The following is a 57,183-nucleotide window of genomic DNA, read 5'->3' on the forward strand; positions in this document are numbered from 1 at the left end:
TTGATCCCGGCCTGGACGAGCGCCACGCCGCCACCGGCGACGATGCCCTCCTCCACCGAGGCCTTCGCCGCGCGAACGGCGTCCTCGATCCGGTGCTTGCGCTCCTTCAGCTCCACCTCGGTGGCGGCGCCGACCTTGATCACCGCAACGCCGCCGGCGAGCTTCGCCAGCCGCTCCTGCAGCTTCTCGCGGTCGTAGTCGGAGTCACTGTTCTCGATCTCGGCACGGATCTGGTTGACCCGGCCAGCGATCTGGTCGGAGTCGCCCGCGCCCTCGACGATGGTCGTCTCGTCCTTGGTGACCGTGACCTTGCGGGCCCGGCCGAGCAGGTCGAGGCTGGCGTTCTCGAGCTTGAGACCGACCTCCTCGGAGATGACCTGGCCACCGGTGAGGATGGCGATGTCACCGAGCATGGCCTTGCGCCGGTCGCCGAAGCCGGGTGCCTTGACGGCAACCGACTTGAACGTGCCGCGCATCTTGTTGACGACGAGCGTGGCCAGGGCCTCGCCCTCGACGTCCTCGGCGATGATCAGCAGCGGCTTGCCCGACTGCATGACCTTCTCCAGGATTGGGAGCAGGTCCTTGACGGCGGAGATCTTGGAGTTGGCGATCAGGACGTACGGGTCGTCCAGCGTCGCCTCCATCCGCTCCATGTCGGTGGCGAAGTAGGCCGAGATGTAACCCTTGTCGAAGCGCATACCCTCGGTGAGCTCGAGCTCGAGGCCGAAGGTGTTGCTCTCCTCGACGGTGATGACGCCTTCCTTGCCGACCTTGTCCATCGCCTCGGCGATGATCTCGCCGACGCTGGTGTCGCCACCGGCGGAGACAGCCGCGACGGACGCGATCTGCTCCTTGGTCTCGACGTCCTTCGCGGCCTGCGCGAGCTGCTCGGTCACCCGCTCGACGGCTGCCTCGATACCACGCTTGAGGCCCATCGGGTTGGCACCGGCAGCGACGTTGCGAAGGCCCTCGCGGACCAGCGCCTGCGCCAGGACGGTCGCGGTGGTCGTGCCGTCGCCGGCCACGTCATCGGTCTTCTTGGCAACTTCCTTGACGAGCTCGGCCCCGATCTTCTCCCACGGGTCTTCGAGCTCGATCTCCTTGGCAATGGAGACGCCGTCGTTGGTGATCGTCGGCGCGCCCCACTTCTTCTCGAGGACGACGTTGCGACCCTTGGGACCAAGGGTCACCTTGACGGCATCGGCAAGCGAGTTCATTCCCCGCTCGAGACCGCGTCGCGCGTCCTCGTTGAACGCGATGATCTTGGGCATCTAGCTGGATCCTCCCCCAGTCGGGTGGATGTCGTGTGGCCGGCCCGACGCCCGCGACGGACGGCCCCTCACCATGCCAGGGGCCTCGCCGAACCGCCCTGCAGCGGATTGTCACTCGCGACCTTCGAGTGCTAAGCACGTGTTTAGCACTCGACAGGGGAGAGTGCAAGCGGCTGGCCTGCCGGTGGGGTCGAACACGGGAGCTAGCATCGGTGCTCATGGCGTGCGGTGATCGGCTGGGGAGAGGTGGAACGTCGTGTCCGAGGCGGAGGAGGCTCAGGACAGCCCGGTGGACTGGGTAGCTCAGCACACCCGCCACTACCTCGACACTGGGCGTACTGGAGACCAGCTGGGCCTGCCGGCATTGCTGTTGACGACTCGCGGTCGCAGGTCGGGCAAGTGGCGGCGTACGGTCTTGTACTACGGCGAGGACAGCGATCGCTATCTCCTGGTGCCGTCGAACAGTGGGCTTCCTGGGTACCCCGCGTGGTATCTCAACCTGCTCGAGCATCCCGAGGTACGCATACAGATCGGCTTGGAACCAGTTTTTACCGCCTGCGCCCGCCTTGCGACGGCCGAGGAGCAACCGCCACTGTGGGCCACGATGGTGTCGATGCTCCCGGACTACGAGACGTATCGATCGATGAGCGGCCGTGACTTTCCGGTCGTGATCCTGCAGCGGACATGATCTTCAGCGATTGGAGTCGGGCTGGCTTGACACCGGCCTGACGCCGGTTCATTGCGGTCTTCGTCCGAGCATGCGGGGCGATTTGGTGGGGCGAGAACCCCGCCAGCCGGGATGCGGGATGTCGTGTGCGGACCCGGCACTACCAGACAAAACCCTCATCTAGAGGTGGCCGCTGAACGGGTCGTCGGCGAGCGCCCGCAGGCCGGCGGCGATCTGCTGGGCCTGCTGGTCGTACGGCTGTGGCCGCGGACCGGTCGAGATCGCGGCCGCCACCAGGCGCAGCTGGTCGGGAGGAAGCAGCCTGCCACCTCTGCCGCGGAGCATCAGGCGTACGACCTTTCCGGTCGTGGCCTCACGAAGGACGAGGAAGGGAATGCGGCGGCCGGTCCTGACCGTCGTGGAGGACGTGCCGTGGGGGCCGTGGGTCGACACGGTCCTGGTCTCCGCCGCCGAGTCGACGCTCACCGCCGACGTGGCCAGGTCACACCTGCTTGTGCCGAACGGGCCCCGGGCCACGAGCACCGTTCCCCGCAACCAGGTCCGGCAGCGCCGAATCCACTTCGCCAGCGCCACCGCCACGCCCACTGACATGCCCAGGAAGAACAGCCCTACGACGACCGCGACGATGTCCCGCTCCACCGCGGAGAACACCAGCACGAGGATGCTGATCAGTCCGATGAAGAACACGAGCATGAAGCCAAGGGCAAGAAGACATCCGAACCCGAGCTGCTGCCCGCCCACCACCGCCAGGGCGTCGAGCGGGGTCTGCTCGGCGGGCAGGGACGTGGGCATCGCCGAATCGTTGGCCGCACCCTGCGCCATGGTGGCAGGCGGCTCCTTCGGGGCTTTCTCACCGCGCAGTTCGGCGAGCCGGTCCTCGGCTGAATCGGCCATCGTCAGGCCCTTCTCTTCAAGGCTCCGGAGCCTGCAAGGCCCAAGCTGGAGTCGACGTGACGCTCGCAAGAGTAGGGCGCGATAGCTGCGTCCGGCTTTGGTTGTCCACAGCCCTGAAAACTTCCGGACAGCTCACCGGGCCGGGCAGCCGCCGAAAAGTTGCGGAATCCCGAAGAAGAGTTGAGGCCCGGACGGTTAGCCCGTCCGGGCCCCAATCAGGTGATGCGACCGGGCCGCGAGGGCTCGGTTTCGAGCCGGTTTCAGAGGGGTCGAACTCCGTGCGCCTCGAGTCCTTTCGGACCCTCGACGGCTTCGAACTCGACCGACTGGCCATCAGCGAGTGACTTGTAACCGTCCATCTCGATCTTCGACCAGTGAACGAACACGTCATTCCCGCCGTCTACGGCGATGAAGCCGTAGCCCTTCTCGGCGTTGAACCACTTCACGGTGCCCTGCGTCATGACCTTCTCCTCAAGGCCGTTCGGGTGCAGACCCGCCCGGCGCGGGCCTGGGTCGTCCATACCGCACCCGTCCCCATGAGGAGGCGTTGCGATCGATCCGCGCGTTTCCGTTTCCCACCGCTAATCGGTCGAGCGACTTACGCACGATCATGCCGACCACGCCCGACCATAGCCCAACCCCCAGGCCATTGGGGAGATGGAAAGTCGATCTCATTGAGTCCGAGACCGGTCCAGGCCCTTGAACAGCGGGGCGTTTCCCGCCTGACGAAACAGCCATGACACACAGGGCTTTGACAGATGATCGGACAGCCGAACTGTGCAGCCGAACTGTGCAGCGGGACGATACGACCACGCATCGTGAATGAATCGACAGTTTCGTAGCGCTCCGCAGTCGCGGTTGCATCGATGCGCTCACTGGCACGAACTGTTCATGGGCATAGCAGAAATCGTGTGTGTGCACGGATTCAGAGGACATCGACCGCACACCGGACTGACCCGCGGTCAGTGCCGCGGTACGAGGACGCCGTTTCTCCCCGGCGGGCACGCCTCAGGTGACCAACAGGTTGGCGCCCCAGGCCTCGGTCCAGTCGTAGACATGCAGTCCCTCGTTCGTACGCCAGCGTCGGGGGTCCGTTGCCCGCAACCAGTCGAGCGGTTCGACGCCGCCTGGAGTTCCACCGTCGAGTGCCAGGCGCACCGCGGAGCGCAGGTCCGCGTCGGTCGACGGAGTGCGTGCCGCCGGGTCGACCGACACGAACAACGCCGTGCCCGAACGTGCCACCAGGTCGAGGAACTGGCGGTTCCTGCCCCACGGCGTGTCCGGTGTGCAGGGTACGCAGTCGGCGTCGGCGACGAAGAACCTCTCGTGCTGGGCGAGCCGGAACGCCAAGGAGTTGACGCCCATTCGCCTGGTGCGTTCCCAGGCGCGCCCCGACGTGTCGTCACCGATGCGTTGCACCTCGACCAGACCGGCGGCCAGCTGGCCGACCGTGTTGCAGCCGATCACGACGGCATCGCCAGCGGCTTCGCGGATGACGCGATAGAGCCTGAGCAGAATCTCTGCGTTCGTACGGCTGCGGTCGGCGAAGTGCCAGCCGCCGTCGGTCAGGCTCACGCCCATCGCCGGACCGAAGCGTCCGAACGCGTCGAAGGTCGAGAAGTCATGCTTGACGAGCTCGAATCCCCAGCCCACAAGGCGACTGACGTCCTCGCGGATCGTGTCAAGGTTGGCTTGCAGGGTGAGGTCAAGCGGCTGCTCGCGAGCCGGTCGCGGTCCGGGGCGCAGCCGACCGGGATCGTCGACGAATGACAACGCGGCCGGACGCATCCAGATGCCCGGACGTGCACCGCGCGAAGCGATGTCGGCGGCGAAACCCGCCATGTCGTCGAACAACCCTTCCACACCGGCGGTCCACGGACCGCCGGGGCACACACCGCCAGGGCTCCATCCGGCATCGACCACGCAGTAGGGACGGACCGGATGGCCGTCGGCGTACTCCACGATCGTCTCAGCGTCGCGAAGGATCTGTGCCGGGCCGAAGTCGCGGCCGTACGCGTAGTACCAGTTGTTGCAACCGACGACGGGATCTCTTACTGGTAAGGGATCACCACACATCGCTGCCGTCAGCCGGCACTGGACCGCGTACGCCGACTCGCCTGGATCCCCTTCGACGGTGACGACCGTCGCCGCGTCGAGAACTCGATCATCCAGCAGCACAGGCGATCCGCCGCTCCGTACGTCGATCCAGCAGGACACGCCATCGGCGTCGACGGTCCAGGAACAGAAGGCGTTCGGACGAACCCGCACACCCATGCCGGACGTCGTACCGGTTGCCTGGTCGTGGCCCAACCACGACCACGGCAGCAACCGGTCTGGTTGGAGCGCCCGCCACTGCAGATCGCCGTACGAGCGCTCCCATGCATCACCGAGTACGAGGGTCGACTCGGGGCGTGGCTCACACCAGCGCAGGACCACCCACGAAAGTTCCCGGCGGGGGGACGCCACCTGGACGGCAAGGCCGCCGGTGACGGTCGGAAGACTGACCTCGACCTCCGAGGACGTGAAACGGCCTCCGTCAAGGTGAGCTTGACGGAGGCCGTCACGACGGTCGTGGACGACGAACACCGCGTCCGGAAGCGTCAGGGAAGGCACGTGGACTTCCTTTCGGAGACTCCGGGAACCGGGCTCAGCAGTCAGTGACCGGAACTCGGGCCGCCCCACGACAGGGGCCCCGCCAGCGAGCGGGCTCTGCTGCCAGCGACGGTGCGTTCAGCCGCCGGCGACGGCGGGGATCACCGAGACCTGAACGCCTTCCGGTGTGGGGGTTTCCAGACCGGAAGCGAAGCGCACGTCCTCCTCGCCGACATAGACGTTGACGAACCGGCGCAGCTTCCCGGCGTCGTCGAGCACCCGGGCGCGGATGCCGGGGTACTTCGTCTCCAGGGAGTCGAGCACCTCGCCGAGCGTGGCGCCGTCCGCGTCCACCTCGGAAGCGCCGCCGGTGTAGGTGCGCAGGATCGTCGGAACTCGTACCTTCACGCTCATGCGAGCCCTGCCTTCGTGAATGCGTCGTACGTCGGACGGATGGTTGCCGCGGGCCCCACCTTGCCGGCGATGGCGTCCAGGGTTTTCAGTCCGTCGCCGGAGTTGATGATGACGGTCTCCGCGTCAGGGTCGAGTTGCCCGGTGTCGATCAGCTTCTTCAGCGTCGCGACGGTGACGCCGCCGGCGGTCTCGCCGAAGATCCCCTCCGTGCGCGCGAGCAGCGCGATGCCCTCGACCACCTCGTCGTCACTGACGTCCTCGACGACCCCGCCCGTGCGTCGGCAGACATCGAGCACGTACGGTCCGTCGGCAGGGTTGCCGATCGCGAGCGACTTGGCGATGGTGTCCGGACGTACCGGCGCCACCACGTCGTGGCCGGCCTTGAACGCCGCCGACACCGGCGCGCACCCGGTCGCCTGCGCGCCGAAGATCTTGTACGGCGCATCCTCGATCAGCCCGAGGTCGACGAACTCCCGCAGTCCCTTGTCGACCTTCACCAGCTGCGCACCGGACGCGATCGGGACGACGACCTGCTGGGGCAGCCGCCAACCGAGCTGTTCGGCGATCTCGAAGCCCAGCGTCTTGGAACCCTCGGCGTAGTAGGGCCGGACGTTGACGTTGACGAACGCCCAGCTTTCTTCCTCACCGGCGATCTCGCTGGCGAGCCGGTTGACGTCGTCGTAGGTGCCTTCGACAGCGACCAGGGTGCCGCCGTAGACCGCAGTCGTGAGGATCTTCTGCTGTTCGAGGTTGTGCGGGACCATGACGACGCTGCGGATGCCGGCGCGGGCAGCGGCCGCGGCGACGGCGTTGGCGAGGTTGCCGGTCGACGGGCACGCCAGCACCTGGAAGCCCAGCTCGCGGGCCGCGCTGAGTGCGACCGCCACCACGCGATCCTTGAACGAGTGGGTCGGGTTGGCCGCGTCGTTCTTGATCCACAGGGTCCTGACACCGAGGGCGGCGGCCAGGCGGTCGGCGCGGACGAGCGGGGTGAGGCCGGGTTCGGTGTTGGGGAACGACGCGACGTCGGTGGGCACCGGCAGGAGCGCCTGGTAGCGCCAGATGTTGGCCGGCCCCGCGGCGAGGTCGTCGCGGGTGATCTGCGGGTAGTCGTAGGCCACCTCGAGGGGGCCGAAGCATTCGGTACAGGCGTACTGCGCGCCGAGTTCGGTGGTCGCGCCACACTCGCGACATCGCAGACTCGTGGCGTTGCCGAACGCACCGGGGCGGGGGGTGTGCGCGGCGCCCGTCGTGTCGGCGCCGGCGTACGTGGTCGTCATGAGAGGCCTTCCTTCCTCATCTTCCTCAAGCGTCCGAGCCGCGCCCAGGGATCTCCTGGTCGGATCGTCGTGAGCCGGACTTGGCACCGTGTCCGCCGCGGGGCCTCTGATGCACGCGAGACACACGCGTCGGCGGTCGGCCGGTTGCCGGGGCTTCGTCGGGCCGGTCCCTCTGCCCCTCTGGATGAGATTCCTTGTTGAGTTGTTGTCGGCGAGCGTAACTGACCCGTCTCCGAGATCGTCCGGCAGGTCCAGTATTCGAGACGGTTGTCCACCATCGGGGACGGTGGCGGCCAGTCTCGCGGCCGTGAGCTGCCGCAAATGACCACGCTGAGTAGGCGTCAGGACCCCTGCCATGCGTCCACGCATGTGTCGGGTTCCGTGGGCCTACCCAGCGTGGTCATTTGCGCCTGGCGGTTCGCCGCGGGGCGCCGAACGGCCCGGCTCGACAGACAGTATGCAGAGGCTGCGGCCCCGGCATACGCGTCTAGTCGCAGAGCGCGGCGGCCGCGACCTGCTCGGCGGTGGGGTTCAGCGTCCCGTCCTCCGTCATGATCCACGCGTTGGCGCCGACCGCGGCCTGGCGGGATCCGTCCGGGGTGGTGAAAACGGCGCTGTAGTAGCCGAACACCTGACCGTTGTGGCCCCATGCGACACCGCCCGGCACGCACGGCACCTGCACGGGGTAGATGCCGAGCCCGTAGCCGAACTCTCCGACACTCCTCATCTCGCCGAAGAGCGGCCTCGGCAGCAGTTTCCCGGAGAACAACGCTCGCAGGAACGTCAGTTCGTCCCGTGTGGTGGACACCACGCCACCGGCGGTCCGCAACCAACTCATGGAGTACGTCGTCGTGTCGTACAGCGGCTTGTCCGTACCGTCCTGCAGGTACCCACGCAGGTGCCGGCCGGCGATCACCGGGTTCGCCACCGGGTAGGACGTGTCTCTCATGCCAAGCGGCCCGATGATGCGGCGCGCGAACTCGACACCCACCGGCCGGTCCGTGACCGACTCGATCAGCATGCCGGCGAGGACGTAGTTGGTGTTGGAGTACTCGTGGTGCGTACCAGGGGTTCGGCGCGGCTCGGGGTTGGTGAGGGCGATCCTCACCAGGTCGCGGTAGCTGAAGTAGTGGAAGCGGTTGCGGTCGTAGGACCAGGGTGGGGACGCCAGCATGGTGTCGGTGTGGAACCCGCTGGTGTGCTGCAGCAGGTGGCGTACGGTGATCCGCTCGTCGAGGCCCAGGCCCGGCAGCCAGCGGACGACCCGGGCGTCCAGACCGATCTTTCCTTCGGCCACAAGTTGGAGGACGACGACGGCGGTCATCGTCTTGGTGATGCTGCCGATGCGGTAGCGGTCGTCGGGGCGGGCCAGCCGGTTGGTGCGACGGTCGGCCACACCGCGCGCGATGGCCGTGGTCGCACCGTCGCCGGTGATGGTGGCGAGGGCGACCCCTGGCGTACCGGTCTCGATCACCTTCTCCGCAAGGCGTTCCAGCCGGGTCGTGGTCGTTTGGACGTGAGCCGCGACGGTGCGGGCCGGGGCACCTGGACCGGAAGCACTATCCGGATGGGAAGCTGCGGCCGCCTCCGCGGGAGGAGCCGCGTCTTCTGCGGGAGGTGCCGCGACCCCCGCGGGTAGAGCCGGGGCCTCTGCGGGTGGTGGAACCGCGGCCTCTGCGGGTGGAGCCGGAGCGCCTGGGGAAGACGCACCAGCGACGATCAAGGGCGGCGCGAGCACGGCGACCAGCAGCCGGCGTACGGACATGATTTCGGGCAGCATGCGTCAAACCCCCAAGATACAAAGCTGATTGGTGGTGAGGCGCCGGACGTAGCAGTCGTCGACGATGGTCGCCGCGACCGGTTCGGCGCTCAGGTGCGACGGTTGAGCACCAGGAGCGAGACGACGTAGGTGACGCCCGCGACGAATCCCAGGAACGCCCAAGGGTCACCGTGACCGCCACGAGCGATGTCGACGACCGCACCGCCCACGATCACGAGGGCGAGAATGTTCAACGTGTGAAGGGCCGCGCGTTGATGGATCTGCACATGCCGTTCCTCGTGCGTGTCGTCGCCAAGGAGTGCGACCGTGTCACTCAGGCGCGACCCGAACACCAGGAACAGCACGAGCACAACCATGAGGGCGATCATCGCCAGCCCCAGCCAGAGCCGGTCACTCACGATCGCCGCGACACCCATCGCGATGCCCAGGACCAGACCCAGAATCAAAGCCGGCTTGGAGATTCGCCGGCCCGGGTGGCTGTGGCCGCGGTCATTCGTCGTCGACATGGAATACCTCCTCGACCGTACGCCCGAAGAACCGGGCGAGCCGGATCGCCAACGGCAGCGAAGGACTGTAGCGACCGGTCTCGATCGCGTTGACCGTTTGCCTGGAAACCTCGAGCACCTCGCCCAGGTCCCCCTGGGATAGCCCTTTGGCAAGGCGGAGTGCCCTGACGTCGTTCCGCACGCTGTCAAGCATGCTTTACACGGCCTCGGGGTGTCAAGCTCGCTTTACAGGACGGCCGAGTACGATCCGGCGGGTGCCCACGCCCGCGCCGCCACCGATGCAGCCGTGGAGCACACCCGCACCGACACAACCTCCCGTGGGACCCGCACGACTGGTTCACCCACCCGCTGATCCACCGAGTCACCCACCCGCTGATCCACCGAGTCACCCACCCGCTGATCCACCGCGTCACCCACCGGCTCAGCCGCCGAGTCTGTCCGAGCCACCAGGACAGGAATCCACCCTCGCACGACCGCGACCCTCATCACCTGACGCCCTCCGGTTGCCCGCCCGCGCGGCCGGTCTGCTCGCCGGCTACTGGGCGCCGAAGCTGGTGTGGTTCGTCGCGGGCTACCTCGCACACGACCTGGTCCTGCGCGGATCGGCGTGGCTCGCGCACCGCAACCAGTGGCTGGGTTTCGCCGGCCTGTCGATCGGCGTACTCGTCCTGCTCGGCTCGACGATCATGATGTTCCATGCAGTGAGACCAGGGCTCGTCCCGTTCGGCGGCCGGCGACGCGGTCATGCGACGGGCGTTGCAGGCGCACTACCGGCCCAGGAGCCGGCGAAGTCCCGCATGGTCGACGAGATCGCCGAGGCGATTCTTCCGTTCCTCATCTTCTACGGCGCCTGGGGACTCTTCACCGACGAGGTACGCGAGTGGGGGTGCAGGTTCTCAACCAGGACATCACCGGGGGGATCGGCGTTCTCGGCGTCCTCACCACCGTCACTCCGATCCCGCTCGCGGTCGCGATCGGCAGTTGGGTCATCCGCGCGATTCTGGAGTTCGTCTACAACCGTCGGGGTGGCCGACTGCTGGGCGTCGGCGTGGCGCTGTTCGAGGCGAACTGGATGTTCTTCGCCGTTATCTCGGTCTCCATCGTGATCGGGCAGGGGATCGACTGGTTGACCAGCCGGGTCGTGTGGGTCGATACCCGCGACGCGGCCGGTGCGGTGTTCTCGATGCTGGACGGCTGGCTGCCGGTCTCACCGTTCGAGTGGATCGGGGCCACCTGGGCAACGTTGACCGACCAGTTCGGCGGCGTCGTGGCCGACGGCGTTCTGCTCCCACTGCTCTGGCTCATCATTACGGCGGTCGTCTTCGGCGAGGAGATGGAACGCGACGGCAAAGTGATCGCCCGGACCCGCCTCGAAGGCGCGGGGACGCTCTTTGCGCGGTTGCCCGCGCGGGCGCAGGTGGTGTCGGAGCTGTTCACTCGAGAGATCCGGGAGAAGTGGACGCCGGTCGTCGTCGGGTTGCGGTTCGTCCTCGGCGCAGGGGCGGCCTTCTTCGTGACGTTCTGCCTGCTGTACGTCTGTGTCGAGGTGTTCACCGGCTGGGCGTTCATCGGTGTGAAGAATCTCGTCGGGCCGCACCCGTGGGACTGGTGGTGGCCATGGCTCGAACCCTTGCACTTCGCCGAACTGGGACTCCGCGAGGTACTGCGGATCGCGCTGCTCGCGGCCGCGTTCGAGATCTGCCTGGAGCATTCCCGCCGAGCAGCAAGCCGCTGATCCCTCGCAGCCCTTTCGCCCTCTCAGCCCTTTCGCCCTCTCAGCCCTTTCGCCCTCGCAGCCCTTCGCCCTCTCAGCCCTTCGCCCTCTCAGCCCTTTCGCACTCAACGCTCGGCCGCCCTCAGCCTTCGGCCGTCCTCGCCGCCGAGGGTGCCCTGCCGCGATGATCGGGGCGCGCTTCCGTGATCATGAATGGAAAGCGGGCCATAGGTCGACAGAACTTTCATGATCACGAACATGATCACGGGAGAACTCGAGGTAGCGGGGGGCGGCGTCGCGTACGCCGACCCGGAGGCGGAGCCGGGGTACGACGTCCTTGGGTACGACGAATGCCGTGACGACCTGCTGGCGCTTCCCCGCCCCGATAGGCATCTGACCGAAGTCACCTTTCGGTGTGTAGCAGCCGGTGGGCAGGTCGGCTGAGCCCGCGAAGTCGGGTACATCCGTCGGCGCCGTCGCCCACACGCGGCCGTCGTCGTCAGTCGCCGAGAAGTCACACGCCTCGATCCGCTTGGCGGCCCGGGCGTCGCGCGGAGTCACCGAGAAGGCGGCGTACAGCACGACAGCCTTACGCGGCAGCTCGACGTCCTCGGCGGGCGGCCCGGGCGCGGTGCTGGTGAGCTTCCAGCGGGCGCCCGCGTAGTCAACGGACTTGTCCGCCGAGACGGTGACGGCCTCGTGCATCGGACCGCGGACCGCGTCGCGTTCGAGGTGGTACTCCACCCCGACGGCGAGCGGCACCAGCGCCAGCAACGCGATCAGATAGGGCGCCTGGCTACGCCGGGGCGCCCGCCCGCTCATCGCCGTACCCCGTCGGTCGCGCACCCTGCTCCAGCGCTCATGGACCGTACTCCACCGGGCCGATGGTCAGTTTCGGTGCCGCGTCGTCGACCAGGGTCCGTGCCGCCTCGGCGTCGAGCCCCAGGTCGACGACCGCCTCGGGTGACAGACGCCCGCCACCACTGATGGTCTCGTTCCGACCGATCCGTACGACCGAACCCGCGAGCTGGCCAGGCGGGATCTCGAAGACGATCCGGCCGCGCCGCGGAATGCCCGGCTCGGTGGAGAGATCCTCGGTCAACCGGGTCGACAGGTCGCCGCGCTCGGACACGTAGTACTTCGTACCGTCAGCCGCCTCGAGGAAGGTCTCGGCGTGCGCCGTCGCCTGCCAGTCATCGGTCAGGGTCGCGGTGAGGACCACCCAGATCCCGTCGGTCCGGGCCGGTGGACCGGGGCTGAACCCCTCCTCGGCGAGGACACGGGTGAGGCGGACCTTCGACACGGTGACGGTCAACCCGCCCGCGTCGATCAGTTCGCCGACGTCGCCGCGGGTGGAGATCGGGCCCATCCGTTGCGTTGAGTCCGGCACAAGGCGGTGCATGCCGACGATCGCGGCCAGCAGCAGGACGCAGGCGGCCGCGGCTCCCAGGCGGCGGAGCGTCATCGCGTTGGCTCCGCCACCGGCAGCCGGAGCCGGCCTGCCAGCCGGTCCTCCGTGGCGACCCGCCAACGCGGCGTCTCGTCGATGAACCCGGGTGCGAACTCCAGGTGGTAGACGTCGACCTCGATCCGGTCCGGCCACGGCTGCCTCGCCGGCAGTTCGTAGACGATCCGCACCCGACGTGGCAGTCCGGTGTGCAGCTGCGCGGCCGATCGGTCGAGAGCCAGCACCACACCGGTGCGGTACTTCAGCGAGTCCGGTGAGTCACCGTCGATCGTGAACCCGCTCGGGAGGCGTATGCGGACCGCGCGGTCGATGTCGGAGCCGAACTGCAGCGTTTCCGGCGCGGTCAGCGCGACATCGGCCTCCACGACGAGGTAGCGACCGGGGTCGGCGTACTCCGGGATGCCGGTCGGATCCTCGGTGGCGGCCCAGGCCCGCCGCACGGTGAGGGTGAAGCGACCGGTGTCGACCGGCTCGCCCACGGTCGCGCGCGAGGGCTGCGCGGGTGGTGCCGCCCGCAGCCCGTCCGCGGCGGCGACAGCGACACCGCAGAGCGCGATCTCGCACACCAGCACCAGCCCCAGCAGGACGTGTGGACGGGGTCGTCGCGCCGCCGTGGGCTGTCCCGCCGGGATCTGGTGCCGGGCAGGCAACCGTAGGCCGGGGCTGGACACGAGCAGGGATCCTACGACGGACAGTCCGCCATGCGCGAGAAGATCGAGGAGTGGAGGAGTACGCAGACGACTCACCCGGCCGATCCGGTGGATCCGGGACAGGCCAACCCGGGACGCACGAGTCCGCGACCGGCAAGCCTGCGACCGGCGCTGCAGCTGATCGTGCGGGCGCGCGTCGACGAGCCTGGACGGTGGGACGGGCGCTGCGGGCCGTGGTCCCGTTGGCCAACGCCGTCAACCTCTCCACCCCACTCGGCATCGTCGTCGCGGTCGCCGGCCGCGCCCGGCTGTCGCGCGGACCGCGCGGGCTGCTGCTCGGCACGTCGTACCGCCTCGGCGTCCCTCAGGCGGTCGCGTTCACGGTCGGCAACGTGATTCTGACCCGGCTCAGCAGGGACGATCTCCTCGCTCGACCAGCGCTGCTCGCGCACGAGGAACGCCATACCTGGCAGTACGCGGCGTGCCTCGGGCTGCCGATGATTCCGCTGTACCTCGCCGCGTGCGGATGGTCGTGGGTGCGGTCCCGCGACTTCGCGTCGTCGAACGTGTTCGAACGCCTGGCCGGACTCGCCGACGGCGGCTACCCCGACGCCAGACGTTCGACCGGGCGCGGGCGGCGACGGCCGACCGGGGACGGCACTGGGTGAACTCTTCCAGGGGGTGACCCCTTCCACGGAATGACCCCTCCCAAGGATGACCGGTTCCAGGGGGAGCCATGAGTCCGGCGACTCCCGCTGGAGCAGGTCATCTAGGCTCTGGTCGCATGGCGAGCGAAGGAAACACGAACGTGCTGCTCGCCTCCAACCGGGGGCCCGTCTCGTTCATCCACGCCGATGACGGTTCACTCACCTGTCGGGGCGGCGCGGGCGGGCTGGCGTCGGCACTCGCCGCGGTCCCATCAGAGGTCGACGCCACCTGGGTATGCGCGGCCATGTCCGAGGCCGATCGCGCGGCCGCCGCCTCGGCACCCCGTGGCCGGCTCGACCTTGCGGGCTACGAAACCGGGACGGTCCCGGTCCGGCTGCTCGACATCGATCCCCACATCTTCGCGCAGGCCTACAACGGCATCGCCAACTCCACCTTGTGGTTCGTCCACCACATGCTCTTCGACATGGCCGACCAGCCGGTGTTCGACGCCGCCTTCCGGCAGCAGTGGGCGGCCTACGGTGCCTACAACGCCGCGTTCGCCGACGCCCTCGCCGAGGAGGCGGGACCCGGCACGCGGGTTCTCGTGCAGGACTACCACCTGAGCCTCACGCCGGGCCTGTTGCGCGAGCGCAGGCCAGACCTCGCGATCGGCCACTTCTCCCACACACCTTGGGCGCCACCGGACTACTTCCGGTTGCTGCCCGACGACGTTGCCGTCGTCCTGCTGACAGGCGTGCTCGCCGCCGACTACGCGAGCTTTCTGACCGCCCGTTGGGCCGAGGCTTTCCTCTCCTGCTGCGAGGTCGTGCTGGGGGCGAGCGTCGACCGGCGACGCGGCCTGGTCGAGCACGCGGGACGCCAGACGAAGATCGGCGTGAACCCGCTCGGCGTCGACGCGGCGAGTTTTCGCGCCCGAGCGGACCAGCCGGACGTACGCGACCGGATGGCAGGCCTGCGGAGCCTGGTCGGTGGGCGGAAGCTGCTGGTCCGCGTGGACCGCGCCGAACTGAGCAAGAACATCGTCCGCGGGCTGCTCGCCTACCGCGACCTGCTCCGGCGTCATCCGGAATGGCAGGGGCGGGTCGTCCACGTCGCATTGGCCTATCCGAGCCGGCATGATCTCGACAAATACCGGGAATACTCCGCCGCCGTACACCGGGTCGGCAAGGAGATCATCGACGAGTTCGGAAGTCCCGACTGGGATCCGCTCATTCTTTCTGTCGACGATGATTACGCCCGCTCGCTCGCTGCCTATCGAATGGCACACGTCGCCGTGGTCAATCCGCTTCGGGACGGCATGAATCTCGTCGCGAAGGAAATACCGATCGTCTCCGACGACGGCTGCGCCCTTGTGCTCTCACGTGAGGCCGGTGCGGCCGTCGAACTCGGCGAGGACTCCCTGCTCATCAACCCGTTCGATATCCAGGAGACCGCGGACGCGCTGCATGTCGCGCTTTCCATGAGTCCCGCGGAACGCAAGGCGCGGAATTCCCGCCTGGCAATGCGCGCTGGTGCGCATCCTCCAGGTCGCTGGCTGGCCGACCAACTGGCCGAACTCACCAAATATTGATCCACATTAGTTTCCTCGCGCCTACATCACAAAACGGTGAAGTCGTCGATATCCTCGGACTCGTCACATTGACCGTGGATACCATCACCGGGATCTATTGAGCATCCGTACGCATATCGGGGGACCTGGATGCGAGTAATGGAGCGCACGCGAGGTCAGCCGGACTCCCGTGCCGCGACATGGCCGGGCGTGTCGGTCGTCATGGCCATCCGTGCGGGCGAACGCCACCTGCAGGCGACCGTTCGCCAGGTGCTGCGCCAGGACTACCCCGGCCCGCTCGAACTCGTCGTTGTCCTCGGCCCGGCACGCGACCGCACCGAACGGGTCGCGCTCGCGATCGCCGCGACCGACCCTCGGGTCAGACTGGTGGAAGCGCCCGAGGACCGAGCCTCCGGTGCACTCGCCAGTGCGATCCGCGAGGCGACCTACGACGTGATCGTCCGCGTCGACGGGCGCGGCATGCTCGGCCCCGGCTACCTCCGGCGCGCGGTCGAGGTCCTCGAAGGTACCTCGAACGGCGAGCAGCAGGGATCGTCGGCCGCGGTGGCGGCCGGACGCGAGTCCGCCTTCGGCGAAGCCGTTGTCCGCGCCATGGCCAGTCCCCTCGGCATCGACCGCGGCGACCGCGGCGACCGCGGCGACCGCGGCGACCGCGGCAACGATGGAAGTCGCGGCAGCCGCCGCACCAACGGGCGTACCGGCCCGATGGACACCGTCTATCTCGGCGTCTTCCGGCGAGGCGACCGCACCCGGGACGGCCAGGTCCACCACGCCGGCGGCACGGTCTGGTTCACGCCGGAGATGCGCGTGACCTACCGGCCGCAGCCCACGCCACGCACTCTCGCCCAGCAGTTCTATCTCAACGGACAGTGGCAACACGCACTTCGCCGGCGCTACCCGGGTGCCTTCAAGGGGCGGGCCGTCGCCGCGCCGCTGGCAGCGATCACCTGCCTCGTCGGCCTCGTGGTGTGCGCGGTCGGCCTGCTAGCAATGTCTCCACCGCTCGTCGTCGGTGGGCTCGCCATCCCCGTCCTCTGCCTCATCACCGCTTGCCTGGGCGCGGCATTCGCGGGCCGGGGCCTTTCTGCGGGAGGCAAACTCTGGCTTCCGGTCACGCTCCTCATCACGCATCTGGCGTGGGGGGCCGGATTCCTCACCAGTCCACCGTTTCTGGGCCACCAGGTCGTCGGCCGATCCGACACCGGAACGGCCGGGGGCGCTCGTACCCGACACCACCTGACGACGCCCACCAACCGGTGAGCAGGACCATCCGCGCTCTGCACGCGAAGGCCAGCAGCAATGAAAAACTCGACCTTCTGGGTCATGGCCGGGCTGGCCGGTGCCATTCTCGGGCCGGCCGGGGCCGCGATCCTCTACTTCGTACCTGATCCCCTTGGGCTCGCGATCGTCAGCGGCCTGATCTGCTTCTTCTGCTTCCTCGCCCTGCCGTGGCTGGTGCTGCCGGCGGCGATGGTCGGCGGTGCGCTCGCCGCCGTCATCACCGGTACGCAGGTCGCGGCGGGGGAGACCTGGATGGTGGCGGCCACCCACATCGGCGCCATCGCTGCGGGCACGGCCGCTCTCACCGCCCGGCGCATCCTCGGAGCGCCGCGCCGCGGTCGGCAGGTACGGACACCGGCCGACAAGCCGATGCTGCTGCTCGTCATCGTCGTCCTGATCGGTGCGCTCCACGGCCTTGCACAGGACCACCGGCCGGCCGACGTGCTGGTCGCGGTCTATCAGGTCGGCATCATCCCGGCGTACTTCTTCCTCGCCACCCACACGCTCACCACCCCGAGGAGGCGCGCGGCCGCGGCCATCACCACGGTCGCCGGTGCCCTCGCGCTCGCGGCGATCTCGCTGGCCGGCGCCGGCACCGAAGCCGGGGCTGAAGCCGGTGCTGGCATCGGCACAGCCCGCGCCGGCGGGACGCTCTCCGCCCTCGCGCTCGTCGTGCTCGCCGTGGTCGCGGCGCGCACATCCGGATGGCGCCGCATCGGTGCGGCCGCTGGGCTGGTCGCGTTCGCGGCGGACGTCGTTCTCTCAGGTACCCAGGCGGTGTGGGTGTCGACCGTGGTCGCGCTGGCGGTCCTGCTGCTGTGGGGGTCCGCACGACTCCGCGTCCGGCTGGCGGTCTGCGCGCTCGCCACCGTCCTGCTCGCCGCCGGCGCCGCGGTCGTCAGCCCGGAGCTGTCCGGACGGATGTCGACGATGACGGGCGAGCTCACTCAGTCGGCCGGCGCGCTCGGTCCCGGGTCCGCCGTGGGCCTGCGCGCCTTCGGCGAGAGTCCGATCATCGGCACGGGGTTCGGGCACAGTACGACCGACGACGCGACTCCCACGTTCACAGCGTCCTCGTCCGGCCCGGTCTACTCCTCCTTCTGGACCACGCTGCTCGCCAACCTCGGCCTGCTCGGGCTGGTCGCGTTGCTGTGGCCGCTGGCGCTCGCCGGCCGTGCCGGGTTCAGGGACCGCAACGGTCTTCCGCTCGCGTTCGTCGCCCTCGCGTGTGGCTTCGCCATCGGCGGGGGTCTCGCGACACCGGCCGGCGGGCACTGGGAGCTCGGCCTGCTGCCGGCCCTCACCTTCCTCGCGGTCGCCGCCGTACCGGCCCAGTACCTGCCCCGGCCGCGACCCGAAGCGTCCCCCGCTCTGCAGGCGACGACCGGCCGGATCTGAACCCCGAGAAAAGCGAGACGACATGCATGTGGTGATGGCCATCGTCGGTGGGCGGACCGAACCCTGGGTCGACCTCATCGCCACGCTCGTCACGCGGCCCGACGTCGAACTCACCGTCTTCGCGACCAGGTCGTCTCCGCGGGCGCGGCGTGACCTGAACCTCCTCGCCCGAAAACACCCGCATCTGGCCTTCCACCACGCCCCCACGCTCCTCGGAGCTGCCGCGGGCGACCAACCGGGCGCGGTGGTGCTCCGCCCCGGCGCCGGACGAGTCCTCAGAACCCTCCGGCCGGACGTCCTTCACATCATCGGCGAAGCCGGCTACCCGGCGACGTTCCAGATCCTCAGGATGCGCAGGAGGTACTGGCCGCATGTGCCGGCCACGTTGTACGCCACGCAGAACGTCCCGCACACCCTGCCCTTCCCGTTCGCGCAGATCGAGCGCCGGACGTACGCCTCGGTGCACTGCGCGTTCCCCATCACCCCGGCGGCCGAGAAGGTTCTTCGCAAGCGGGGATACCGGGGCGAGAGCCAGGTCGTGCCCCAGGGCGTCGACACAGAGTTGTTCCGCCCCTACCCGCAGGCGCGGGCAGCCCGCGCGTCGGGACATCCGTTCACAGTCGGGTACGTGGGTTGGCTCGAACGCCACAAGGGAATCCCGGCTCTCATCGAGGCCGCGGAGAAGCTCGACTGCGACCTGGTGGTCATCGGCCGGGGCAGCCTGACCCCAGCTGTCGAAGCGGCCGCGGCTCGCCGGCCCGGTCGGGTCACGTTCCGGCCCAGGATGAACCGTTTCGAGCTGCCACGCCTGATGGCCGGCATGGATGTCCTCGCCATGCCGTCGACGGAGACCGTCCGCCGCACCCTCGTGCCGTGGACGGAGGTGCCGGTCAGGGAGCCGTTCGGGCGTGTGCTGGTCGAGGCGATGTCCTGCGGTGTGCCGGTCGTCGGCAGCAACCTGGGCGAGATACCCCACGTGATCGGCCCTGCCGGGCTGACCTTCCGCGCCGGTGACACGGACGCACTGATCGCTCGCCTGGCCGAGATCCGCGACGACGACGCTCTCGCCCGCCGACTCGGTGCGGCCGGGCAGACCCGATCCCCACTCTTCAGCTGGAGCACGGTTTCCGACTCCATGTGCCGCACGTGGCAAGCGCTGGTTGACACCCACGTCGTCCCAGCCCGTACGTACGGCGTCCATCGTTCCAGCGCGCCGACCGCGCAATCGCCGACCGCGCAGGCGCCGGCAGCTCGCCGAACCCGAGAAAAGGAAGGGCAAAGATAGTGAGTGCACCTCTCAGCCTGGGCGCCGCGCTGCGGGCCGTCCGGTGGCCCGTCAGCATCCTGGCGCTGTCCATCGGCGGCGGGATCGCCGGCGCGCAGGCCATCACCACCCAGCTCCCACCGACCTTCGAAGCGAAGGCCTCCTCGGTGGTCGCAGGGTACGACGCCGAAGGCATCCCGACGATGGGCGAGACCGGGTCGGTCTCGCCGAGCTCAGCGGCGTCGAGGGAACCCGGCGGGACGACGGAAGGTGGCGCCGACGGGGACGCTACGAGACGGGTCGGGTCCCACTACGACCCCGCCCTCGCGCAGGCCATGGTCGCGTCCGTCGCCCGGCTCGCCGAGTCGAGCGAGATCGCGCTGACGACAGCACAGGAGACTCGGCTCCCCCCTGACCTGGTGCTGGGGCACATCAAGGCGAGCTTCGAGCCTGGGCTCGCGATCATCACCCTGACCACTGAGGCGAAGACCCCGCGCGACGCCGCGACGATGGCGAATGTCGCCGCCGACGCACTGCGCCGGAAGGTCGCGGGCGGCGCGCTGTCGGGCCGGAAGGGCACGCTGTACGCCCAGCCACTCGACCAGGCGACCGTGCCGACCAGTCCCGCGTCACCCAACCAGCTGCTCAACTGGGCCATCGGCGGTCTGCTCGGACTGCTCGCCGGCGTCGGCCTGATCTCCCTGCGCCGACGCTTCGACAACCGGCTCCGCAGCTGCGAGCAGATCGAGAACGAACTCGGGCTGCCGATCCTCGCGACGCTGCCGCGGGTGGGGCGGAGCGGATTCCGGCACGGTGCCCGCAAGGCGAACAAGCGGCGGGCCATCTCGCGGCCGATCCGTACCGCCATCGCCGCGCTGACCCCGCTCACCGACCCGGCGGGCCGCCGGCTCCTGGTGACGAGCGCGTTCCAGGACGACGGGAAGACATTCGTGTCGGCGCTGCTGTCACTCGGGCTCGCCCAGCAGCACTACCACGTCACGCTGCTCGAGGGTCAGCTCCGGCATCCGCCACTGGCCCGACACTTCCCGGGCAGCTCGGCGCACACCGTCCAGCGGCTGCTCGGCGTCGACGACGCGGAGCTCGTGTCGTCCAGCCAGGTCGGGCTCCGGGTCGTGACGTCGGAACCGACCGAACCCGAGATCAGCCGCGCCCTCCTGCGCAGCCGGCCGTTCGCCCGCCTGATGCACCTGGCGGCCGGGGTGAGCGACGCCGTCGTGATCAACGGTCCGGGCGTTCTCGCGAGCGGTGACATCTCACCACTGTCGACGCACGCCGATGCCGCGATCCTGGTCGTACGGGCCGGCGCCACCCACATCTCCGACGCCCGCCGGGCGGTGCAGGTCCTGCGTCGGCTGAACGTCCCGGTCGCCGGTGTCATCGTCACCGACGCCGTCGACACCAGCACCGGGCGGCCGCAGCGCCCCGCGACACCGGAACACGTGGACGTCTCGCTGACGAACGGACAATCGGCGCCGTTGGCGCTGATGGGTCGCGAGCAGGCGGACGAGGCGTCGAGGGGGTTCGGTGACCGGACCGAGGTCCACGTCCCGCGGAGCCTCCCACCTGGCAGGAGCACCGTGACCACTCCGGAGCCGCCGTACGCCGGCGACTCGACGTACGCGGGAGACTCGACGTACGCAGGAGGATCGACCTACGCAGGAGGGTCGACCTACGCAGGAGGATCGTCGTACGCAGGGGGCCCGACCTACGGCAGCGCGTCGTACACCGTCAAGCCGCCCTCGGCGATGACCGGCTCGACCACCGCGACCGCACCTGCGCCGTCGGCCGTTGCCTCGACCATGCCGACCCGAGCGCCGAGTCCGGGCGAGCCACAAGACGACGCGGATCCGGACGACTCGATCGACCCGATGGACACGGCGGACGCTCCGGAGGCGGGCACGCAGGTCCGGCACGCCGAACCAGCGGCACCGGCCAGTCGCCGCTGACGGTTCGTTCGATCGCGGCAGCCACGCCCAGGAACCTCAACCACAGCGTCCAGGAAACGCCACCACAGAAGGAGGAACGAACACAGAACAGCTATCCGAGGCGCGCCGCGAGCGCGTTGAAGTAGCTCACCACGCCGGGCGGGCCGTCGACCACCACGTCGGCCCGCCCGGCGAGTGCTGTCACCTCGGTGGATCCGGAGCACACCAACAGCCCGGCGATTCCCTCGGCCCGCAACTCCTCCACGGCGTCGTATGCCGGAAGGTCACCCAGGTCGTCGCCGGAGTAGGCCACACAGGAGGCGCCGACCTCGGCCACGAGCGCGCGCAGCGCGACGCCCTTGTCCATGCCCGGCGGTTTCAGCTCCAGCACCATCCGTCCCGGTTGCACGGTGAGTCCGTGCGCCTGGGCGAGTTCGGTGAGGCGGCCGGTGAGCAGGTCGGTGGCCGCCCCCGGATCGGACGTACGTCGAATATGGACGGCGACGGCGCGGCCCTTGTCCTCGATCGCCGTACCCTCCGGCGCACCCCACTCGCGGAGCAGGCCCGGTAGCGCTTCGCGGACCTCGGCGACGCCCGCCGGCACCGGCGGTGCGGTGATCTCGCCGGTCGTCGCATCCCACCGCTCCGCACCGTAGTGGCCGACGACGAGCAGACCGCCCAGGTCGGGCGCGTCCGCGAACCCACCGAGACGTACGACGACCTCCGCCGGCCGGCCGGTCACGATGGCGACCGCGCGGATGCGGGCGGCGAGGCGGGACAGCATCGGCACTACCGCGGGATGGGCGTAGGCGGCGTCGGGATCGTCGACGATCGGGGAGAGTACGCCGTCGAAGTCGAACGCCAGCAGCGCCTCACCCGGTCGTTCGAGCAGGCAGTGGAGGCCGGCCTCACCCGCAGGTGTACGCGGGACGAGACGGTCTCCCGGAGATGTCACGGCTTCGCTCTGCGCGCCTGGATCAGACCTCGACGCCGAGCCGGCGGGCCGCCCTGGCGCGCTGTCGGCTGGAACGCAGCCGGCGCAGGCGCTTGACGAGTAGCGGGTCGAACTCGAGTGCGTCGGCACGGTCGATGAGGGCGTTGAGCACCTGGTAGTAGCGGGTCGCCGACATGCCGAACTGGTCGCGGATCGCCTGCTCCTTGGCGCCTGCGTACTTCCACCACTGCCGCTCGAAGGTCAGGATCTGCTGGTCGCGGTCGGAGAGGCCGTCGCCGGAGGTGTGGGCCGGGTTGGTGGCAGAAGCCCCGGGTCCGAGCATCGGATCCATCGCAGCGTCCATCCCAGGCATCCCTCCTCGTCGAGCAACGGTTCGCCGCCATGGTACGCACGAACCACACGGGTGTCATTCATCGACCCCGGCCGGGGCCGGTGGGTTGAAAATGATCACGTATGCGTGATCATTCCCCACGATGCGCGGCAGATTCACCGTGCATCGTTGGTCATTGCCGTGCATCGTACGACGGTACAAGGACGCTGCAACGGCACCGCGAGGCGCCCGCTCGGTTTGTTCGCACTGGACCGCCGTACAGGGCACCATGGGCCGATGGCTCCTGAACCGCCGGTCTCAGCCCCCTCGCCCGGGCCCACGCTCTCGCTCGGATCCACTCATGGACACACCGCGACGGCGGCCGATGGTGTGGCGGCGCTCCTGCGCCGGATCGAGGGGGTCGACCGGTCGGGGCCTACCCTGCGTTCGGTCATCCGTACCAACCACGACGCGGTCACGGAGGCAGCAGCGCTCGACGTCGAGGCCGCGGCCGGCCGGCGTCGTGGTCCCCTGCACGGCGTATCCGTCCTGGTCAAGGACAACATCGACACGGCGGGCGCGATGGGCACGACTGCCGGGTCGCTCGCGCTCGCCGGCGCCGGCCCGGCCGCTGACGCGCCCCTGGTACGCCGGCTGCGGGACGCCGGGATGGTCGTCCTCGGCAAGACGAACCTCTCGGAATGGGCCAACTTCCGCTCGAGCGGGTCATCGTCGGGTTGGAGCGCGGTCGGCGGGCTCTGCGTCAACCCGCACGCGCTCGACCGGTCGGCGGGCGGTTCGTCGTCCGGATCCGGTGCGGCCGTGGCGGCGGGCCTCGCACCGTTGGCGGTGGGTACGGAGACCGACGGCTCGATCCTCTGCCCCGCGGCCCTGTGTGGCGTGGTCGGCATCAAGCCGACGGTCGGGCTGGTCGACGGCACCGGCATCGTCCCGATCTCGCACAGCCAGGACACGGCCGGGCCGATCGCGCGGACGGTCCGCGACGCCGCCTTGCTGCTCAGCGTCCTCGCATCGGCCGGGAGACCGGGCGGCAGGGGCGACGGCAGCGGTCCTGGCAGCGGTGCTCCCGCGGGCGATCCTCCGGTGCCGGGGCGGCGGGCGTACGACGACTATCAGGCGTACTGCCGGTCCGACGGACTGCGCGGCGCCCGGATCGGCCTGCCGCGACACGGACTGTGGGGCTACAGCGCACGCGCCGACGCGCTCGCCGAGGAGGCCGTCCGGGTGCTCGCCGCGCAGGGCGCCACCATCGTCGACCCGGCGAATCTCCCGAGCTTGGACGAACTCTCCATGAGTGAGGCGGAGATGACCGTTCTCGCCACCGAGTTCAAGGTGGGGATCGAGGCCTATCTCGCCACCCGCGGCGTCCGCGCTCCCGACGGGCGGGGCGCGGCTGATGCGGGCAGCCGGGTTGCCGGGGCCAGCGGGGTCGCCGGCTCGGACGGTCTACGTGTGCCGAGGACGCTGGCCGACCTGATGGCGTTCAACGACGCGCACGCCGACGTCGAGTTCGCGCACTTCGGCCAGGACCGCTTCGAGGACGCCTTGCGAACCGGCGGCCTCGACGATCCGGCCTACCGCGAGGCGCTGGAGACATGCCGCAGGCTCGGGCGTAGCGAAGGAATCGACGCCGCACTCCGCACTCACGATCTCGACGCCCTTGTGGCGCCGACCTACCCACCGGCGTGGAAGATCGACCTGGTCAACGGCGACCACGTGTCCGGTAGCTGCACGCAGGTACCCGCCGTCGCCGGCTACCCGGTGATCACCGTGCCCTGCGGAGCGGCGGACGGCCTGCCGGTCGGGCTCGCATTCATCGGAACGGCGTGGAGCGAGCCGACGCTCATCCGCCTGGCGTACGCATTCGAGCAGGCACTCGACTTCTCCCTGACACCAGCATTCCGCCCACCCCAGACCGGGTGATCCAGGGCCGTGGCTCAGTCCGCGATGTAGGTGCCTCGTCGAGGCTCGACCTCGACAATCCCCTCCTGCACCAGGAGAGCCACGCTCTTGCGGACTGTCGACCGTGCAAGACCATACTGCTGCATCAGCTGGCTTTCTGACGCCATCGGCCGGCCTGGCTGCCAGTCACCCCGCGCGATCCTCGCCTTGAGGATCTCCGCCAACTGCCGGTATGGGGCTAGCCGTCCTTCGTGATCGATCTCGTCATCGGGCCCCAGCATGTCGCCCGACGCTACGTGTCTGTGCACGTCGGACCGCTTCCCCACACGTATGCGCTGGTATGCGCTCGAGTGCGCTATAGTGCGCTGCGAGCGGCCCGATCCTGGCGATGGTCGCCTCGCCGGAGGCGAGGATCGGGCCCTCCACACCACCGGCATCCCCCGACCCGCCTCCCCACGCCATCGACCCGGCCTTTCGCGGCACCGACCCGGCCCTTCGCGGCCACTCCGGCAGCAGGCAGACGCCCCACCACCGGCAGCGGACATGGGACGCCTCACCAGAGGAGGACCCGCGTGAGCGAGCGTGACCCCATCGACTCGGGCATCGTGGACTGGATCTTCGACGACCTGGTCCGCGCGAGATTCCCCCGGCTGACGGATCAGGACCTCGGCATCCTGGCGAGGATCCTCGCGCGACCGTGCCCGTCCTGCCAGGCCACTGCCGGCAGATGGTGCCGTACGCCGTCCGGCCACGAGATCCAGGACATGGACCGCCAACATCTCAGCCGACGGGACCTGCGTTCCGGCACGCCGTAGGCCTCTCGTCGCTCATGACCGTGCACACCCTGCGACCCTGGCATGCCGAATCGGCGCCCACGCATGCGACTGCCCCGTGGGAGTCGAACACGGCGGCCGGCTACGCATGAGTAGGTTATGCACAGGTCGGGCATCGGAGGCAGCCCAGGTGTTGGGTGTGCCTGGACCAAGCACACCCAACACCCGGGCGCCCGACCCCCCAGGGCGGCCCCTGCCGAAAGCGCCCTCCACGTCCAGGCGGTTCGCTCAGGCGGGGGCCGTTCTCATGGCTCCGGGTCGGCCGAATCTCCCGCGGGTCCGGACCTGATTGCGTTCAGTCCGGACGGCACCGGAAGAGCAAGGAGACGCCTGGCATCTGACCGTGGGCCGCCCCTGTCGTTCCCGTTGACGCATCCGTTTTCGGTGCGACGCCCTCCGTTCACAGCGGCGCTCCCGTTCCCGGTTCGATTCCCGGTGCGATTCCCGGTGGCGCTCCCGCGTCCGTTCACGGCGCCGTTCAGTGTCACGTTCTCGTCGGTATTCCCCTTGCCCGCAACAGGATCCGCTGCACGTCGGGAAGGCGGGGAGGGCGCGGTCATCGCGGCGAGTGCGGCGACGTCGCCGCCTCCGCGGACGATGCCTAATGCGACGGCGGACAGCTTGAGGCGGCGCGGGCGGGCAAACGCGCGCATCTGTTCGAACGCCTTGTCGACATGCACGCCACACCGTTCGGCCAGTATCCCCTTCGCCTGCTCGATGATCACGCGGCTGTCAAGCGCGCCTTGCAGCTGAGCGACGAGCACGTCCTGTTGCTGGCGCACGCGGTGCTGGACCAGCCCGATCGTCGCGGCGTCGGCGAGTGCCTGCGCGATCGCCACCTGGTCCAAAGGAAGGGCGCCCGGTCGCACGCGGTAGACGCAGACCGCGCCGACGACCTGCGTGCGCAGCCGCATCGGGAAGGCGTGGACGGCCGCGTACCCGAGCCGGATCGCGGCCGGAACGAACCGCGGCCAGAGCCGTCCCGCCGTCCTCAGGTCGCTGACGTACGCCTGTTCGCCGGTCCTGACAGCCTGCCGGGCGGGACCTTCGTACCGGTCGGAGGCGGGTAGCTCCCCGCGGGCGCCGAACGCACCGGCCATGGCCGTCACCCGGAGGCTGTCAGCGTCCTCGCCGAGGAGGACTTCCGCGGCATCGATGTCGAGAAGGTCGACATGGCGGCGGCAGAAGTCTCGCAGGTAGGTGGTTTCGTCGAAGTCGGCGGTGAGAGTGTCCGCGAGCTGGATGAACGCACGCGCCAGTCCCTGTCCTCGGTGCTCCATGGCGGTTGTTCCTAGCGTCGTCGGAGCCAGTCAGTAGACGCTAGGAGACAACGGTTCGGCGCACGAGCCTCAGGTGGTCCGATGGACCCCCCTCAAATGGGTCGGATCCGGCGGAAAAATGGGTCGGGTCCGGCTCGGGTCGAGGATCTGATCAGCGTATGGGCGGCCGGTCACGACGGACGCCGCGCGGCCAGCAGCCCGGTCCGGGTAGCCACGACGACGGTCTCCAGCTGGCTGTGTGCCCCGACCTTGGTCATGACGTTCTTGACATGCCCACGTACCGTGTGGACGCTCAGGACGAGTCGCCCGGCGATCGCCCGCGGATCGAGACCTTCCGCCATCAGCGCCAGGACTTCCTGCTCGCGCGCCGTGAGTCCCGCCCAGTTGTCCACCGGCTGGCCGGACCGCCCCCCGCCGGAGGAGTCCCCCTCCACGAGCGCCGCCAGCGTGCTGGCCTCGACCAGGATCTTCTCGCCGACGGGAGTGCGAATCGCCGCCAGGATGTCAGCGAACGAACTGTCCTTCGCCAGGAATCCGGCCGCCCCCGCCGCCGCGGCGGCCGTCAGGAGGTCGACGGTGGCGTCCGCGGTGAGGATGAGCACCCGTGCCGTCGGGTGGATGGCCTTGATCTTCCAGGTGCCCTCGATGCCGTCGGTGCCAGGGAGATGGATGTCCATGAGAACAACGTCCGGCACCTTCTCGGTCGCAAGCTGGATGGCCTCATCCACCGTCCCGACGGCGCCGACGCACTCCAGGTCGGGCTGGACGTCGATCGCGACCTCCAGCGCACCGGCCAGGGCGCGTTCGTCCTCGACCACGAGCACGTGGATCATCGCGGGACCCCCCTTGTCCTCGTCCTGACGTCATCCGCTGAGCAGCACATGGAAGCTGGCGCCACCGCCCGGCCGCTCCTCGACCCGCGCATAGCCACCATGCAGCTGGGCGAAGCGCCGGACGAGTGCGAGACCCACACCGAGACCGCTCGTATGGTTGCGTGGCTGGCCGCGCTGAAACAGATCGAACACGCTCGACCGGCGATCGACCGGAATCCCCGGCCCGTCGTCCTCGACCACCAGCAGCACTCCGTCGGGTTCCCGCCGGCAGCGTACCCAGATCGTCGTTCCGGACGGCGTGTGCTGGACGGCGTTACGGACCAGGTTGGTGATGATGCGTTCGATGATGGCGGCATCGACGTTGGCGACGGCCGCGGAGAGGTCGAGTTGGACGGGATGATTCTGCGCGTCCACCGTGCTCGCCGCTCGCTTCACGATCACGCCCACGTCGACCCCGCCGCGCTGGGCGGGCGTTGCCGCGTCCTCGATGCGTTGGTAGTCGAGCAGGTCCCGCAGCATCGCCCCTGTGTCGCGGGCTGACGTCTCGAGCTGCGCGACCACCCGGTCGCGTTCCTGTGCGTCGAGTTCCTGGGTACGCAGGAGTTCCGCGAGGCCGACGATCGCCGCGATGGGCGCCTGCAGGTCGTGCGACACGTCGAGCAGGAACGCACGACGCATCGCGTCGACCCTCCGCAGCTGCTCCGCTGCCGCCTTCTCCTTCGCGTTGGCGGACACGAGCAGCTCCCGGGCGTGCTCTGCGGCAGACACGTCGTGCAGGAGCCACAGCAGCCAGTTGGTGGCGACGACGGCACACCGCAACTCGCCGCGGAACGCCGCGGCCGGATCTCCCACGAGAGTGACGGTGAGCGGTTCGGCGCGCTGAGCGGTGGGGTCCCGGAGCATCCGCTGGAACGCGTGCCGCACAGGCGGGGCCAACCGCAGCGCCAGCGTCATGGAACGTGCGCCGGCCAGGTCGAGCCCGAAGAGCTGCTTCGCCCGGCGGTTGAGCTCGAGGATCATGCCTGCCCTGTCCGTCACCACCATGGCGTCGGGTGCGACGTCGAACAGATGCTGCCAGCGCTCCCGTTCCTCGGCGAGCTCGGTCTGCTTCGCGGCGAGTTCGTTGGCCTGCTGGGCAAGCTGCTCCGTGGCCGCGCTGAGCTCCTCCAGCGCGGTCTCCAGATCCGCCGACGCCTCCTGGACAACCACGTCATCCGGCAACCGCCGACGAATCTCCCACATCCGTTGGGAGAGCCGCGAACGCCAGGCATGCGCATCCGTGTCGCTCACCGCGACCTCGCCGCCAGGAGGAGGATCACCCCGCTGGTCCGGTCGCTGAGTGGGCTGCAGGTCACCTCACACGTGATCGGCTGGCCACGGCGGTTGACGGCCTCCAGCTCGATGCGCTCGCGGGCGGAGCCGTCGAGGCAGGCGCGAACCGGATGGCGGAGCGCGCCCGTCGGCAGGCCCAGGTCGAGGCTGAAGAACGACTCGCCGAGTACCTCGTCACTGCGGACGCCCCAAAGCTCCTCGCAGACCAGGTTCCAGGTGCGTACGCGCAGGTCGCCATCGAGCACGACCACACCGACCGGGACATTGGCGAGGACACCGCCGAGGTAACTGTTTACCTCGTCCAACTCCGTCGAACGGATCCGCAGCTCCTCGTTCATCGTCTCGAGTTCTTCGTTGGTGGACTGGAGTTCCTCGTTGGTCGTCTCGAGTTCTTCGTTGGTGGACTGCAGTTCCTCGTTCGTCGTCTCGAGCTCCTCGTTGGTGGACTGCAGCTCCTCGTTCGTCGTCTCGAGCTCTTCGTTGGTGGACTGCAGCTCCTCGTAGGCGGTTTCAAGCTCCTCGCGCGAGGTCTTGACCTCCTGCTGGAGCCGCACGAAGGCCGTCGCGTCCACGAACGTCACCGCGCTACCGATCACCTGTCCGTCGGGAGCCACGATCGGATTGACGCGCACGTCGAGGTACTGCAGCTCGTGAGGCCCGAGCGAGCGTTCGACGGCGTTCTTGCGGACGACGCGCCGCTCGGACTGGGCCTGCTCGATGAGCGACCGCAACTCCGCGGGCCGGTAGGACACCTCCAGGTCACGCAACGGCCGACCCTCGTCCCGCTCGGTCAGACCGAACATCACCCGCGCCTGGGAGTTGATCAGCACAGTGGAGCCGGAGACGTCGATGACCAGCCGTGCCGTCGGGTCGGTCTCGAGGGTCAGGTCACGGAGCTGACGGCTGCGGAGAGCCTCGCTGGAAAGGCCCCGCGTCACCTCGAGTGGCGTGAGAGGTCCGGTCATGACATGACTTCCAGGACGGCACCGGAAGATCCGGTATGGCATGTTCATCGGGACGAAACGGGAACCGTTGGTCATCAGCATCTCGGCCTTGCCGAGGAACAGCACGCCGCTGTCGCGGAGGGCGAAGTGCAGGCGCCTCATCAGCTGGTTCTGCGCCTCCGCGTTGAAGTACATCAACGTGTTGCGGCACGCCAGCAGGTGCAGGCGGGAGATCGGGGCGTCGCTGATCAGGTCGAGTCGGCCGAAGATCACCCGGCGTCGAAGGTCAGGGCGGAACGCCATACCGTGACCGTTGGGCTCGAAGTACTTCTGCTGCAGCGGTTCGGGCACCGCCTCCATCGACCTGGCCGAGAACACTCCCCGGCGAGCCGTGGCCAGGGCGTTGTCGTCGATGTCCGTGGCATAGATCTTGACCCGTTCGCTGAACGCCTCGACCCCCATCGCCTCGGCGAAGGTCATGGCGAGGGAGTACGCCTCCTCGCCGGACGAACAGCCCGCGCTCCAGACCCGCACCTCATCGGGTCCGGCCGCCTCCAGGACCGACGGAACGACGTCGGTACGGAGGTAGTCCCACGCGTCGATGTCGCGGAAGAACGACGTCACGTTGATGAGCACCGTGTTGAACAGCTGGGTGAACTCGTCGGCGTCGGCCTCGAGGAGGTCGCGGTAGTCCGCGAAAGACGCCTTGTCGACGTCCTGCATCCGCTTGCGGATGCGCCGGCCCAGCGTGGACGGTTTGTACGTACTGAAGTCGAATCCGCGCAGGTCCCGGATGAACTCGAGCAACTCTGTGAGTTCCTTGTCGGTCTCCGTCATCGGTGGTCCTCAGTCTCGAACAGGCGCTGAATGACGGGCCCGATCTCGGCCAACGTGAGGACGAAGTCCGCCGTGTTGGTCTCCATGGCCGCACGCGGCATCCCGGTGAACTCCGCGTCGTCGGGATCTTGCACGATAACGGTACCGTTGCGGTCCTTCACTGCCCGGACGCCCATGGCACCGTCGGTGCCGCTCCCGGTGAGGACCACGGCAACGGCACGGTCGGCAAAGCTGGCGGCCACCGACTCGAACAGCAGATCTGCGGACGGGCGGACGAAGTGGACCAGCTCGGTCTCGGTCAACGACAACACCCCGCCGCGCCCTACCAGCAGATGGCGGTTGGGCGGTGCGACGTAGGCGACGCCGGGGAGGATCTCCTCGCGATCCTCGGCCAGCTTCACCTTGAGCGAAGTCTTGCGGGACAGAACGCTCGGGAGAATGGTCTCGTGGCGCGGATCCAGGTGCTGGACCAGCAGCACCGGCGCGGGAAAGTCCCCGGTGAACGAGCTGAGAACCGCCCGCAGTGCGCTGATGCCACCAGCCGAGGACGCGATCGCCAGGACGGCGTACGCGGGGGCGCCAGGCTGGTCTCCCTGACCCGGGGACGACATCTGCTCATCCCGGCGAACAGGGAGTGAACCGGGACATACCCGATGGCGTACACACGTGAATCGTCGCCGCCGCGTCGGCGGGTGAGACGAAACGGGCGCACGTCACACCATTCACATGCTCATGGTACGCCGTGTCCCCGCGGCGGCATCGCGGTTGCCACCGCGGTCGGGCACTATTCCGCGCAGAGGCAGAACGGATGGCCTACCGGGTCGAGGTACACCCGGAACGTCGTGCCGGGCTGGACCTCCGCCTTGCGTGCGCCCAACGCCAGAACCCGCCGCTCCCCCTCGTCGAGGTCGGGAACGTAGACGTCGAGATGCGCCTGCTGGGGACGTTCGGCACCGGGCCACACCGGAGGCGCCCACTCCTCCGCTCGCTGGAACGCCACGGAAACGTCCCCTCCGTTGTGGAGTGTCACCCAGTCGTCGTCCCCCTTGGGCTCACCGCCCACAACACCTCGGTAGAACTCGGCCAGGACCCGCGGCTCGGGGCAGTCGATGGCGACCACTCCGAGTCTGCCGACAGCTGTCGTGCTCATGGGGGAAACACCTCCGGTCAGTGTGCGGGAGAGTCCCGCGCGAAACCTGCGTACTGATTATGACGGTTACGCATTGGCTACGCAAACCGGTATCGGGCGTTTGCCGGTGTCACGCCGGACCGGTACCGGACGCTTGGTACCAAGTCTTGAAGGCTCCCCTCGGGCCGCACTCCCCCGGCAAGTAGCGTCGTACGTCAGTCGACCCCGGGCCGCACACCTGGCCTGGCACCAGCCGCGACGACGGGAGGGACACCGCATGCACCCGCGGATCCGCTGGGGCATCATCGCGACGGGCAACATCGCCGGGCAGTTCGCCAGAGACCTCGCACTCCTGCCCGACCACGAGGTCGTCGCGGTCGGCTCCCGGAGCCTCGCCCGCGCCCAGGCCTACGCCGAGGAGTTCGGTGTCCGCCGTGCCTACGGGTCCTACACCGATCTCGTGTCCGACCTCGACGTCGACGTCGTCTACGTCGCGACCCCGCACTCGGACCACCTGGCCACCGCCCGCCTCGCGCTGGAGGCCGGCAAGGCCGTGCTCTGCGAGAAGGCGCTCACCGCCAACGCGCGTGAGGCCCGCGAACTCGTCTCCCTCGCGCAGGAGAAGCGGCTGTTCTTCATGGAAGCGATGTGGATGCGCTGCAACCCACTCCACCTCCAGCTGCGCGACCTCATCGCCGGCGGCGCCATCGGCCAACCGCAGACACTCCACGCCAGCATGGGATTCCTCGCCGAGTACGACCCCGAGGGCCGGCTCTTCGCCCCCGAACTCGCGGGCGGGGCCCTCCTCGACATCGGCGTCTACCCCGTCAGCCTCGCCCACCACCTGCTCGGGCCGCCCACGACCGTCCGGGCCACCGCCACCCTCGCGCCCACCGGCGTCGACGCCAGCGTCGGCATGGTGTTCGGCTACGCCAGCGGCGTTGTCGCCACCCTCACCGGCTCCATTGCCGGCATCCTGCCCAACGACGCCGCGATCGGCGGGACCGAGGGGTGGATCGACATCCCCCGCAACTTCCACGACACCACGTCCCTGACCGTGCACCGGGAAGGAAAGGACCCCGAGACCTACGCGGTGGAGAAGCACGGCATCGGCTACACCTACGAAGCCATCGAGGTCGCCCGCTGCCTGCGCGAGGGGCTGGTCGAGAGCCCACTCGTCTCGTGGGCGGACAGCCTGGCCGTCATGGACGTCCTCGACGGGGTGCGGGAGCAGATCGGTGTCCAGTACCCGAACGACGTCCATTCCGACGACGAGACACCACCCTGAGGCGGACCCCACGCCTCACCCGGCCCGCGGGTGCGATTTTCGTCGAAGCCGCGTCTGACGTGCGACGTTGCCGCAACGAAACTCCGCACACGTAGGGTCAAGTAGGAGTTCTGGCACCGACCGAGGGGGTTGAGTCCCTGTGCCCGCCACCGTGAGCACCAACGACCCGGCCATGCCGTCCACACCCGCTTCACGCCCGATCGACCCAGGTCCGTCCTCGATGTCACACTCGCCACGTACGCCGGAAAACTCCGAAGGACCCGGGTCCGCCGTTCCCGCCGACGCCACCGGGTCGACCACACCGGTCGCGCAGTCCCCCACGGCACCGGCACAGCGCAGCAATCCGGCGGCGCCCCCCGCGCCCGCCGGTGCGGACACGGCGGCCAGCTCCCAGCCGCACCCGCAGGCCGCGAAGTCCTCGGCACGGGCCGCGTTCGTCGTCGTCGCCAACCGGCTCCCGGTCGACCGGGTGGAGGAACCGGACGGCAGTGCGTCGTGGCGCCGCAGCCCCGGCGGACTTGTCACCGCGCTCGACCCGGTGATGCGGGCCAACAAGGGAGCCTGGATCGGCTGGGCCGGCGCGACCGGCGAGGCGCCGGAACCGTTCGACGAGGCCGGCATGCACCTCGTCTCCGTGCCGCTGTCGGCGAAGGAGGTCGAGGAGTACTACGAAGGCTTCTCCAACGCCACTCTCTGGCCGCTCTACCACGACGTCATCGCGCCGCCTGCCTACCGGCGGGAGTGGTGGGAGGCCTACGTCAAGGTCAACCAGCGGTTCGCCGAGGCGGCCGCCCGCGTCGCCGGTCAGGGTGCGCTGGTGTGGATCCACGACTACCAACTGCAGCTGGTGCCCGAGATGCTGCGGGAGCTGCGGCCCGACCTGCGGATCGGCTACTTCCTGCACATTCCGTTCCCCCCGGTCGAGCTGTACGCGCGGCTGCCCTGGCGCCAGCAGATCCTGCGCGGCCTGCTGGGCGCGGACCTGATCGGCTTTCAGCGTCCCGGTGCGGCGTCGAACTTCCTGCGCCTCACCCGCCGGCTGCTCGGATACCAGACCCAACGCGACCGGGCGTTCCTCCCCGACGGCCGGGTCGTACGGGCCCGTTCGTTCCCGATCTCGATCGACGTCGGTGAGCTGGAGGAGATCGCCCGGCGGCCCGAGACCGAGCGGCGGGCGTGGGAGATCCGCGAGGAGATCGGCGCCCCGAACAAGATCCTGCTCGGCATCGACCGGCTCGACTACACCAAGGGCATCGGCGAACGCATCCATGCGTTCACCGAACTGCTGGCCGACGGAACGCTGACGCCGGACGAGGCGACGTTCATCCAGGTGGCCACGCCGAGCCGGGAACGGGTGGAGCAGTACCAGCTGCTGCGCGACGACGTCGAGCTCATGGTCGGCCGGGTCAACGGCGTGCACGGCCGGATCGGCCGGCCCGCGGTCACCTACCTGCACTCGTCGCACGAACGAGCCGAGCTGGTCGCGCTCTTCCGCGCCGCCGACGTCATGGTGGTGACGCCGTTGCGGGACGGCATGAACCTCGTCGCCAAGGAGTACGTCGCCTGCCGCTACGACCACACCGGGGTCATGGTGCTGAGCGAGTTCGCGGGCGCCGCGGACGAGTTCCGCCAGGCCCTCCTGGTCAATCCGTACGACGTCGACGGGCTCAAACGCCGGCTGCTCGAGGCAATCCGGCTCGAGCCTCGGGAGGCGACGCGCAAGATGCGGTCGATGCGCCGCCACCTGGCCGAGCACGACGTCGACCGGTGGGCCAGCTCCTTCCTCGACGAGCTGGGTGGAACCCAGCGCACATGAGCGACTCGGTCGGGACATCGCGGATGGTGCCTCCTTCAGGTTTCGCGGCGAAGCGGCGGCCCCGGATGAGTGCAGCGGGAAAGATCCTCGCCCTCGACCTCGGCTCGTCCGGAGTGCGTGCGGTCGTCTACGACGAGCGCGCCGAACCGGTGCCGGACGCGCGGGCGCGGCGACCCCTCGAGCCGGAACAGGACGACGACGGCCGCGCCGAACTCGATCCCAAGGCCTACCTCGACGGACTCGTCGCCTGCGTCGACGAGCTGTCCGACGCAGGCGCGCTGGACGGCGTGAGCCGGGTCGCCGGTGCGTCGCAATGGCACTCGGTGCTCGCCCTCGGCCCCGACCGGGAGCCGCGCTCAGCCGTCCTGACCTGGCTCGACACCCGCGCGCACGCCGTGGAACCGCGGCTACCGGCCGACGCCGACGCGTTCCACGAACGCACCGGCACCTGGGTCCATCCGCTGTACTGGACGACCAAGGTGCCGTTCCTGCGTACCCTCGACGACCTGACGGGCGCCCGGTTCGTCGGCCTGCCTGACTACGTGCTCGGCGTACTCCTCGGCGACGTCACCACCTCCGTCTCCGTGGCGTCGGGCACCGGCCTGCTCGACCTCGCCAAGATGCGTTGGGACGACGAGGCCCTCGCGCTCGCGGGGCTCTCGGCCGCCGAGGTTCCCGAGATCGACGACACCCCTCGTCAGCTCGCGGAGCCGTGGCGGTCGCGTTGGCCAGCACTCGCCGACGCGGAGTGGCATGCCGTGCTCGGCGACGGTGCGGCGTCCAACCTGGGCAGCGGGTGCGCCACCGACGACGCCGTCGCCGTCACGGTTGGCACGTCGGCTGCCCTCCGGGTCGTGCACGGCCCCGACGCCCCGTCACCGCCGCCGACGGTCTGGCGTTACCGCGTCGACGCGTCCCGGCTGGTCAGCGGCATCGCGTTCTCCGGAGGCGGAGTCCTGCGCGCCTGGGCGGTCCGCATGCTCGGGCTCGAATCCGACGCCGAGCCGAGCCGGCCACCCGGTACGTCCGGCCTGGTGTCGGTTCCACTGCACGCGGGAAGCCGGCCGCCGGGCACGGCGCCACCCGGCTCGGGCCTGGTCGCGGGGTTTTCGCTCGACACCTCCGCCGACGAGTTCCTCGCCGCGACGCTGGAAGGCGTGGCGCTCGAGGCCGCCCGAGCGTTGGAGGTGTTGGAGCTGGATCTTTTCGAGCTGGCGTCCGGGGCGCGCCTCGACGTCGTCCTCGGTGGTGGCGCGGTGCACGCCTCGGCGTGGTTCCGGCGCGCGCTCGCCGCGACCTTCGACCGGCCCGTACGGCTCGCCGGCGATCCGGAGGTGGGTGCCCGTGGTGCGGCAGCGTGGGCGGGCGGATTCGATCTCGACCGACCGACCGAGACGGTCGAGCCGACGCATGAGGACGTCGTACGGATGGCCGCGCTCCGCACGCGGTACTCGAAGTGGCGCGAGGTCGTGCATGAGCGAGCTCTTTGACGCTGTGACCCGTTCGTAGTTCAGGGTCCGTTCCCGCGCCACCGTCCGAGCAGGCAAGATGATGCTCCGAAGCGGAAGGAGCACCAAGAGTGACACGACCAGTCGAGCGGAAGCCCGACGCGGGCGTCGGCAAGGGGCAGAGCGGTCTGCACACCCGTTCCGACGCACGCTTCGATGCTCTGCGCGATCTGGTGGCCAGTGGCGTCGTGCTGGTGGACTTCTGCGGCACCATCACCGCTGTCAACGCGGCGGCCGAAGCGATCCTGCACTGGAAGTCCGAGGATCTGGTCGGACACGATGCCATCGACATCGCCGTGATGCCGCGCTACCACCTGTCCGCACGCGAACGGCTGGCGCTCATTCGTACGGACGGCTCCTGGGAAGGCGGCGTGCCGCTACGCCGGAGCAACGGCGACACCCTCCGGTGCGCGGTGCGCGCGCGGGTGGTGAACCAGCCCACGGTCCACGCGACCGGCCGGGCCACCGAGGAAGCGGCCGCGGTCGGCGGCGAGGTTCTCGTCGTCTTCGCGCCGCTCGCCAGCCAACCCGCCGGAGAGGCCGAGCGCGCCGCGCTGCTGAGGGCGGAGCGGACCGCCCGGTCAGAACTCGAGCACGTCCGTGACCGACTCGCGTTCGTCGCCAGCGCCGGCAGCCGGCTCGCCTCGTCGCTCGACGTGGGGATGACCTACGAAACGGTCGGCGCGCTCGCCGTACCCCGCTTCGGCCAACTCTGCGTCATCGACCTCTGGGACGGGCGCCGGCTCGACCGGGCGTTCGTCCACGACGCCGACGCCGACGCGGATCCGTCCCGCCAGTCGTTGGTCGAGGAGGTCCGCAAGCTGGGAGGGTCCCAGCTGGAGGACCATCCCGGGATCCGGGCCGCGCTCACCGCGCGACCGGTCGTCGTCCCGGCGACCACGCCCGAGGTGGTCGCCTCGATGTACGACGAGCCCCACGCGCAGGACGTCATCGTGCGTACCACCCAGGGGCAGGGACTCGTGGCCGTGCCGCTGATAACCCGCGGCCGAGTGATCGGCGTGCTGACCCTCCTCGGCCCCGGACGTGCCTACGGACGCAAGCTCGGAGCCGGCGAGGACCTCCCGCTCATCGAACAGGTGGCGACCCGGGCGGCGCAGAGCATCGAGAACGCGCGGCTCTTCAACGCCGAACGACGCCTCGCCCGCAACCTGCAGGAGAGCGAACGCCGGCAGCGCCGGGCCGCCCTGACCCTGCAGCGGAGCCTGCTCCCGGCGTGGCCGCACCATCCGGGAGAGGTCGAGGTCGCGACGCGGTACTTTCCGGGTACGGAGGAGACCGAGGTCGGCGGCGACTGGTACGACGTGATCCCACTGTCCGCCGGGCGCACGGCGCTGGTGATCGGCGACGTCATGGGACGCGGGCTCCGGGCCGCAACGTTGATGGGGCAGGTACGCACCGCCGTCCGCGCCTACGGCCGGCTGGACCTTCCGCCGAAGGAGATCCTCGACCTGCTCGACGGCATCGTGGCCGACCTCGGCGAGGCGGAGATCGTCACCTGCATCTACGCCGTCTTCGACCGGGCACAGAGCAACCTGACGTACGCGTCCGCCGGGCATCTGCCCCTGCTGGTCGTCGACGAACGTGGCCGGGCCCGGCGGCTCGACCACGAGTCCGGGATCCCGCTGGGTGTCGGCGTGTGCGCCGCGCCCGAACATGCGATCGCCGTACCGGACGACACCGTGGTCGCGTTCTACACCGACGGGCTCGTCGAACACCGCCAGCGTGACGTCGACGCCGGCATCGACCAGCTCGTCGACGCTCTCGCGCTGGCGACAGGAACGCTGGAAGGCATGTGCGACCAGGTGATCGACGCACTCCGCCCGCCCGCGGGCTACGACGACGACGTGGCTCTCCTCCTCGCCCGTGCAGCCCACTCCGACTTCGCGTGATCACGCCACCGTCCTGGGATCACACCGTCGTCCCATGATCACACCGTCGTCCCATGATCATGCCGCCGTCCCATGATCATGATCGTGATCATGAAAGTTTGTCGGCGTATTGACCGAACTTCTTTCATGATCATGGACGAGGGGCGCCCCTGATGCGTAGGCGTGTTGGATGAGGGGCGCCCCCTCATTGAGGGGATCAGGATCCGTTCAGCGGGCGACGTTCTCGCGCCCGTCGAGCATCGCGAGCTCGTGCCGGCGGGGCAGTCCTTCCCAGTCACCGGCGACCGAGACCGAGAAGGCGCCACAGACGTTGCCGCGCCGCAACCGATCGGCCGGAGCGACACCGTCGAGCAGCCCGGACAGGTACCCGGCGACGAATGCGTCCCCCGCGCCCACCGGATCGACCGCGCTCACGTCGAGAGCGGGCGAGGTCACCGGCTCCGCGCCGATCAGGGCGTACGCACCGGCCGATCCCAGCTTGAGGATCACCTCGCCCGGGCCGAGGGCGGCGAGCTGCTTGGCGAGGCTCTCGGTCGTTCCCTCCCCGACCACCAGCGCCGCCTCGTCCTCGCCCGCGAAGACGACGTCGGCCCGCTCCACGAGCTGCCGGAGCACGGCACCGGCCTCGGCCGGGGACCACAGAGCCGTACGGTAGTTGAAGTCGAACGACACGAGGACGCCGGCCTCGCGGGCCAACCCCACCGCCCGAAACACCGCGGCGCGGGCGGAGTCGGACAGCGCGGGTGTGATGCCGGACAGGTGCAGCACCCGCGCCGACCGCACCAACCCCGCGTCCACATCGTCGGGCCCGACCCGCGATCCGGCGAGGTCGCGCCGGTAGTAGCTCACGCGTACCCGGTCGGCGGTGCGGTGCTCGCGCAGCATCAGACCGGTGGCGACGGCATCCTCCCGGCGTACGCGCGAGACGTCGACCCCCTCGGCGCGCAAGGCGTCGTTGACAAGGGTGCCCACCGGGTCCGCACCGAGCCGCCCGATCCACGCGGTGGAGTGGCCGAGCCGGCTGAGCCCGATCGCGACATTGGTCTCCGCGCCGCCGAAGGAGATCGTGGCAGGCGCTCCGACGCTGAAGGAGCCGGTACGGGTGGCGGCGACCAGCCCCATCGTCTCGCCGAGCGTGACGACATCCACGGCAGTCACGTCGGCCGCGCCCGCAGCGCCGTCCGAGCCGAGGGGATCCGTCAGCGCCGCCGTCACGGCGCGGTCCAGCGGCTCGGTCACGGCGTACCTCCTGCCGTGTTCACCGCGGCCACCAGCGCACGCGCTCGCTCGGCCAGCGCGTCGAGGTCACTACCCGGCTCGCACGCGTCCGCCACCAGCGGGCTACCCACCCCGACACCGACCGCCCCGGCCGCGAGGTAGGCGCCGGCGTTGTCGCCGTCGATGCCGCCGGTCGGCACCAGCGGGATCTCCGGCAGCGGGCCGCGGACGGCCTTGAGGTACGCCGGCCCGCCCATCGCCGACGCCGGGAAAACCTTGACCATCGTGGCGCCGGCCCGCCACGCCTGGAGAATCTCGGTCGGGGTCAGCGCTCCAGGCAACACCGGGACGCCGAGTCGGGCGCCTTCCTCGATCACCTCGACGCAGACGGCCGGTGAGATGAGGTACGTCGCCCCGGCGTCGACCGCGTGGCGCGCCTGCTCGACCGTCGTCACGGTGCCGGCACCGAGCGCGACGTCGTCCGGCTTCCGCGCGGCGTAGGCGCGGAGCGCGTCGGTGACATCGGGAGCGCTGAACGTGAACTCCACCGCGCGGAACCCCGCCGCCACGACGATGTCGCTGACCTCGCCATACCGCGCGGCGGACGACGACCGCAGGATCGCGATCGCCGGGCACGCCTTCATCGCTTCCGCCAGGCTCACCCGTGCACCTCCATGGTCGTCGATCCCACCGGTCCGGCCGTACGCCGAAGCTCCAGGCGCGCGCTTCCGCGCCGAGCCCTGAGTCCTCGCGCTTCCGCGCCGAGTCCTGAGTCTAAGTCGTGACGTGCGGGGTAAAGGGGACCGCCGGTCGCGATCGGACGCCCGATCCACCCGGGAGCGGGGGCGGCATCCGGGGTGCCTTGACCTCGACAGGTGAAGGCCACTTCACTGGTGGGCTGAGCGTTTCGTCCATGTATCGGCGCTTTTTGACGGCAAAGAAGGGACGACGCACCATGGCGAGCGAGCACGGTTCGACCGATCCCGGACCGCCGAGCAGCGGCCCACCTGGCACTTCGAGCGGGGACGCACCGCTCGGCGGTGGTACGTACACGCCGACCCTCTCCACCCGCCATCTGCCAGGGGTAGAGGTCCGCGACCTGCCGGCGGCACCGACCGACACCTGGCGCATCATCGGACCCGGGCTGGTGGGCGCGGGCGTCGGCCTGGCGTCCGGTGAGTTCATCCTGTGGCCCTACATCGCTTCACAGGTAGGGCTCGTCTTCCTCTGGGGCGCGGTCATCGGCGTGATGACGCAGTGGTTCCTCAACATGGAGATCGAGCGCTACACACTGGCGACCGGCGAGACTGCGTTGACCGGTTTCAGCCGGCTGTGGAAGCACTGGGGACTGGTCTTCGCGGTGATGACGTACTTCGCGAACATGTGGCCGGGATGGGCCACGAGTTCGGCGACCCTCGTGTCGTACATCTTCGGTGGCAACGTCACGGCCATCGCGATCGCGATCCTGCTGATCTGCGGCGCGGTCCTCACGCTGGCACCGGTGGTCTACACCGCACTCGAACGCGTCATCGTCGTGAAGGTCGCGGCGATCGGCGTCTTCATCCTGGTGGCGATCATCTTCGCCATCACCGGCGACGCCTGGCGCAACCTCGGCCAGGCGGTCACGCACATCGGGCAGTTCCCCGACCTGCAGTTCGCGCTGATGCTGGGGGCGATCGCGTACGCGGGTGCCGGTGGCGGGCAGAACCTCTGCCAGAGCAACTGGATCCGGGACAAGCGGTTCGGCATGGGTGCGTACGTCCCACGCCTCGTGAGCCCGGTGACCGGCCAGGAGGAGGCGGCGCCGTCGACCGGCTACGTCTTCGCGCCGGTCGGCGACAACCTCACCCGGTGGCGCGCCTGGTGGCGGTTCGCCAACCTCGAGCAGGCGGCGACGTTCGTACTCATCACCGCGTTCACGATCGGGTTCATGTCGATGCTGGCGTTCTCGACGGTGTTCGGGCGCGAGGGCCTGCCCGACGACATCGCCTTCCTGCAGGTGGAGGGCAACGCGCTGAAGGAGAGCGTCGGACCATGGTTCGGCTACTTCTTCTGGGTCATCGGTGCGTACGCCCTGTTCGCCGGGGCGATGGGGATCATCGACTACACCAGCCGGCTGGCAGCCGACCTGGTGGCGACGGTCTACCTGCGCGGGTCGGGTGTCTCGGAGAGCCGGGTCTACTTCTGGCTGGTGTGGGGGCTCGTGGCGTTCGGCTGCCTGGTGCTGCTGGCCGGCCTGGACCAGCCGCTGGTGCTGCTGGTCATCTCGTCCTGTGTGGCCGGAGTGATGATGGCGATCTACGGCGTCCTGCTGATTCTCATGAACAAGCGGGCGCTGCCGCCGGCGATCAGGATCAAGACGTTCCGTACGGTCGTCATCGCCCTGGCGGTGGTGTTCTACGGGACACTTGGCATCATCACCATCATCCAGCAGGGCTCGCAGCTGTTCGAATAGTGGAGTTTCGGGTGGGTTCGGGCTCGCCGCCATCGAGGGCTTGCCCTTGGTGCCTGACGAAGGACGTGTGTACGCAAGGTGAGCCCGCCCCACTCCCGCGACAGCCTGTCGGCGTATCTCCTCGAGGAGATTCTCGCCGGGCGGATCCCGTCGGGTGCGAAGCTGCCGCCGGAACGCAGCCTGGCCGAGCGGTTCGGCGTGTCGCGGCCGATCGTGCGCGAGGTGCTGCGGAGCCTCGCCGAACGCGGGTTCGTGGACATCCTTCCGTCACGTGGCACGTACGTCCGGGAGGCCCGGTCCAGCGACGGCGCGCGGTCGCTCGACACGTCGTACCGCCGGCGTAACGCCACCATTCGCGAACTCACCGAAGCGCGGCTGATGCTGGAGACCTATGCCGCCCGGCTCGCCGCCAGCAACGCGACCGACGTGGAGATCGCGGCGATGCGGCGCTGCCTCGACGACTTCGAGCGGGCCGGACACGTGCTGGAGCAGGCCCGGCTCGACCTGGCGTTCCACGCGCTCGTCGTGCGGGCGAGTCACAACACCGTGATCGAGACGATGTACGCGTCCATTACCAGCCTGACGTTCGAGTTGATGCTGCGGAGTTTGTCCGACCGGCAGGTACACCAGGCCGGCGTACCGCTGCACGAGAACGTCCTGCAGGCAATCGTCGACCGCGAGCCCGATCGGGCGGCCGAGGCGATGCAGGAACACCTCGAGGTGGCGAGACGGCTTTACGGCAAGGACTTCGAGGCCAGCGTCGACCAGGTGGCCCAGCGGGAGTTGCAACGGATGCTCGGCCCGTCCGCGTCGCTGGAGGGGATACTCGAGGATGTGGCACGCCGCCATGCGGCGCTGGTGACAGCCCCCGGACCTGCGCCAGGGCCAGCGGCCCCGTGATCATGATCGTGATCCTGAAAGCCCTGCGCACACACAGCCCCGTCCCCCTTCACCATCCGGTTTGCCTTCATGATTGCCGGCCTGGTCAGCCCCGTGATCATGAAGGTAAACCGGATTGTGAAGCGTAACAGGGCAATAGGTCCTACTTCTCTTCATGATCACGATCATGATCACCGGTTCGGGCGGGAGGTCCTGATCAGCTGAAGTACGTACCGCCGTTGAGGTCGATGACCGAACCCGTGCAGAACGAGCCGAGGTCAGAGGCGAGATACAGCACCGCCCCGGCGCAGTCGGCGGGGAAGCCCGCCCGCCGCAACGGCGTACCGTCGATCGTCGCCTGCTGTTCGTTCGGTGGGGTGAACTCCTCGTGGAAAGGCGTGTCGAGGATGAGGCCGGGCGCGACCGCGTTGACGGTGATTCCGCGCGGGCCGACCTCCTTGGCGAGCCCGCGGGTGAGCCCGTGCATCCCCGCTTTGGCGGCGGCGTAGGCGACCGCCCCCCGGCCGCCGCCGTTGCGGCCGGCGACCGAGGAGATGTTGATGATCCGGCCGCCGTCCGGCATCGACCGCAGCACCGCGCGCGTACAGCAGAATGCGCTGAACAGGTTGACGTCGATCACCTTGTGCCAGTGTTCGTCGGACATGTCGGCGATCGGCTGCCGACCGAGCAGGCCCCCGGCGTTGTTGACGAGAATGCTGATCGGCCCGCCGAGCGCGCCCGCGGCCTGGTCGACCACTGCGTCGACCGCCGCGCTGTCCGCCGCATCCAGTGCGTACGCAGCAGAACGCCGGCCCAGCGCGGCGATCTCCGCCGCCACCGGTGTGCCGTCATGGCTGCGGTAGGTGAGCGCGACGTCGGCGCCGGCCTGGGCGAGCGCGAGGGCGACTCCCCGGCCGATCCCGACGGCTCCGCCGGTGACGAGGGCGGCCTTGCCGCTCAGGTCGATCTGCATGCGTACTCCCTTTGTCTTCCTACGGTCTGGGTCTTCCTACGCCTGGGTCGTGCTACGTCTGGGTGGTGCTACGTCTGGCCTGCCCAACGGCTGCACGCATCTCAGGCGAGGATGTCCACCTGTCCGGCGGCGACGGCGTAGTGCAAGTGTTCCTGACGCAGGAACCGTTCGATCTCGGACACCATCGCCTCACCCTGCCGGCGGTGTGAGTCGAGCGTGTGGCCGGCGCTGTGCGGGGATCTGATCGTGTGCGGCATCTCCCGCCACTCGCTGTCGACCTCCAACGGTTCGGCCGGGAACACGTCGAGCGCCGCCCGGATCCGCCCTGTCCGCAGTTCCGCCTGCAGGGCGCCGGGATCGATCAGTCCACCGCGGGCGCTGTTGACCAGGAGGGCACCGTCACGGAGACCGCCGAGCTCGCGCGCCCCGAGCAGATTGCGGGTCGACGGTAGCAGGGGCACGTGCAGGGTCACGATGTCACTACGGGCGAGGAGGGTGTCAAGGTCGACTTGCGCGACGCCGAGCGTGCTCGCCTCGTCCGCGTCCAGCAAGGGATCGCTCACGAGAACGGACGATCCGAACGCCTTCAGCAGCCGGATCACCGCCCGTCCGGTCCGGCTCGCGCCGACCACACCGACGGTCTGCGCGCCCAGCAGCCGGCCGGGGTGGCGGTGCCGCAGGTCGCTCCAGCCGGCTCCCTCGCGTAGTCCGGCGTCGAGCAGGTGGAGTTCGCGGAGCCAGGCGAGGATCTGGGCGATCACGAACTCGGCAACGGAGTCGGCAATCAACGCGGCTGCCTGACAGACCGTCACCCGGGTGCCGACCGCCTCCTGGGGAAGGAGGTTGCGGATGCTTCCGGCGGAGTGCGCGACGAGGGCGAGGTCGGGGCACTTCGTGAGGATGTCGTCACCCAGGCGTGGCGTGCCCCAGCCGGTCAGGCACGCGACCACTCCGTCCAGCAGCTCCGGAAGGTCCCAGGCGTCCGGCGAACCGTCGGCCCATCGCACGTTTCCGAGCGCGTCGAGTCGGCGCTCCGTCTCGGTCGTGAGCACCATCGACCTGGTGGCCGCCGTGAGCAGAACCGCCACACCTGAAGGTGTCTCGCGCGTCATGTCGTCCTCCAAGGACTGCTCGGTTCTCAGGAACGGGTGGGATAGAGCACCAGCTCGGGCACGTGCGCCCGGGCGGGCAACGACATCACTGCGAGGCACATCCGGGCCACATCGTCGGGTTGCAGTGCGTTCGCCAACATCTCCGCCGTTGGCGGCGTCGGTCGGCGCTCGACCATGGGCGTGTCGGTGAATCCTGGGAAGAGCACCGACACGCGGATCCCGTTGGCGCGTTCCTCCTCCATCGTCGCGTGCGCGAGCGCGGTGACTCCCGCCTTACTGGCTTGGTATCCCACCCCGGAGAGATCCGGCTTTCGGGCCGCCGAGGAAGTGATGTGCACCAGCAGTCCGTCGCCCTGCTGGCGGAAGACCGGAAGCACCGCCTGCGTGAGCACGAACGCCGCATCGAGGTTGGCACTCATCAGCTCCCGCCAGCCTTCGGGCGTGAGCTTCGTGAGAGCGCGGTTCCTGATGTTGGTGCCCACACTGTTGACGAGAACATCGATCCGTCCGTACGCCTCGACGCCCGCACCGACCGCTGCTTCGACCGCCTGCCGGTCCGTGGCGTCACCGGCGTACGCGATGGCGGAGCCACCCTCGGCGGTGATCGTCTTCTCCAGCTCCGCAAGGGAATCCGCGCGCCGCGCGAAGAGGACGACACTGGCGCCCTCCGCGGCCGCCGCGACCGCCGCGGCCCGACCCATGCCACTGCTCGCGCCAGCCACCATGACGACCTTGCCCGCCAGCGAGGCGTCGGCTCCCACCCCCATCACACACTCACCTCGACGACATCGGGCACCGCCGTCAAGAGGCGCTTGACATAGCGGAGATCGGTACGCGTCTGGTCGATCACCTGGTCGTAGGGCAGTTCGTAGTGACTGTGCAGCGACAGCTCGCCGTCGAACCCGATCGCCTGCAGGTGCGGCAGGATCTCGGCCCAGGGCACCATGCCGTCGGCGAGTCCGAACCAGTCCGAACTCCACTCCCGCTGCCCGGTGCCCGTGGTTGCCGCGGGGAACCAGCCACCGTTCTTGACGCCGACACACGCCAACCAGGTTTGGAGAATCTCCAGCGTCATCCGCCAGTCCTCCCGTCCATCCTGCACCACCTGGTTGCCGGGATCGGGGTAGGCGCAGAGCCGCTCGGGCGGGTGACCCTCGAGCAGGACTCGCGTCAGCGCTCCGGACGCGTGGATCGTCCCACCGTGGAGCTGGATCGCGAGGCGTACGCCATGATGCGCGGCCAGCGCGTCCAACCGGGCAAGGTGCTGACGGGCTTCGGCCACGGTGTCGGCGTACGGCCTGATCGTCGGTTTGTACGCCCAGTAACCCAGCCGGATCAGGCCGACGCCCGCGTCGGCGCACGCGCCCAGCACCGCATCAGCCGGGAAGCGCTCGGGATCGGTGAGGTCGGTGGTCGCCATCGGCACCGAAAGCCCTTCGCTTTCCAGGCGTTGGACGGCCGCCGGGATGTCGCGGGCCTCGGCAGGATCGACGGTCGCGCCCGGCCGGACGAGCAGGTCGATCCCGTCGAAACCCAACTCCGCCGTTGTCGCTGCGATCTCATCGACTCTTCGGCTCTGGAACAACTTGGTGAACAGCACCGTCCGCATCAAGGCACCTTCTTCTCTTCTCGAGCGCTTCGTCTCGCGGTGGACGCGCGCGCTACCAGTTGTGGGGCCATCACCGTCGACTCCGGGCCGTCGCCGGCCTGGGTACGAATGGCGTCGAGCGCGAAGCGCGCCATGTCCGCCAACGGCTGCCGGATCGTCGAAAGGGGTGGGTTGTACAGCTCTGCGATGGTGATGTCATCGAAGCCCACGATCGAGATGCCGCGTCCTCGTCCCGGGACCGCGAGGCCGGCGTCGCGGGCCGCCGCGCAGGCGCCGATCGCGTACATGTCGTTGATCGTGACGACCGCGGTGGGCGGCTCTGCCAACCGAAGGAGGGCTGTCAGCCCCTGTCGGCCGAGTTCGGCGCTCTCACCGTCACCGAATCCCTTGCCCGGGTTGGACCATACGAGTTGCCTCCGGTAGCGGACCCTGGCGTCGGCGAGCGCGGCGCGATACCCGGCGAGTCGACGCCCCCGGCTCACCGTGGCGATCGCTCCTGAGATGAAGCCGATCCGGCGATGGCCGAGATCCAGCAGATGCTGGGTGGCGAGGTAGCCTCCGCGATGGTTGTCCACGCTGACGCTGACGAGGCCTGGCGGATCGCCGGCCTGGCGCTCGCGGTCGAACGCCACCAGGCGCAAACCTCGCTCGGTGAACGGGCGCAGGTGGTCCAGGGAGGGGAGGGACGTCCCGAGGATGACAGACCGGACGCCGCCTGCCCAGAGTTCCTCGATGTAGCCGTGTTCGCGGGCGGGATCGCGTTCGCTGTTGCAGAGCAGGACCTGGTGCTGGTCGCGGAGCGCCTCGGCCTCCACGGTCCGCGCGAAACTCCCCCAGAACGGGTTGGCCACCGACGGTACGACGAGGCCGATGACCTGGGCACGGCCGGTACGCAACTGACGGGCGACCCGGCTGGGCCGGTATCCGAGCTCGTTGATCGCGCGCGCAACCCGTTCCCTCGTCCGCGGGTGCATCCGGGCGTCACGGCCGTTGAGGAGGTTGGACACCGTGCTCGGCGAGACCTTCGCGGCCGAGGCGACGTCGCGGATGGTGACACTGGCGCCGCCGGACGCGGAGACGCGTTGAGTGGACACGGAAGGACGGGTGGCCGGGGCGGAGACGCGTGTGGGCGTACGTCCGCGCGGCATGCCACCCGCCCTTCAGAAGTGGTGTATCGATGCACCAATGTAACGATGCACCACCCGGTTTCCCCAGCGAGAGTCCGGAACTGGAAAGGCAGCGCGAAGCAGCCGGTCCGTCCGCCACGCGCGCAGGTTCAGCGGCCCCTCGATCCCGTTCGACGGCCTCGATCTGGCGACCTGGTACGACCGCGAGTCCGGATCGGTTCGCCTCCCGCGCCCGGGGAAGAGTGCGAGCGAAGCAGGTGGTCCGCCCTCCACGTACGCCGGTTCAGCGGCGTGCCGAGTCCGCGACCTCCTCGATGACCCTGGTGAAGCCGTCGTCTCCACCACCGCGCGCCACCAGCCGTTGCACGGAGTCACGAAGGAACGCGACGTGGCTGGTTTCCAGCCCATCGGCCCGCCTGACCCGCACCAACTGGTCGAGCACTCGAGCGTGCTCGGTGAGGGTCGCGGGACCCACGGGGTACCGGCGTTCGCGGATCTCCTTCGCCACGTCGGGAAGGGCGTCGACGACGTAGCCGAGTTGCCGGCGTACGAACGGAACGAAGGTCTCCGGGTCGGTGTCGGGCGCCCCCACGAGGGCGAGTGCGTTGAGACAGGCCGCCTCGGTCTCGTACCACAGACCGAGGAGCGCGAGGTCCCACCGGCACGCCTGACCAAGGTCAGTGCCGACGTGGGTGGGCGTACCGAGTTCGGCAAGCGTCGCGGCGTACTCCGCGAAGGTTCGTTCGGCTCCGGCATAGAACATGGTGGCCGCGGGCGTTCCGATCTGGCTGGGCCCGGCCTGGATCACGCCGTCGAGGTAGTCCAGCCCGACCTTCGCCGCCCGCGTGGCCATGGCGCGCGCCTCGTCCGGTGTACCCGTACTGAAGTTCAGCAGCGCACACCCGCCCGCAGCCGCGCCGATCGCGTCGAGAACCGCCTCGCTCGCGTCGTAGTCCGTGACGCTCAGAAGGACGAGCGAGCTGGCCGCAGCGGCCGCGGCGGCGGTAGGCGCCGCGACGGCTCCGCGCGCGACCAGCGGGTCGGCCCTGCCGGCGGTGCGGTTCCAGACGGTGGTCGGATGCCCGCCGCGTAGCAGAGCGGCGGCGAGGGCGCTCCCCATCGCGCCGAGCCCGAGCACGGTCACCGGTGGATGGTTCATGCGAGTCCTCCTCAGGGGGAGCTGCTGGGGAACTTACGTTACGGTACGGATCGTAACAGAGGTGACTACACTCACTGTCATGCAGTCAGGAAGCCGTCCCTCGGGCACCCGGCGAGAGCCGCGGACGCCGGCGGGCCGCCCCCGCGACACCCAGATCGACGCCGCGGTGCTCCGGACGACGCGGACGCTTCTCCAGGACTCGGGCTACACCAGCCTCACCCTCGAGGAGGTCGCCCGCCGGGCGGGCACGACCAAGCCCGCGATCTACCGGCGCTGGCCGACGCGCCAGCACCTGGTGACCGCCGCCCTCGCGATGGGCTTCGAGGAGGTGCGAGCCCCGGACACCGGATGCACGTTGTGCGACCTCAACGAGGGGATCAATGTCTTCGTCGCGGCGTTCCGCCAGATCCGTCCGCACGTGCTCGGACCGCTCCTCGCCGAATGTGCGTCGAAGCCGGAGCTGCGCCAGGCACTGCTGACGACGCTGTTCGAACCTCCGCGCCACGCGGTGTTCCAGATGCTCGACAAGGCGGTGGCGCGCGGTGACCTTCGCGACGACCTCGACACCGGTCTCGTCGTCGACATGCTGGGTTCGCTCGTCCACTACCGCGCGTTGTTCGGCCACGCGCCGATCGGCGAAGCCGACGTCGAACGCGCCGTGGAGTCGCTGCTTCGCGGCATCGCCACCGACTACCCGGCTCTCGTCGAACACAGTCGACGACTCGCCGGCACCCCACGCACCCATGCCGCCCACCAGTAGGCCGAGTGCCCGTGCCGGCTGCCGGTCAGGGCCTCCGCCCGGTGATCATGATCGTGATCATGAATGTTCTACGTACGTAGAGCCCCGTTCGCCTTCACATCCCCCTGCCCCTTCATGATCACTGCAGAGATCATGAAGCGATCCGGGACCATGAACGCGATCCGACACATGGACCCCGAAAATCTTCATGACCGAGATCATGATCACGGGTGGCCGCCCACGGGCGCCGGTCACGGGGTCATGATCACGGGTGGCCGGATCACGGGTGGCCGGATCACGGGTGGCCGGGTCACGGGTGGCCGGATCACGGGTGGCCGGGTCACGGGTGGCCGGCCCACTGGCACTGGCGCCTGACCCGCGGGCACTACACGTCGTCGGTCGTCAAGGTGCCGTTGACACGGCGCGGGATGCCGAGCACGTTCTTGTCGCGGAGTACTTCGGGCAGCAGCGCCTCCGGCATCCCCTGGTAGCTCACCGGACGTAGGAACCGCCGGATCGCGGTCGTCCCCACCGACGTGTGGATCGACGACGTGGTGGCGGGCCACGGACCACCGTGCTGCATGGCGTAGGTCACCGACACTCCGGTCGGCCAGCCGTTCCACAGCAGGCGTCCGGCCCGGTCCCGCAGCAGCGAGAGGAGCGGCGCCACCTGGTCGGCCTCGGACTCCTCGGCGTGCACGGTCGCCGTGAGGTTGCCGCTGAACGCGGCGGCCGCGTCGGCAAGCTGTTCGACGTCTTCGTACTCCACGACCAGCGACGCCGGTCCGAAGCACTCCTCCAGCAGTGCGTCGGCGTGCTCGAGCAGCGCCGGCACAGTGGTCTTCACCACGGTCGGCGCGACGACGAGCCCATCGACGGCGGCCCCCTCGACGAGGACCGAGATGCCCGGTGCGCCGGTCAGCCTGGTGATGCCCTCGGCGTACCCCTCCGCGATCCGCTTGTTCAGCAGCTCGGCGGCTCCTACCTCGCGGGCGGCGACGGCGATCTGCTCGTCGAGCCCGTGCCCCGCGGGTACGAACAACAATCCCGGCTTGGTGCAGAACTGCCCCACCCCAAGGGTGAACGACCCGGCGAAGCCCGTCGCGATCTCCTCACCACGCGCCTTCGCCGCACCCGGCGTGACGAACACCGGGTTGAGGCTGCCCAGCTCGCCGTAGAACGGAATCGGCTCCGGCCGCCCCGACGCGATGTCGAAAAGCGCCCGCCCGGCAGGGATGGAACCGGTGAACGAGCCCGCCTTCACCCGCTGGTCCTGCAGCGCCTCGATCCCGCGTTCGTACCCCACGACCACGGCAAACGCGCCGTCCGGCGCGCCAGCGCAGGCAAGCGCCTGCGCCACGATCTCGCCCGTACGCTGCGACAGCGCGGGATGCCCCGAGTGCGCCTTGAGGATGACCGGACACCCGGCCGCGAGCGCCGATGCCGTGTCGCCACCCGCCACACTGAACGCGAACGGGAAGTTGCTCGCCGCGTAGACCACCACGGGACCCAGCGGCACCAACATCCGGCGCAGGTCCGGCCTTGGGCCCATGCCCCAGTCCGGGTCGGCCGGGTCGATCGTCGCCTCGAGGTACGACCCTTCTTCGAGGACCTCGCCGAAGAGTCGCAGTTGGAAGGTCGTACGCACCAACTCTCCGCGCAGCCGCGCCTCCAGCAGGTGGGACTCCTCCATCGCCAGTGGCACGAGCTCGTCGGCCGCGGCGTCGAGGGCATCGGCCACAGCCCGCAGCAGGCGTGCGCGCGCGGCGGGCGCGAGCGCGGCGAGCGGTCCAGCAGCGGCCGCCGCTGCGGCGAGGATCGCCTCGAGCTCCGCGGGTTCGGTGTGCGGCACGCTCGTCGGGTTGGCGACTCGGGTCGGCGGTGGCGGAGCCGACGTGGGCTCAGTCGGGGTGGGCACAGCTGATGCGGGCACGGTCATCGGACAGCCTCCCGGGCAAACGGATCGGTCAATGCGTCGACGAGCCACGACAGCGGCTCCTTGCCGACCACGACAGGATTGGAGAGTACGCCGACATCGGCGATCGCGATCTCCACGACATCGCCGCCGGCCAACGTGAACGACATCTCCGGGATCACGCCGGTCCCGGTGGCGAGGAAGAACCCGTCCGGGAACGCGTCACCGGCGAGGACGTAGGCAACCAACTCGTCGAGCGTCCGCTTCATCCGCGCGGTCGACGTCTCGCCCCGCCAGACCGGCGCGCCGTCACGGTGCACCGTCAGCGCGACGTCCAGGGCGGTGGCGTCGGGGATTTCCCACGCCGGCCGGATGCCGGTCGAGAGCGCGCAACTCCCGGCGTACACCTTCGCCTGGGGGAGGTAGAGCGGGTTCTCGCCCTCGATGACGCGGGAGCTGACGTCGTTGCACACGACGTAGCCGACGATCTCGCCGAAGGTGTTGGAGACGAGGCCCAGCTCAGGCTCCGGCACGTCGAGTCCGGAATCGGCCCGGATGCCGATCGGCTCACCATCGGTGACGACCCGCCAGGGTAGGGCCTTGAAGAACAGCTCCGGCCGCTGCGCGTCGTAGACCTTCTCATAGACCGTCTTCTCGCTGCTCTCCTCGACGCGGGCGTCCTTGGAGCGTTCGTAGGTCACACCGGACGCCCACACCTCCGTACGCCCGTCGACGGGCGGGAGCAGGAGGACGTCGGCCTCGTCGAGGACGCCGTCGCCCGTGCCCGCGGCGGCCTCGACCAGCCCGCGAACCTCCTTGTACGGAAGCCGAAGCAGCTCCGCGACCTGGCTCACTCCCGCGACGGGCGAGATCCGCCCCGCATGGCGCACACCCACCCGGACGGCGCGATCGGACCGGTCGGCGTAACGGACGATCTCCACGAGGTGCCTCCTTCGGCGGGCCGCACAAAGCCACGGGCCTCACGCAGTCATCTGAGGGCAGTCATCTGATGTATGGCGGTCGGCGTTCAGTCTTCCAAACCGGTCACCCGACGCGACACCCCGGGCCGACCAGCGAGATTTTCGACCAGTCGTACGCCGAGACCGGGTTCGGAACCCAACCTGACCACGCCGTCGGCCACCTCCGGCAAGCCTTCGACCAGTTCGGCGTACCACGTCCGCAGGAAGGCGCGGACCGTCTCCTGGATCATGCCGTTCGGCTGGCTGAGTACCACGTGACAGCAGGCGGCAAACGCCACCGGCCCGGTGCAGTCGTGCGGCGCCACCGGTACTCCGAACGTGTCGGCGAGGGTCGCGACCTTGCGTGCCTCGGTGATCCCACCGGTCCAACCTATGTCGACGGTGACGACGTCGATCGCGCCCTGCTGGAGCAGCGGGAGGAACCCGCGCCGGCCGGTGACGGTCTCTCCGGTGGCGATCGGCACGTCGACGGCGCGGCGCAGGGCGGCGAGGGCATCCACCGCGTCCGGGCGGATCGGATCCTCGACCCAGAGCGGGCGGTAGGGCGCGAGCGCGGCGCAGATGCGTTCGGCGCAGGGGCGGTTCCAGAGGCCGTGCAACTCGACCATGACGTCCATGTCCGGGGCGCCGGCCGAACGGATCTGGTCGAGCACCGAGAGCCCCCGCGCGAGTTCGGCCTCGGTGATCGCGGTGCCGTTACTGCGTTCGGCGTAGGAGTCGAACGGCCACACCTTCATCGCGGTGACGCCGTCCGCGCGGAGGTCCTTCGCCAGTTCGCCTGGTCGGTTCAGGAAGGCGTCGAGGTCTTCGTACTGCCGGCCCGCTGCCGCGCCTGGCCCGGCGCCGATTCCCCAGTTGTCCATCTCCTGCCGGGTGGAGGTGCGTACGTAGCCGGGGCCGGCGCAGGTGTTGTAGACCCGCAGCTCGGGCCGGACCGCGCCGCCGAGGAGGTCCGCGACCGGCAGACCGGCGCGCTTACCGAGCAGGTCCCACAGAGCGAGGTCCACGGCCCCGATCGCGCGGGTCTCCACGCCGCCGCCCTGGTAGCCGGTGTACGGCGCGAGCCGGGTGGCAGCCTGCTGGGGCAGCAGATCGTCGGTGCCGAGGATCACCGGGGCCACCGTGTCGTGGAGGTAGGCCTCGACCGCGCTCGCGGCGAAGAACGCCTCGCCGATGCCGGTCTGGCCAACGTCTGTGTGGAGTTGGAGCAGACAGACATTGGGCTGGATGGAGGGTCTCAGCGTTTCCACCGCCGTGATCCGCACGCTACCGCCTCCTCGCCGTGGTTCGTTGCCCACGCCATCGTTCGTACGTGATCGTTCGTACGCCATCGTTCGTGCGCCGCAGTTGGTTGGCACCTGGTGGTCTGACCGGTTTTGCCGAGGGGTTCGAGGCTAGCCGACGTGACCCAGCCGGGCGGAGAGCGCCGCTGCGCCGTCGCTGACCAGCCGGCCGAGGCCGTCCTTGCGCTCCGGCGTCCACCGCACGGTCGGGACCGAGATGCTGATGGCCGCGACGGTGGTGCCGGCGCGGTCGGTCACCGGCGCGGCGACGCAGGCGACGGCCTCGTTCGACTCGCAGTACTCCTCGGCGATCCCGCAGCCGCGGATCTCCGTGAGCCGGGTACGCAGCTGCGTGGCCGAGGTGATGCTCCGCTTGGTCAGGGCGGGCAGGCTGTCGCCGATCGGGTACAGCTCGTCGAGCCGGCTGGAGTCGAGTCGGGCCAGCAGCATGAGGCCGACGGCGGTGCAGTGGGCGGGTAGGCGCCGGCCGACCGCGGACACCATGCGTACCGGATGGGTGCAGTCGGCCTTGGCAACATAGATCACGTGCCGGCCGTCGAGGACCGCGACGTGGACGGTCTCGTCGCACGCCACCGCCACCTCCGTCGCCGCCACCTGGCCCTCGCGGGCAAGGTCGAGCCTTTCGGCGTACGTCGCGCCGAGGTGGAACACACCCACCCCCAGGCGGAACCGGTGCGGCTGGCCCGGCACCGGGGTGAGGTAGGAACGTTCGACCAGGGTGCCGACGAGTTCGTGGACCGACGTACGCGGCAGGTCGAGCCGGGCGTGGATCTCCGGGATGGACAGATCCTCGGCCGTGCCGAACAGCTCGAGGATGTCCAGTGCCCGCATGACCGCGGGGACGGATCGGCCCATAGCTCGGCGCTCCTTCAGTTCCCGTGAGCGGGGAACGCTTGACGCGACTGGCTCCGCCTGCACACGATGTCCGAGTATACGAATGGCGTTCGAGATACCGGACATGCGGGCGACGGCTACCGTACGACGGCTTTCGCACGATCGCCATCGACAATGGCAACCAGACACTCAAGTCCTGGACACTCGGGTCCTGGACACTCAAGTCCTGAACAGTCGGGTCACTGGAGAATCGGGTCCTGAACACTCGGGTCCCGAACGATCGGAGGGTGGAATTGTCGTGGTTCGCACGCGCGGAACCCAACTGCTGGAGAAGCTCGATCTCCCTCCCCGCGACCTCGGGGAGCTTCCGGCTTCGGACAAGCGGTTCCCCGACGGGGTTCGGTACCGCGTCGAGATCCCGAGCACCGAAGGCCCACGCTGCCTCGCGGCGGCGCTGGAAGAGGCGGAGCGGTTGAAGGTGCCGGTCCGCCGGATCTCCCAGGGCACCGGCGTCTTCCTGCTGACCGACGTCGAACTCGACACCATGGTCGAGCAGGCCGACGCGGCGGGTGTGGAGGTCAGCCTGTTCGCCCGGCCCTGCGCGGGCTGGGGTGTCTCGGCGACTGCCCGGTCGGCCGCGGGCGGCGGGTTCGCCGCGACCGCACACGGCCAGGACCAGGTGGCCGCCGTCCTCGACGACATCCTCCGGGCTGCCGAGCACGGCATCCGCAGCGTGCTGATCTCCGACCTGGGCGTGTTGGCGGCGTTCGGGAAGCTGCGCGCGGCCGGTGACCTGCCGGCCGAGATGCAGGCGAAGGTCTCGGTGATGCTGCCGATCACCAACGCCGCGAACGCCCGTGTCCTGGAGGACCTCGGCGCGGACACGCTCAACGTCGCGACCGACCTGAGCCTTGCTCAGATCGCGGCGATCCGGGCGGCCGTGGACGTCCCGCTCGATGTCTACGTCGAGGCGCCGGACAACCTCGGTGGATACGTACGCCACCACGAACTGCCCGCGCTCATCGAGGTCGCGGCGCCGGTCTATGTCAAGTTCGGCTTGCGCAACGCACCGGACGTCTACCCGGCTGGTACGCATCTCGAGGCGACGACCGTCGCGCTGACCCGGGAACGGGTACGCCGGGCCCGGCTCGGGCTGGACCTGCTGGAGCGGTACGGCGTCGACGAGCCCACGTCCAAGCCCGGCGCCGCCGGACTTGCCCTCCCGGTCAGGCGTACGACCTGACCCCGGCCCGGTAGCCACCCTCGCGCCGCCACACTCCAGCCTGCTCGCGCCGTCGGCTCGCCCCGTCGCTTCGTCCGTCGGTTCGTCCGTCGGTTCGTCCGTCGGTTCGTCCGTGATCATGAAGGAAAATCGGCAGATGGGCCCCGAAAACCCTCATGATCACGGTCATGCGGATCCTGGGCCGTGACTCGCCGCGAACTCGCCCGCGACCCGGCCGAGCACTGTCAAGGGGAGGTTGCCATGCCCCAACAGCGCGTCGTGGAAGGCCCTGATGTCGAACGACGCGCCAAGCCGCTGCTCGGCCTCCGCCCGCAACCGCACGATCTCCAGCCGTCCCACCATGTAACCGAGCGCCTGACCCGGCCAGGCGATGTAGCGGTCGATCTCGTTCTCGACGTTCTTTCGGGTGAGGGCGCTGTGCTCCATCATGAACCGCACCGCCCGATCCCGACTCCACCCGCGCGCGTGCATCCCGGTGTCGACGACCAGCCGGCAGGCGCGCCAGAAGTCGAACGACACCATGCCCAGCTTCGCCACATCGCCGGTGTAGAGGCCCATCTCGTCGGCAAGCCGTTCGGTGTAGAGCGCCCACCCTTCGGTGAACGCGGTCGCACGGGCATGGCGGCGGAAGTCGCAGAGGTCCGGCAGCTCCCACAGCAACGCGAGCTGCGTGTGGTGGCCCGGCACCGACTCGTGGAACGTCAACCCCTGCAGTTCGAACCGCGGTCTCGTCGCAGGTTTGTACGTGTTGAGCCAGAACCGACCCGGCCGCGCGCCGTCGATGCTCGGCCACTGGTAGTAGCCCAGGTTCCCGTTCTCCGCTTCGTACACCGACTGCTCGAGAACCTCGCAGCCCACCTCAGGAACCCTGCCCAGCCAACGCGGCAACGCCTCCTGGGCTCTCGCCAGCGTCGCCCGCGCCTCGGCGAGCATCTCTTCGGCGTTGTCGAAGCAGAGCTCGGGGTCCGTACGCAGTCGGTGAGTGATCTCGGCGAAGTCGGCCGTGCCGAGCGTGCGGGATCCGCGTTCGCGCATCTCCTCGGTCAGGTCCGCGACCAGCGAGAGGCCGAGTTCGTGGAGTTCGTCGACGCTGTGGTCGGTCGTCGTGTGCCCCGCGGCCAGTTGCTGGTAGAGCGCGACGCCGTCCGGCAGGTGCGCAAGCCCGGGCTCCTCGTCCGAGCGCGACGTCGGTAGGACCTCGCCCACCAGATGGTGCCGGTAGTCCGCGAGCGCCGGCCGCACCTGCTCGGCGACGACCGCCGCCACCCGGTCCCGAAATCCCGGCGGTTCGCCCTCCGCCGGCGCCGCCACCTTGGTCAGCGGGTCGTCGGCGAGCGACGTCGCGAGATAGGC

General features: G+C 69.4%; 53 protein-coding genes and 1 riboswitch (2 of these 54 running past the window's edge). Of the genes, 18 read left to right on the top strand and 35 right to left on the bottom strand.

All coding sequences use genetic code 11. The features are described 5' to 3' along the window. Nucleotides 1-1,271, bottom strand: the 5' portion of a protein-coding gene (groL, locus tag ABN034_RS30955; protein WP_349694515.1) for a chaperonin GroEL. It extends 361 nt beyond the left edge of the window; only the first 1,271 of its 1,632 coding nucleotides appear in the window; it begins with the start codon at nt 1,269-1,271; the stop codon falls past the left edge of the window. A 256-nt stretch (nt 1,272-1,527) separates the two neighbouring features. On the opposite strand from groL, the gene ABN034_RS30960 reads away from it, so the two are divergent. After that, on the top strand, nt 1,528-1,959 hold the full coding sequence (locus tag ABN034_RS30960; RefSeq protein ID WP_349694516.1) for a nitroreductase family deazaflavin-dependent oxidoreductase: 432 nt from the start codon (nt 1,528-1,530) through the stop codon (nt 1,957-1,959). Nucleotides 1,960-2,118: 159 nt separating this feature from the next. Here the strand turns inward: ABN034_RS30960 and ABN034_RS30965 are convergent, their stop codons facing one another. The 9 genes from ABN034_RS30965 to ABN034_RS31005 form a co-directional block, all read right to left on the bottom strand. After that, complete coding sequence (locus ABN034_RS30965) at nt 2,119-2,853, bottom strand: hypothetical protein (RefSeq protein ID WP_349694517.1); 735 nt, start codon at nt 2,851-2,853, stop codon at nt 2,119-2,121. 260 nt (nt 2,854-3,113) lie between these two features. Continuing rightward, complete coding sequence (locus ABN034_RS30970; protein ID WP_349329684.1) at nt 3,114-3,314, bottom strand: cold-shock protein; 201 nt, start codon at nt 3,312-3,314, stop codon at nt 3,114-3,116. A gap of 547 nt (nt 3,315-3,861) precedes the next feature. Continuing rightward, on the bottom strand, nt 3,862-5,466 hold the full coding sequence (locus tag ABN034_RS30975; RefSeq protein WP_349694518.1) for an alpha-amylase family protein: 1,605 nt from the start codon (nt 5,464-5,466) through the stop codon (nt 3,862-3,864). A 117-nt stretch (nt 5,467-5,583) separates the two neighbouring features. After that, nucleotides 5,584-5,859: a MoaD/ThiS family protein gene (locus ABN034_RS30980; RefSeq protein WP_349329687.1), complete on the bottom strand. Its 276-nt coding sequence runs from the start codon at nt 5,857-5,859 to the stop codon at nt 5,584-5,586. Continuing rightward, a complete protein-coding gene (gene thrC, locus ABN034_RS30985) occupies nt 5,856-7,139 on the bottom strand; it encodes a threonine synthase (RefSeq protein WP_349694519.1) in 1,284 nt (427 codons plus the stop codon). The genes ABN034_RS30980 and thrC overlap by 4 nt, the downstream gene beginning before the upstream one ends. A 13-nt stretch (nt 7,140-7,152) precedes the next feature. Continuing rightward, nucleotides 7,153-7,330, bottom strand: a riboswitch (SAM riboswitch). A gap of 296 nt (nt 7,331-7,626) precedes the next feature. Then, nucleotides 7,627-8,919 (bottom strand): serine hydrolase domain-containing protein, encoded by a 1,293-nt coding sequence (locus ABN034_RS30990; protein ID WP_349694520.1) that lies wholly within the window; start codon nt 8,917-8,919, stop codon nt 7,627-7,629. 89 nt (nt 8,920-9,008) lie between these two features. Then, a complete protein-coding gene (locus ABN034_RS30995; protein WP_349694521.1) occupies nt 9,009-9,425 on the bottom strand; it encodes a DUF2178 domain-containing protein in 417 nt (138 codons plus the stop codon). Beyond that, nucleotides 9,409-9,606, bottom strand: coding sequence for a helix-turn-helix transcriptional regulator (locus ABN034_RS31000; protein WP_349329694.1), 198 nt, complete (start codon nt 9,604-9,606; stop codon nt 9,409-9,411). Before ABN034_RS31000 ends, ABN034_RS30995 begins: the two co-directional genes overlap by 17 nt. A 304-nt stretch (nt 9,607-9,910) precedes the next feature. Beyond that, entirely contained in the window at nt 9,911-10,123 is a 213-nt protein-coding gene (locus ABN034_RS31005; protein WP_349694522.1) for a hypothetical protein, read from the bottom strand. 182 nt (nt 10,124-10,305) lie between these two features. Between ABN034_RS31005 and ABN034_RS31010 the strand changes: the two genes are divergently transcribed. Beyond that, complete coding sequence (locus ABN034_RS31010) at nt 10,306-11,160, top strand: hypothetical protein (protein WP_349694523.1); 855 nt, start codon at nt 10,306-10,308, stop codon at nt 11,158-11,160. Nucleotides 11,161-11,346: 186 nt separating this feature from the next. Here ABN034_RS31010 and ABN034_RS31015 read toward each other — a convergent pair whose 3' ends face one another. From ABN034_RS31015 to ABN034_RS31025, 3 genes are read right to left on the bottom strand one after another with little or no spacing between them, the layout of a single operon-like run. Continuing rightward, nucleotides 11,347-11,985 (bottom strand): hypothetical protein, encoded by a 639-nt coding sequence (locus tag ABN034_RS31015; RefSeq protein WP_349694524.1) that lies wholly within the window; start codon nt 11,983-11,985, stop codon nt 11,347-11,349. Between the two features lie 13 nt (nt 11,986-11,998). Beyond that, complete coding sequence (locus ABN034_RS31020; RefSeq protein WP_349694525.1) at nt 11,999-12,604, bottom strand: DUF4352 domain-containing protein; 606 nt, start codon at nt 12,602-12,604, stop codon at nt 11,999-12,001. Continuing rightward, complete coding sequence (locus tag ABN034_RS31025; RefSeq protein WP_349694526.1) at nt 12,601-13,278, bottom strand: hypothetical protein; 678 nt, start codon at nt 13,276-13,278, stop codon at nt 12,601-12,603. The genes ABN034_RS31020 and ABN034_RS31025 overlap by 4 nt, the downstream gene beginning before the upstream one ends. Before the next feature lie 191 nt (nt 13,279-13,469). On the opposite strand from ABN034_RS31025, the gene ABN034_RS31030 reads away from it, so the two are divergent. The 6 genes from ABN034_RS31030 (at nt 13,470) to ABN034_RS31055 (ending at nt 21,406) form a co-directional block, all read left to right on the top strand. Then, nucleotides 13,470-13,925: a hypothetical protein gene (locus tag ABN034_RS31030; RefSeq protein WP_349694527.1), complete on the top strand. Its 456-nt coding sequence runs from the start codon at nt 13,470-13,472 to the stop codon at nt 13,923-13,925. Nucleotides 13,926-14,041: 116 nt separating this feature from the next. Then, a complete protein-coding gene (locus ABN034_RS31035; protein WP_349694528.1) occupies nt 14,042-15,496 on the top strand; it encodes an alpha,alpha-trehalose-phosphate synthase (UDP-forming) in 1,455 nt (484 codons plus the stop codon). Between the two features lie 138 nt (nt 15,497-15,634). Continuing rightward, a complete protein-coding gene (locus tag ABN034_RS31040) occupies nt 15,635-16,756 on the top strand; it encodes a glycosyltransferase (RefSeq protein ID WP_349694529.1) in 1,122 nt (373 codons plus the stop codon). A gap of 39 nt (nt 16,757-16,795) precedes the next feature. Continuing rightward, nucleotides 16,796-18,175, top strand: a complete 1,380-nt coding sequence (locus tag ABN034_RS31045; RefSeq protein WP_349694530.1) for an O-antigen ligase family protein — start codon at nt 16,796-16,798, stop codon at nt 18,173-18,175. 22 nt (nt 18,176-18,197) lie between these two features. Further along, entirely contained in the window at nt 18,198-19,460 is a 1,263-nt protein-coding gene (locus ABN034_RS31050; RefSeq protein WP_349694531.1) for a glycosyltransferase, read from the top strand. Then, nucleotides 19,460-21,406: a hypothetical protein gene (locus ABN034_RS31055; RefSeq protein WP_349694532.1), complete on the top strand. Its 1,947-nt coding sequence runs from the start codon at nt 19,460-19,462 to the stop codon at nt 21,404-21,406. Before ABN034_RS31050 ends, ABN034_RS31055 begins: the two co-directional genes overlap by 1 nt. A gap of 91 nt (nt 21,407-21,497) precedes the next feature. On the opposite strand, the gene otsB is transcribed toward ABN034_RS31055, so the two are convergent. Further along, on the bottom strand, nt 21,498-22,340 hold the full coding sequence (gene otsB / locus ABN034_RS31060) for a trehalose-phosphatase (protein ID WP_349694533.1): 843 nt from the start codon (nt 22,338-22,340) through the stop codon (nt 21,498-21,500). A 22-nt stretch (nt 22,341-22,362) separates the two neighbouring features. Then, nucleotides 22,363-22,662, bottom strand: coding sequence for a nucleoid-associated protein NapA (gene napA, locus ABN034_RS31065; protein ID WP_349694565.1), 300 nt, complete (start codon nt 22,660-22,662; stop codon nt 22,363-22,365). A gap of 285 nt (nt 22,663-22,947) precedes the next feature. Here napA and ABN034_RS31070 point away from each other — a divergent pair, with 285 nt between their 5' ends. Next, nucleotides 22,948-24,594 (top strand): amidase family protein, encoded by a 1,647-nt coding sequence (locus tag ABN034_RS31070; protein ID WP_349694534.1) that lies wholly within the window; start codon nt 22,948-22,950, stop codon nt 24,592-24,594. A 14-nt stretch (nt 24,595-24,608) separates the two neighbouring features. On the opposite strand, the gene ABN034_RS31075 is transcribed toward ABN034_RS31070, so the two are convergent. After that, on the bottom strand, nt 24,609-24,854 hold the full coding sequence (locus ABN034_RS31075) for a GntR family transcriptional regulator (protein ID WP_349694535.1): 246 nt from the start codon (nt 24,852-24,854) through the stop codon (nt 24,609-24,611). Nucleotides 24,855-25,145: 291 nt separating this feature from the next. On the opposite strand from ABN034_RS31075, the gene ABN034_RS31080 reads away from it, so the two are divergent. Then, the gene (locus tag ABN034_RS31080) at nt 25,146-25,388 is read left to right on the top strand and encodes a zinc finger domain-containing protein (RefSeq protein WP_349694536.1); all 243 of its coding nucleotides are present in this window, start codon (nt 25,146-25,148) and stop codon (nt 25,386-25,388) included. Between the two features lie 263 nt (nt 25,389-25,651). Here the strand turns inward: ABN034_RS31080 and ABN034_RS31085 are convergent, their stop codons facing one another. From ABN034_RS31085 to ABN034_RS31110, 6 genes are all read right to left on the bottom strand, one after another. Next, the gene (locus tag ABN034_RS31085; RefSeq protein WP_349694537.1) at nt 25,652-26,686 is read right to left on the bottom strand and encodes a GAF and ANTAR domain-containing protein; all 1,035 of its coding nucleotides are present in this window, start codon (nt 26,684-26,686) and stop codon (nt 25,652-25,654) included. A 170-nt stretch (nt 26,687-26,856) separates the two neighbouring features. Further along, nucleotides 26,857-27,519 (bottom strand): response regulator, encoded by a 663-nt coding sequence (locus ABN034_RS31090; RefSeq protein ID WP_349694538.1) that lies wholly within the window; start codon nt 27,517-27,519, stop codon nt 26,857-26,859. A gap of 30 nt (nt 27,520-27,549) precedes the next feature. Next, entirely contained in the window at nt 27,550-28,809 is a 1,260-nt protein-coding gene (locus ABN034_RS31095; protein ID WP_349694539.1) for a sensor histidine kinase, read from the bottom strand. Next, nucleotides 28,806-30,632, bottom strand: coding sequence for a CheR family methyltransferase (locus ABN034_RS31100; RefSeq protein WP_349694540.1), 1,827 nt, complete (start codon nt 30,630-30,632; stop codon nt 28,806-28,808). Before ABN034_RS31100 ends, ABN034_RS31095 begins: the two co-directional genes overlap by 4 nt. Further along, nucleotides 30,629-31,243, bottom strand: coding sequence for a chemotaxis protein CheB (locus ABN034_RS31105; RefSeq protein WP_349694541.1), 615 nt, complete (start codon nt 31,241-31,243; stop codon nt 30,629-30,631). Before ABN034_RS31105 ends, ABN034_RS31100 begins: the two co-directional genes overlap by 4 nt. A 173-nt stretch (nt 31,244-31,416) precedes the next feature. Then, entirely contained in the window at nt 31,417-31,782 is a 366-nt protein-coding gene (locus ABN034_RS31110; protein ID WP_349694542.1) for a VOC family protein, read from the bottom strand. A gap of 256 nt (nt 31,783-32,038) precedes the next feature. Between ABN034_RS31110 and ABN034_RS31115 the strand changes: the two genes are divergently transcribed. The 4 genes from ABN034_RS31115 to ABN034_RS31130 all read left to right on the top strand — a co-directional run bounded on the left by ABN034_RS31115 (nt 32,039) and on the right by ABN034_RS31130 (nt 38,283). Then, nucleotides 32,039-33,049, top strand: coding sequence for a Gfo/Idh/MocA family protein (locus tag ABN034_RS31115; RefSeq protein WP_349694543.1), 1,011 nt, complete (start codon nt 32,039-32,041; stop codon nt 33,047-33,049). Nucleotides 33,050-33,269: 220 nt separating this feature from the next. After that, nucleotides 33,270-34,865 carry an alpha,alpha-trehalose-phosphate synthase (UDP-forming) gene (locus ABN034_RS31120; RefSeq protein ID WP_349694544.1) on the top strand — a complete coding sequence of 532 codons (1,596 nt, stop codon included), beginning with the start codon at nt 33,270-33,272 and terminating at the stop codon, nt 34,863-34,865. A gap of 65 nt (nt 34,866-34,930) precedes the next feature. Then, a complete protein-coding gene (locus ABN034_RS31125) occupies nt 34,931-36,355 on the top strand; it encodes an FGGY family carbohydrate kinase (RefSeq protein ID WP_349694545.1) in 1,425 nt (474 codons plus the stop codon). 89 nt (nt 36,356-36,444) lie between these two features. Next, nucleotides 36,445-38,283, top strand: coding sequence for a SpoIIE family protein phosphatase (locus ABN034_RS31130; RefSeq protein ID WP_349694546.1), 1,839 nt, complete (start codon nt 36,445-36,447; stop codon nt 38,281-38,283). Between the two features lie 207 nt (nt 38,284-38,490). Here ABN034_RS31130 and ABN034_RS31135 read toward each other — a convergent pair whose 3' ends face one another. Then, the gene (locus ABN034_RS31135) at nt 38,491-39,522 is read right to left on the bottom strand and encodes a sugar kinase (protein ID WP_349694547.1); all 1,032 of its coding nucleotides are present in this window, start codon (nt 39,520-39,522) and stop codon (nt 38,491-38,493) included. Next, on the bottom strand, nt 39,519-40,163 hold the full coding sequence (locus tag ABN034_RS31140; RefSeq protein ID WP_349694548.1) for a bifunctional 4-hydroxy-2-oxoglutarate aldolase/2-dehydro-3-deoxy-phosphogluconate aldolase: 645 nt from the start codon (nt 40,161-40,163) through the stop codon (nt 39,519-39,521). The genes ABN034_RS31135 and ABN034_RS31140 overlap by 4 nt, the downstream gene beginning before the upstream one ends. 293 nt (nt 40,164-40,456) lie before the next feature. Here ABN034_RS31140 and ABN034_RS31145 point away from each other — a divergent pair, with 293 nt between their 5' ends. Continuing rightward, complete coding sequence (locus ABN034_RS31145; protein ID WP_349694549.1) at nt 40,457-41,956, top strand: Nramp family divalent metal transporter; 1,500 nt, start codon at nt 40,457-40,459, stop codon at nt 41,954-41,956. Nucleotides 41,957-42,034: 78 nt separating this feature from the next. Next, complete coding sequence (locus ABN034_RS31150) at nt 42,035-42,856, top strand: FadR/GntR family transcriptional regulator (RefSeq protein WP_349694550.1); 822 nt, start codon at nt 42,035-42,037, stop codon at nt 42,854-42,856. A gap of 196 nt (nt 42,857-43,052) precedes the next feature. Here ABN034_RS31150 and ABN034_RS31155 read toward each other — a convergent pair whose 3' ends face one another. The 6 genes from ABN034_RS31155 to ABN034_RS31180 all read right to left on the bottom strand — a co-directional run bounded on the left by ABN034_RS31155 (nt 43,053) and on the right by ABN034_RS31180 (nt 48,815). Beyond that, on the bottom strand, nt 43,053-43,808 hold the full coding sequence (locus tag ABN034_RS31155) for an SDR family NAD(P)-dependent oxidoreductase (RefSeq protein WP_349694551.1): 756 nt from the start codon (nt 43,806-43,808) through the stop codon (nt 43,053-43,055). A 101-nt stretch (nt 43,809-43,909) separates the two neighbouring features. Next, nucleotides 43,910-44,920 (bottom strand): hydroxyacid dehydrogenase, encoded by a 1,011-nt coding sequence (locus ABN034_RS31160; RefSeq protein WP_349694552.1) that lies wholly within the window; start codon nt 44,918-44,920, stop codon nt 43,910-43,912. A gap of 26 nt (nt 44,921-44,946) precedes the next feature. Beyond that, nucleotides 44,947-45,687 (bottom strand): SDR family oxidoreductase, encoded by a 741-nt coding sequence (locus tag ABN034_RS31165; RefSeq protein ID WP_349694553.1) that lies wholly within the window; start codon nt 45,685-45,687, stop codon nt 44,947-44,949. Beyond that, nucleotides 45,687-46,529, bottom strand: a complete 843-nt coding sequence (locus ABN034_RS31170; protein ID WP_349694554.1) for a sugar phosphate isomerase/epimerase family protein — start codon at nt 46,527-46,529, stop codon at nt 45,687-45,689. Before ABN034_RS31170 ends, ABN034_RS31165 begins: the two co-directional genes overlap by 1 nt. Then, nucleotides 46,529-47,623 carry a LacI family DNA-binding transcriptional regulator gene (locus ABN034_RS31175; protein WP_349694555.1) on the bottom strand — a complete coding sequence of 365 codons (1,095 nt, stop codon included), beginning with the start codon at nt 47,621-47,623 and terminating at the stop codon, nt 46,529-46,531. Before ABN034_RS31175 ends, ABN034_RS31170 begins: the two co-directional genes overlap by 1 nt. Before the next feature lie 316 nt (nt 47,624-47,939). Beyond that, complete coding sequence (locus ABN034_RS31180; RefSeq protein ID WP_349694556.1) at nt 47,940-48,815, bottom strand: NAD(P)-dependent oxidoreductase; 876 nt, start codon at nt 48,813-48,815, stop codon at nt 47,940-47,942. Nucleotides 48,816-48,894: 79 nt separating this feature from the next. On the opposite strand from ABN034_RS31180, the gene ABN034_RS31185 reads away from it, so the two are divergent. Further along, a complete protein-coding gene (locus ABN034_RS31185; RefSeq protein ID WP_349694557.1) occupies nt 48,895-49,575 on the top strand; it encodes a TetR/AcrR family transcriptional regulator in 681 nt (226 codons plus the stop codon). A gap of 364 nt (nt 49,576-49,939) precedes the next feature. On the opposite strand, the gene ABN034_RS31190 is transcribed toward ABN034_RS31185, so the two are convergent. The 4 genes from ABN034_RS31190 to ABN034_RS31205 all read right to left on the bottom strand — a co-directional run bounded on the left by ABN034_RS31190 (nt 49,940) and on the right by ABN034_RS31205 (nt 54,608). Continuing rightward, nucleotides 49,940-51,493, bottom strand: coding sequence for an aldehyde dehydrogenase (NADP(+)) (locus ABN034_RS31190; RefSeq protein WP_349694558.1), 1,554 nt, complete (start codon nt 51,491-51,493; stop codon nt 49,940-49,942). After that, nucleotides 51,490-52,410 carry a fumarylacetoacetate hydrolase family protein gene (locus ABN034_RS31195; RefSeq protein WP_349694559.1) on the bottom strand — a complete coding sequence of 307 codons (921 nt, stop codon included), beginning with the start codon at nt 52,408-52,410 and terminating at the stop codon, nt 51,490-51,492. Before ABN034_RS31195 ends, ABN034_RS31190 begins: the two co-directional genes overlap by 4 nt. Before the next feature lie 86 nt (nt 52,411-52,496). Continuing rightward, nucleotides 52,497-53,714 (bottom strand): mandelate racemase/muconate lactonizing enzyme family protein, encoded by a 1,218-nt coding sequence (locus ABN034_RS31200; RefSeq protein WP_349694560.1) that lies wholly within the window; start codon nt 53,712-53,714, stop codon nt 52,497-52,499. Between the two features lie 129 nt (nt 53,715-53,843). Continuing rightward, nucleotides 53,844-54,608, bottom strand: coding sequence for an IclR family transcriptional regulator (locus tag ABN034_RS31205; protein WP_349694561.1), 765 nt, complete (start codon nt 54,606-54,608; stop codon nt 53,844-53,846). Between the two features lie 277 nt (nt 54,609-54,885). On the opposite strand from ABN034_RS31205, the gene ABN034_RS31210 reads away from it, so the two are divergent. Next, complete coding sequence (locus tag ABN034_RS31210; RefSeq protein ID WP_349694562.1) at nt 54,886-55,830, top strand: U32 family peptidase; 945 nt, start codon at nt 54,886-54,888, stop codon at nt 55,828-55,830. Nucleotides 55,831-55,995: 165 nt separating this feature from the next. Here the strand turns inward: ABN034_RS31210 and ABN034_RS31215 are convergent, their stop codons facing one another. After that, nucleotides 55,996-57,183 carry the 3' portion of a DUF885 domain-containing protein gene (locus ABN034_RS31215; RefSeq protein ID WP_349694563.1) on the bottom strand. It continues 528 nt past the right edge of the window, so the window shows 1,188 of its 1,716 coding nt (coding positions 529-1,716); its start codon lies off the right edge, out of view — the gene reads right to left on this strand; its stop codon occupies nt 55,996-55,998.

Source organism: Actinopolymorpha sp. B11F2, from assembly GCF_040195635.1.
GTDB lineage: Bacteria > Actinomycetota > Actinomycetes > Propionibacteriales > Actinopolymorphaceae > Thermasporomyces.

What these genes read in the sequence shown, in the direction of transcription:
- ABN034_RS31035 (WP_349694528.1), top strand. Translation starts at nt 14,042, where the DNA reads ATGGCGAGCGAAGGAAACACGAACGTGCTGCTCGCCTCCAACCGGGGG.
- ABN034_RS31085 (WP_349694537.1), bottom strand. Translation starts at nt 26,686, where the DNA reads ATGGAGCACCGAGGACAGGGACTGGCGCGTGCGTTCATCCAGCTCGCG.
- ABN034_RS31180 (WP_349694556.1), bottom strand. Translation starts at nt 48,815, where the DNA reads ATGAACCATCCACCGGTGACCGTGCTCGGGCTCGGCGCGATGGGGAGC.
- ABN034_RS31005 (WP_349694522.1), bottom strand. Translation starts at nt 10,123, where the DNA reads ATGGAACATCATGATCGTCGAGCCGAGCAGGACGAGTACGCCGATCGA.
- napA (WP_349694565.1), bottom strand. Translation starts at nt 22,662, where the DNA reads ATGCTCGGACCCGGGGCTTCTGCCACCAACCCGGCCCACACCTCCGGC.
- ABN034_RS31045 (WP_349694530.1), top strand. Translation starts at nt 16,796, where the DNA reads ATGAAAAACTCGACCTTCTGGGTCATGGCCGGGCTGGCCGGTGCCATT.
- ABN034_RS31050 (WP_349694531.1), top strand. Translation starts at nt 18,198, where the DNA reads ATGCATGTGGTGATGGCCATCGTCGGTGGGCGGACCGAACCCTGGGTC.
- ABN034_RS31190 (WP_349694558.1), bottom strand. Translation starts at nt 51,493, where the DNA reads ATGACCGTGCCCGCATCAGCTGTGCCCACCCCGACTGAGCCCACGTCG.
- ABN034_RS31160 (WP_349694552.1), bottom strand. Translation starts at nt 44,920, where the DNA reads ATGACGCGCGAGACACCTTCAGGTGTGGCGGTTCTGCTCACGGCGGCC.
- ABN034_RS31105 (WP_349694541.1), bottom strand. Translation starts at nt 31,243, where the DNA reads ATGTCGTCCCCGGGTCAGGGAGACCAGCCTGGCGCCCCCGCGTACGCC.
- ABN034_RS30990 (WP_349694520.1), bottom strand. Translation starts at nt 8,919, where the DNA reads ATGCTGCCCGAAATCATGTCCGTACGCCGGCTGCTGGTCGCCGTGCTC.
- ABN034_RS31185 (WP_349694557.1), top strand. Translation starts at nt 48,895, where the DNA reads ATGCAGTCAGGAAGCCGTCCCTCGGGCACCCGGCGAGAGCCGCGGACG.
- ABN034_RS31170 (WP_349694554.1), bottom strand. Translation starts at nt 46,529, where the DNA reads ATGCGGACGGTGCTGTTCACCAAGTTGTTCCAGAGCCGAAGAGTCGAT.
- ABN034_RS31205 (WP_349694561.1), bottom strand. Translation starts at nt 54,608, where the DNA reads ATGGGCCGATCCGTCCCCGCGGTCATGCGGGCACTGGACATCCTCGAG.
- ABN034_RS31115 (WP_349694543.1), top strand. Translation starts at nt 32,039, where the DNA reads ATGCACCCGCGGATCCGCTGGGGCATCATCGCGACGGGCAACATCGCC.
- ABN034_RS31040 (WP_349694529.1), top strand. Translation starts at nt 15,635, where the DNA reads ATGGAGCGCACGCGAGGTCAGCCGGACTCCCGTGCCGCGACATGGCCG.
- ABN034_RS30970 (WP_349329684.1), bottom strand. Translation starts at nt 3,314, where the DNA reads ATGACGCAGGGCACCGTGAAGTGGTTCAACGCCGAGAAGGGCTACGGC.
- ABN034_RS30995 (WP_349694521.1), bottom strand. Translation starts at nt 9,425, where the DNA reads ATGTCGACGACGAATGACCGCGGCCACAGCCACCCGGGCCGGCGAATC.
- ABN034_RS31155 (WP_349694551.1), bottom strand. Translation starts at nt 43,808, where the DNA reads ATGCAGATCGACCTGAGCGGCAAGGCCGCCCTCGTCACCGGCGGAGCC.
- ABN034_RS31145 (WP_349694549.1), top strand. Translation starts at nt 40,457, where the DNA reads ATGGCGAGCGAGCACGGTTCGACCGATCCCGGACCGCCGAGCAGCGGC.
- ABN034_RS31090 (WP_349694538.1), bottom strand. Translation starts at nt 27,519, where the DNA reads ATGATCCACGTGCTCGTGGTCGAGGACGAACGCGCCCTGGCCGGTGCG.
- ABN034_RS31165 (WP_349694553.1), bottom strand. Translation starts at nt 45,687, where the DNA reads ATGGGGGTGGGAGCCGACGCCTCGCTGGCGGGCAAGGTCGTCATGGTG.
- ABN034_RS31070 (WP_349694534.1), top strand. Translation starts at nt 22,948, where the DNA reads ATGGCTCCTGAACCGCCGGTCTCAGCCCCCTCGCCCGGGCCCACGCTC.
- ABN034_RS31075 (WP_349694535.1), bottom strand. Translation starts at nt 24,854, where the DNA reads ATGCTGGGGCCCGATGACGAGATCGATCACGAAGGACGGCTAGCCCCA.
- ABN034_RS30965 (WP_349694517.1), bottom strand. Translation starts at nt 2,853, where the DNA reads ATGGCCGATTCAGCCGAGGACCGGCTCGCCGAACTGCGCGGTGAGAAA.
- thrC (WP_349694519.1), bottom strand. Translation starts at nt 7,139, where the DNA reads ATGACGACCACGTACGCCGGCGCCGACACGACGGGCGCCGCGCACACC.
- ABN034_RS31100 (WP_349694540.1), bottom strand. Translation starts at nt 30,632, where the DNA reads ATGACGGAGACCGACAAGGAACTCACAGAGTTGCTCGAGTTCATCCGG.
- ABN034_RS31120 (WP_349694544.1), top strand. Translation starts at nt 33,270, where the DNA reads ATGTCACACTCGCCACGTACGCCGGAAAACTCCGAAGGACCCGGGTCC.
- ABN034_RS31020 (WP_349694525.1), bottom strand. Translation starts at nt 12,604, where the DNA reads ATGACGCTCCGCCGCCTGGGAGCCGCGGCCGCCTGCGTCCTGCTGCTG.
- ABN034_RS30980 (WP_349329687.1), bottom strand. Translation starts at nt 5,859, where the DNA reads ATGAGCGTGAAGGTACGAGTTCCGACGATCCTGCGCACCTACACCGGC.
- ABN034_RS31125 (WP_349694545.1), top strand. Translation starts at nt 34,931, where the DNA reads ATGAGTGCAGCGGGAAAGATCCTCGCCCTCGACCTCGGCTCGTCCGGA.
- ABN034_RS31110 (WP_349694542.1), bottom strand. Translation starts at nt 31,782, where the DNA reads ATGAGCACGACAGCTGTCGGCAGACTCGGAGTGGTCGCCATCGACTGC.